This is a genomic window from Pararhodobacter zhoushanensis (assembly GCF_025949695.1).
GTDB classification, from domain to species: domain Bacteria; phylum Pseudomonadota; class Alphaproteobacteria; order Rhodobacterales; family Rhodobacteraceae; genus Pararhodobacter; species Pararhodobacter zhoushanensis_A.
Map to the genome: position 1 here is coordinate 2,628,612 of NZ_JAPDFL010000001.1, position 55,065 is coordinate 2,683,676.

At 65.1% G+C, this 55,065-nt stretch carries 55 protein-coding genes and 1 pseudogene (2 of these 56 running past the window's edge); 29 read left to right on the top strand and 27 right to left on the bottom strand.

All coding sequences use genetic code 11. From position 1 onward, the window contains the following. The 3 genes in view from OKW52_RS13165 to OKW52_RS13175 are tightly spaced (at most 48 nt apart) and all read left to right on the top strand, a layout consistent with a single transcriptional unit that may run on beyond the window. Positions 1 to 586, top strand: the 3' portion of a protein-coding gene (locus tag OKW52_RS13165) for an RNA methyltransferase (protein WP_406622259.1). It extends 164 nt beyond the left edge of the window; the window shows 586 of its 750 coding nt (coding positions 165-750); its start codon lies beyond the left edge, outside the window; its stop codon occupies positions 584 to 586. Between the two features lie 48 nt (positions 587 to 634). Beyond that, the gene (ctaA, locus tag OKW52_RS13170) at positions 635 to 1,801 is read left to right on the top strand and encodes a heme A synthase (protein WP_264506125.1); all 1,167 of its coding nucleotides are present in this window, start codon (positions 635 to 637) and stop codon (positions 1,799 to 1,801) included. Then, positions 1,770 to 3,239: a carboxypeptidase M32 gene (locus OKW52_RS13175; RefSeq protein WP_264506126.1), complete on the top strand. Its 1,470-nt coding sequence runs from the start codon at positions 1,770 to 1,772 to the stop codon at positions 3,237 to 3,239. Before ctaA ends, OKW52_RS13175 begins: the two co-directional genes overlap by 32 nt. A gap of 174 nt (positions 3,240 to 3,413) precedes the next feature. Here OKW52_RS13175 and OKW52_RS13180 read toward each other — a convergent pair whose 3' ends face one another. From OKW52_RS13180 to OKW52_RS13205, 6 genes and pseudogenes are all read right to left on the bottom strand, one after another. Beyond that, positions 3,414 to 4,043 carry a thiamine phosphate synthase gene (locus tag OKW52_RS13180; RefSeq protein WP_127103815.1) on the bottom strand — a complete coding sequence of 210 codons (630 nt, stop codon included), beginning with the start codon at positions 4,041 to 4,043 and terminating at the stop codon, positions 3,414 to 3,416. A gap of 90 nt (positions 4,044 to 4,133) precedes the next feature. Next, positions 4,134 to 5,771, bottom strand: coding sequence for an ABC transporter ATP-binding protein (locus OKW52_RS13185; RefSeq protein WP_264506127.1), 1,638 nt, complete (start codon positions 5,769 to 5,771; stop codon positions 4,134 to 4,136). Beyond that, positions 5,764 to 6,582 carry an ABC transporter permease gene (locus OKW52_RS13190; protein ID WP_264506128.1) on the bottom strand — a complete coding sequence of 273 codons (819 nt, stop codon included), beginning with the start codon at positions 6,580 to 6,582 and terminating at the stop codon, positions 5,764 to 5,766. Before OKW52_RS13190 ends, OKW52_RS13185 begins: the two co-directional genes overlap by 8 nt. Further along, positions 6,579 to 7,535, bottom strand: a complete 957-nt coding sequence (locus tag OKW52_RS13195) for an ABC transporter permease (protein WP_264506129.1) — start codon at positions 7,533 to 7,535, stop codon at positions 6,579 to 6,581. Before OKW52_RS13195 ends, OKW52_RS13190 begins: the two co-directional genes overlap by 4 nt. A gap of 6 nt (positions 7,536 to 7,541) precedes the next feature. Continuing rightward, positions 7,542 to 9,127, bottom strand: a pseudogene (locus tag OKW52_RS13200) (ABC transporter substrate-binding protein). Positions 9,128 to 9,268: 141 nt separating this feature from the next. Then, positions 9,269 to 11,230, bottom strand: a complete 1,962-nt coding sequence (locus OKW52_RS13205) for a CocE/NonD family hydrolase (protein ID WP_264506130.1) — start codon at positions 11,228 to 11,230, stop codon at positions 9,269 to 9,271. 153 nt (positions 11,231 to 11,383) lie between these two features. Between OKW52_RS13205 and OKW52_RS13210 the strand changes: the two genes are divergently transcribed. Both OKW52_RS13210 and OKW52_RS13215 read left to right on the top strand, forming a co-directional pair. Continuing rightward, on the top strand, positions 11,384 to 12,790 hold the full coding sequence (locus tag OKW52_RS13210) for an amidase (protein WP_264506131.1): 1,407 nt from the start codon (positions 11,384 to 11,386) through the stop codon (positions 12,788 to 12,790). Positions 12,791 to 12,896: 106 nt separating this feature from the next. Next, the gene (locus tag OKW52_RS13215) at positions 12,897 to 13,103 is read left to right on the top strand and encodes a Flp family type IVb pilin (RefSeq protein WP_264506132.1); all 207 of its coding nucleotides are present in this window, start codon (positions 12,897 to 12,899) and stop codon (positions 13,101 to 13,103) included. A gap of 2 nt (positions 13,104 to 13,105) precedes the next feature. Here the strand turns inward: OKW52_RS13215 and pyrC are convergent, their stop codons facing one another. Together pyrC and OKW52_RS13225 are read right to left on the bottom strand one after the other, a co-directional pair. Then, positions 13,106 to 14,143: a dihydroorotase gene (gene pyrC / locus OKW52_RS13220; RefSeq protein WP_264506133.1), complete on the bottom strand. Its 1,038-nt coding sequence runs from the start codon at positions 14,141 to 14,143 to the stop codon at positions 13,106 to 13,108. Positions 14,144 to 14,183: 40 nt separating this feature from the next. Continuing rightward, complete coding sequence (locus tag OKW52_RS13225) at positions 14,184 to 15,110, bottom strand: phosphoadenosine phosphosulfate reductase (RefSeq protein WP_264506134.1); 927 nt, start codon at positions 15,108 to 15,110, stop codon at positions 14,184 to 14,186. Between the two features lie 236 nt (positions 15,111 to 15,346). Between OKW52_RS13225 and OKW52_RS13230 the strand changes: the two genes are divergently transcribed. Next, positions 15,347 to 16,048, top strand: a complete 702-nt coding sequence (locus tag OKW52_RS13230) for a class I SAM-dependent methyltransferase (RefSeq protein ID WP_264506135.1) — start codon at positions 15,347 to 15,349, stop codon at positions 16,046 to 16,048. Between the two features lie 95 nt (positions 16,049 to 16,143). Next, on the top strand, positions 16,144 to 17,055 hold the full coding sequence (locus OKW52_RS13235) for a tetratricopeptide repeat protein (protein WP_264506136.1): 912 nt from the start codon (positions 16,144 to 16,146) through the stop codon (positions 17,053 to 17,055). Here the strand turns inward: OKW52_RS13235 and hpt are convergent. Then, positions 17,048 to 17,584, bottom strand: a complete 537-nt coding sequence (hpt, locus tag OKW52_RS13240) for a hypoxanthine phosphoribosyltransferase (protein ID WP_264506137.1) — start codon at positions 17,582 to 17,584, stop codon at positions 17,048 to 17,050. The two genes, OKW52_RS13235 and hpt, sit on opposite strands and share 8 nt — an antisense overlap. 76 nt (positions 17,585 to 17,660) lie before the next feature. On the opposite strand from hpt, the gene OKW52_RS13245 reads away from it, so the two are divergent. The 4 genes from OKW52_RS13245 (at position 17,661) to OKW52_RS13260 (ending at position 19,601) form a co-directional block, all read left to right on the top strand. Then, positions 17,661 to 18,116 carry a type II toxin-antitoxin system RatA family toxin gene (locus tag OKW52_RS13245; protein ID WP_264506138.1) on the top strand — a complete coding sequence of 152 codons (456 nt, stop codon included), beginning with the start codon at positions 17,661 to 17,663 and terminating at the stop codon, positions 18,114 to 18,116. A gap of 121 nt (positions 18,117 to 18,237) precedes the next feature. After that, positions 18,238 to 18,522, top strand: coding sequence for a PepSY domain-containing protein (locus OKW52_RS13250; RefSeq protein ID WP_264506139.1), 285 nt, complete (start codon positions 18,238 to 18,240; stop codon positions 18,520 to 18,522). Then, the gene (locus tag OKW52_RS13255; RefSeq protein ID WP_264506140.1) at positions 18,515 to 19,057 is read left to right on the top strand and encodes a cytochrome b/b6 domain-containing protein; all 543 of its coding nucleotides are present in this window, start codon (positions 18,515 to 18,517) and stop codon (positions 19,055 to 19,057) included. The genes OKW52_RS13250 and OKW52_RS13255 overlap by 8 nt, the downstream gene beginning before the upstream one ends. 1 nt (position 19,058) lies before the next feature. Further along, complete coding sequence (locus OKW52_RS13260) at positions 19,059 to 19,601, top strand: helix-turn-helix transcriptional regulator (protein ID WP_264506141.1); 543 nt, start codon at positions 19,059 to 19,061, stop codon at positions 19,599 to 19,601. Here the strand turns inward: OKW52_RS13260 and OKW52_RS13265 are convergent. The 4 genes from OKW52_RS13265 to OKW52_RS13280 all read right to left on the bottom strand — a co-directional run bounded on the left by OKW52_RS13265 (position 19,591) and on the right by OKW52_RS13280 (position 23,056). Beyond that, a complete protein-coding gene (locus OKW52_RS13265) occupies positions 19,591 to 20,769 on the bottom strand; it encodes an ammonium transporter (RefSeq protein WP_264506142.1) in 1,179 nt (392 codons plus the stop codon). The two genes, OKW52_RS13260 and OKW52_RS13265, sit on opposite strands and share 11 nt — an antisense overlap. 162 nt (positions 20,770 to 20,931) lie before the next feature. Continuing rightward, positions 20,932 to 21,417 carry a CinA family protein gene (locus tag OKW52_RS13270; RefSeq protein ID WP_264506143.1) on the bottom strand — a complete coding sequence of 162 codons (486 nt, stop codon included), beginning with the start codon at positions 21,415 to 21,417 and terminating at the stop codon, positions 20,932 to 20,934. After that, positions 21,414 to 21,908, bottom strand: a complete 495-nt coding sequence (locus tag OKW52_RS13275; protein ID WP_264506144.1) for a phosphatidylglycerophosphatase A family protein — start codon at positions 21,906 to 21,908, stop codon at positions 21,414 to 21,416. The genes OKW52_RS13270 and OKW52_RS13275 overlap by 4 nt, the downstream gene beginning before the upstream one ends. Next, the gene (locus OKW52_RS13280) at positions 21,905 to 23,056 is read right to left on the bottom strand and encodes a bifunctional 2-C-methyl-D-erythritol 4-phosphate cytidylyltransferase/2-C-methyl-D-erythritol 2,4-cyclodiphosphate synthase (RefSeq protein WP_264506145.1); all 1,152 of its coding nucleotides are present in this window, start codon (positions 23,054 to 23,056) and stop codon (positions 21,905 to 21,907) included. Before OKW52_RS13280 ends, OKW52_RS13275 begins: the two co-directional genes overlap by 4 nt. Positions 23,057 to 23,284: 228 nt before the next feature. Here OKW52_RS13280 and dusB point away from each other — a divergent pair, with 228 nt between their 5' ends. The 9 genes from dusB (at position 23,285) to hflX (ending at position 35,191) form a co-directional block, all read left to right on the top strand. Continuing rightward, positions 23,285 to 24,274, top strand: a complete 990-nt coding sequence (gene dusB, locus OKW52_RS13285) for a tRNA dihydrouridine synthase DusB (RefSeq protein WP_264506146.1) — start codon at positions 23,285 to 23,287, stop codon at positions 24,272 to 24,274. Next, positions 24,271 to 25,374: a two-component system sensor histidine kinase NtrB gene (locus OKW52_RS13290; protein WP_264506147.1), complete on the top strand. Its 1,104-nt coding sequence runs from the start codon at positions 24,271 to 24,273 to the stop codon at positions 25,372 to 25,374. The genes dusB and OKW52_RS13290 overlap by 4 nt, the downstream gene beginning before the upstream one ends. Beyond that, positions 25,374 to 26,774 (top strand): sigma-54 dependent transcriptional regulator, encoded by a 1,401-nt coding sequence (locus OKW52_RS13295; RefSeq protein WP_264506148.1) that lies wholly within the window; start codon positions 25,374 to 25,376, stop codon positions 26,772 to 26,774. Before OKW52_RS13290 ends, OKW52_RS13295 begins: the two co-directional genes overlap by 1 nt. Positions 26,775 to 26,857: 83 nt before the next feature. Next, positions 26,858 to 29,158 carry a sensor histidine kinase NtrY-like gene (locus tag OKW52_RS13300; protein WP_264506149.1) on the top strand — a complete coding sequence of 767 codons (2,301 nt, stop codon included), beginning with the start codon at positions 26,858 to 26,860 and terminating at the stop codon, positions 29,156 to 29,158. Further along, on the top strand, positions 29,155 to 30,546 hold the full coding sequence (ntrX, locus tag OKW52_RS13305; RefSeq protein WP_127103791.1) for a nitrogen assimilation response regulator NtrX: 1,392 nt from the start codon (positions 29,155 to 29,157) through the stop codon (positions 30,544 to 30,546). Before OKW52_RS13300 ends, ntrX begins: the two co-directional genes overlap by 4 nt. Before the next feature lie 21 nt (positions 30,547 to 30,567). Beyond that, positions 30,568 to 31,944 carry a Trk system potassium transporter TrkA gene (trkA, locus tag OKW52_RS13310; RefSeq protein WP_127103790.1) on the top strand — a complete coding sequence of 459 codons (1,377 nt, stop codon included), beginning with the start codon at positions 30,568 to 30,570 and terminating at the stop codon, positions 31,942 to 31,944. 1 nt (position 31,945) lies between these two features. Next, positions 31,946 to 33,439 (top strand): TrkH family potassium uptake protein, encoded by a 1,494-nt coding sequence (locus tag OKW52_RS13315; RefSeq protein WP_264506150.1) that lies wholly within the window; start codon positions 31,946 to 31,948, stop codon positions 33,437 to 33,439. Between the two features lie 168 nt (positions 33,440 to 33,607). After that, on the top strand, positions 33,608 to 33,841 hold the full coding sequence (hfq, locus tag OKW52_RS13320) for an RNA chaperone Hfq (RefSeq protein WP_107750348.1): 234 nt from the start codon (positions 33,608 to 33,610) through the stop codon (positions 33,839 to 33,841). A gap of 21 nt (positions 33,842 to 33,862) precedes the next feature. Beyond that, complete coding sequence (hflX, locus tag OKW52_RS13325) at positions 33,863 to 35,191, top strand: GTPase HflX (RefSeq protein WP_264506151.1); 1,329 nt, start codon at positions 33,863 to 33,865, stop codon at positions 35,189 to 35,191. 8 nt (positions 35,192 to 35,199) lie between these two features. Here hflX and OKW52_RS13330 read toward each other — a convergent pair whose 3' ends face one another. The 5 genes from OKW52_RS13330 to OKW52_RS13350 form a co-directional block, all read right to left on the bottom strand. Further along, positions 35,200 to 36,321 (bottom strand): flagellar motor switch protein FliG, encoded by a 1,122-nt coding sequence (locus OKW52_RS13330; RefSeq protein ID WP_264506152.1) that lies wholly within the window; start codon positions 36,319 to 36,321, stop codon positions 35,200 to 35,202. Between the two features lie 254 nt (positions 36,322 to 36,575). After that, positions 36,576 to 37,700 carry a flavodoxin-dependent (E)-4-hydroxy-3-methylbut-2-enyl-diphosphate synthase gene (gene ispG, locus OKW52_RS13335; protein WP_264506153.1) on the bottom strand — a complete coding sequence of 375 codons (1,125 nt, stop codon included), beginning with the start codon at positions 37,698 to 37,700 and terminating at the stop codon, positions 36,576 to 36,578. A gap of 104 nt (positions 37,701 to 37,804) precedes the next feature. Beyond that, positions 37,805 to 39,016: a helix-turn-helix domain-containing protein gene (locus tag OKW52_RS13340; RefSeq protein ID WP_264506154.1), complete on the bottom strand. Its 1,212-nt coding sequence runs from the start codon at positions 39,014 to 39,016 to the stop codon at positions 37,805 to 37,807. Positions 39,017 to 39,167: 151 nt separating this feature from the next. Further along, positions 39,168 to 40,397 carry a 5-aminolevulinate synthase gene (gene hemA / locus OKW52_RS13345; protein WP_264506155.1) on the bottom strand — a complete coding sequence of 410 codons (1,230 nt, stop codon included), beginning with the start codon at positions 40,395 to 40,397 and terminating at the stop codon, positions 39,168 to 39,170. A gap of 146 nt (positions 40,398 to 40,543) precedes the next feature. Beyond that, positions 40,544 to 41,134 (bottom strand): 5-aminolevulic acid synthase, encoded by a 591-nt coding sequence (locus OKW52_RS13350; protein WP_264506156.1) that lies wholly within the window; start codon positions 41,132 to 41,134, stop codon positions 40,544 to 40,546. Positions 41,135 to 41,311: 177 nt separating this feature from the next. Here OKW52_RS13350 and OKW52_RS13355 point away from each other — a divergent pair, with 177 nt between their 5' ends. Continuing rightward, complete coding sequence (locus tag OKW52_RS13355; RefSeq protein WP_264506157.1) at positions 41,312 to 42,700, top strand: M20/M25/M40 family metallo-hydrolase; 1,389 nt, start codon at positions 41,312 to 41,314, stop codon at positions 42,698 to 42,700. Here OKW52_RS13355 and OKW52_RS13360 read toward each other — a convergent pair whose 3' ends face one another. Next, the gene (locus tag OKW52_RS13360) at positions 42,701 to 43,066 is read right to left on the bottom strand and encodes a hypothetical protein (protein WP_264506158.1); all 366 of its coding nucleotides are present in this window, start codon (positions 43,064 to 43,066) and stop codon (positions 42,701 to 42,703) included. It lies immediately after the preceding gene. A 123-nt stretch (positions 43,067 to 43,189) separates the two neighbouring features. On the opposite strand from OKW52_RS13360, the gene OKW52_RS13365 reads away from it, so the two are divergent. Further along, positions 43,190 to 44,371 carry a cytochrome P450 gene (locus tag OKW52_RS13365; protein WP_264506159.1) on the top strand — a complete coding sequence of 394 codons (1,182 nt, stop codon included), beginning with the start codon at positions 43,190 to 43,192 and terminating at the stop codon, positions 44,369 to 44,371. Between the two features lie 165 nt (positions 44,372 to 44,536). Here OKW52_RS13365 and OKW52_RS13370 read toward each other — a convergent pair whose 3' ends face one another. The 4 genes from OKW52_RS13370 to OKW52_RS13385 all read right to left on the bottom strand — a co-directional run bounded on the left by OKW52_RS13370 (position 44,537) and on the right by OKW52_RS13385 (position 47,126). Further along, positions 44,537 to 45,109 carry a nucleotidyltransferase family protein gene (locus OKW52_RS13370; protein WP_264506160.1) on the bottom strand — a complete coding sequence of 191 codons (573 nt, stop codon included), beginning with the start codon at positions 45,107 to 45,109 and terminating at the stop codon, positions 44,537 to 44,539. After that, positions 45,106 to 45,471 carry a hypothetical protein gene (locus OKW52_RS13375; RefSeq protein WP_264506161.1) on the bottom strand — a complete coding sequence of 122 codons (366 nt, stop codon included), beginning with the start codon at positions 45,469 to 45,471 and terminating at the stop codon, positions 45,106 to 45,108. Before OKW52_RS13375 ends, OKW52_RS13370 begins: the two co-directional genes overlap by 4 nt. Further along, positions 45,468 to 45,833 carry a hypothetical protein gene (locus OKW52_RS13380; RefSeq protein ID WP_264506162.1) on the bottom strand — a complete coding sequence of 122 codons (366 nt, stop codon included), beginning with the start codon at positions 45,831 to 45,833 and terminating at the stop codon, positions 45,468 to 45,470. Before OKW52_RS13380 ends, OKW52_RS13375 begins: the two co-directional genes overlap by 4 nt. Before the next feature lie 162 nt (positions 45,834 to 45,995). Beyond that, positions 45,996 to 47,126: a GlxA family transcriptional regulator gene (locus OKW52_RS13385; protein ID WP_264506163.1), complete on the bottom strand. Its 1,131-nt coding sequence runs from the start codon at positions 47,124 to 47,126 to the stop codon at positions 45,996 to 45,998. Positions 47,127 to 47,344: 218 nt separating this feature from the next. On the opposite strand from OKW52_RS13385, the gene OKW52_RS13390 reads away from it, so the two are divergent. Further along, positions 47,345 to 48,715: a class II 3-deoxy-7-phosphoheptulonate synthase gene (locus OKW52_RS13390; RefSeq protein WP_264506164.1), complete on the top strand. Its 1,371-nt coding sequence runs from the start codon at positions 47,345 to 47,347 to the stop codon at positions 48,713 to 48,715. A gap of 138 nt (positions 48,716 to 48,853) precedes the next feature. Here OKW52_RS13390 and OKW52_RS13395 read toward each other — a convergent pair whose 3' ends face one another. Next, positions 48,854 to 49,348: a PAS domain-containing protein gene (locus tag OKW52_RS13395; RefSeq protein WP_264506165.1), complete on the bottom strand. Its 495-nt coding sequence runs from the start codon at positions 49,346 to 49,348 to the stop codon at positions 48,854 to 48,856. A gap of 284 nt (positions 49,349 to 49,632) precedes the next feature. Here OKW52_RS13395 and OKW52_RS13400 point away from each other — a divergent pair, with 284 nt between their 5' ends. Genes OKW52_RS13400 through OKW52_RS13410 form a run of 3 tightly spaced genes read left to right on the top strand, consistent with a single transcriptional unit; the run spans position 49,633 to position 51,708 of the window. Further along, entirely contained in the window at positions 49,633 to 50,535 is a 903-nt protein-coding gene (locus OKW52_RS13400; RefSeq protein WP_264506166.1) for a YicC/YloC family endoribonuclease, read from the top strand. Between the two features lie 4 nt (positions 50,536 to 50,539). Next, positions 50,540 to 51,193, top strand: coding sequence for a guanylate kinase (gmk, locus tag OKW52_RS13405; RefSeq protein WP_264506167.1), 654 nt, complete (start codon positions 50,540 to 50,542; stop codon positions 51,191 to 51,193). Then, positions 51,190 to 51,708, top strand: a complete 519-nt coding sequence (locus OKW52_RS13410; RefSeq protein ID WP_264506168.1) for a gamma carbonic anhydrase family protein — start codon at positions 51,190 to 51,192, stop codon at positions 51,706 to 51,708. The genes gmk and OKW52_RS13410 overlap by 4 nt, the downstream gene beginning before the upstream one ends. Before the next feature lie 5 nt (positions 51,709 to 51,713). Here OKW52_RS13410 and OKW52_RS13415 read toward each other — a convergent pair whose 3' ends face one another. The 3 genes from OKW52_RS13415 to OKW52_RS13425 form a co-directional block, all read right to left on the bottom strand. Then, positions 51,714 to 52,202 carry a hypothetical protein gene (locus tag OKW52_RS13415; RefSeq protein WP_264506169.1) on the bottom strand — a complete coding sequence of 163 codons (489 nt, stop codon included), beginning with the start codon at positions 52,200 to 52,202 and terminating at the stop codon, positions 51,714 to 51,716. 72 nt (positions 52,203 to 52,274) lie between these two features. Next, complete coding sequence (locus tag OKW52_RS13420) at positions 52,275 to 52,493, bottom strand: ribbon-helix-helix domain-containing protein (RefSeq protein WP_264506170.1); 219 nt, start codon at positions 52,491 to 52,493, stop codon at positions 52,275 to 52,277. Further along, positions 52,490 to 53,287 (bottom strand): phytanoyl-CoA dioxygenase family protein, encoded by a 798-nt coding sequence (locus OKW52_RS13425; RefSeq protein WP_264506171.1) that lies wholly within the window; start codon positions 53,285 to 53,287, stop codon positions 52,490 to 52,492. Before OKW52_RS13425 ends, OKW52_RS13420 begins: the two co-directional genes overlap by 4 nt. A gap of 548 nt (positions 53,288 to 53,835) precedes the next feature. On the opposite strand from OKW52_RS13425, the gene OKW52_RS13430 reads away from it, so the two are divergent. The 3 genes from OKW52_RS13430 to OKW52_RS13440 form a co-directional block, all read left to right on the top strand. After that, positions 53,836 to 54,270, top strand: coding sequence for a hypothetical protein (locus OKW52_RS13430; protein ID WP_264506172.1), 435 nt, complete (start codon positions 53,836 to 53,838; stop codon positions 54,268 to 54,270). A gap of 59 nt (positions 54,271 to 54,329) precedes the next feature. Beyond that, positions 54,330 to 54,728 carry a curli-like amyloid fiber formation chaperone CsgH gene (gene csgH, locus OKW52_RS13435; RefSeq protein WP_264506173.1) on the top strand — a complete coding sequence of 133 codons (399 nt, stop codon included), beginning with the start codon at positions 54,330 to 54,332 and terminating at the stop codon, positions 54,726 to 54,728. A gap of 168 nt (positions 54,729 to 54,896) precedes the next feature. Further along, positions 54,897 to 55,065: the 5' end (the start) of a hypothetical protein gene (locus OKW52_RS13440; protein WP_264506174.1), read on the top strand. The gene runs 233 nt beyond the window's last position; 169 of the gene's 402 nt are visible here — the first part of the coding sequence; its start codon is at positions 54,897 to 54,899; the stop codon falls past the right edge of the window.

Sequence of the window (55,065 nt, forward strand, 5' to 3'; positions counted from 1 at the left end):
GGCGATGGCCTCGGGCGCCAGTGTGGTGCTGGATCATGCCGGGGTCTTCCCCGATGTCGGCGCGGCCGTGGCAGATTGCGATTATGTCTATGCCACGACCGCGCGCAGCCGTGGGCTGGTCAAGCCGGTGCTGACGCCCGAAACCGCGATGGCCGAGGCCCGCGCGATGATCGCGGCGGGCAAGCGGGTGGCGGTCTTGTTCGGGCCGGAACGCGCGGGGCTTGAGAATGACGACGTCGCCCATGCCAACGCTATCATCACCGTGCCGGTGAACCCCGGTTTCTATTCGCTCAATCTGGCGCAATGCGTGCTGCTGACGGCCTATGAGTGGATGCGTCAGGGCACCGATGTGCCCGGCATGCGGCTGGATCTGGCCGGCACCGATCTGGCCAGCGCGATCGAGCTGGAAAAGCTGGGCGACCATTTCGAGGAAAAGCTCGAAGCGGCCAACTTCTTTCACCCGCCGGAAAAAGCGCCTTTCATGAAGATGAACCTGCGCAACATGCTGGGGCGCTGGGGCATGACCCGGTCCGAGGCCCAGACCCTGCACGGGATCTTGCGGCAACTGGTGCGCGGGCGCTCTTGAAGCCCTGAGGCCCCGGTCCTAATTTGGCGCGAACCAAGGAGCCTGCGCATGGCGAAACGCCCGATATTCGAGGAAACCGCCGCACCGGCCACCGCCCCTGCGCCCCGCGCCGGGATCGAAGCCCCCAAGGGCGCGCGCCGGGCAATCCAGATCTGGCTGGGCCTGCTGTTTGTCATGGTGCTGGCGATGATCACCGTCGGCGGCATGACCCGGCTGACGGACTCTGGCCTGTCGATCACCGAATGGCGGCCTTTGTCCGGCGCGCTGCCGCCGATGTCGCAGGCAGACTGGCAGTCGGAATTCGACCTCTATCAGCAGATCGACCAGTTCCACCTGCTTAACGCCGACATGACGCTGGGCGAGTTCAAGCGCATCTACTGGTGGGAATGGTCGCACCGGCAGCTGGGTCGCGCGGTCGGGCTGGTCTGGGCGGTGGGTTTCCTGTTCTTCTGGGCAACCAGGCGCATTCCCAGCGGCTGGACCGGGCGGCTGATCCTGCCCGGTGCGCTGGGGGGCGTGCAGGGCGCGATTGGCTGGTGGATGGTGTCCTCGGGCATCACGCAGGGCGACGGCGTGACCTCGGTCGCCTCTTACCGACTGGCGCTGCATCTGGGGCTGGCCTTTGTCATCCTCGGCGTGATCGCGTGGTACACGCTGCTGCTGGGCCGACCCGAGGCGCAACTGTTGCAGGCGCGCCGGGCGCGCGAGGCCAAGCTGTTCTCGATGTCCACCGGCCTGATGCACTTTGCCTTCCTGCAGATCCTGCTGGGCGCGCTGGTTGCGGGCATCGACGCGGGCCGGGGCTATACCGACTGGCCGCTGATGGCGGGCGGGGTCTTTCCGCCGGGCATGTGGGACCTGACGCCGGTCTGGCGCAACCTCTTTGAAAATGACGGCACAGTGCAGTTCATCCACCGTGTCTCGGGCTATCTGGTGGCGATTTTCGGCGTCGTGGTCTGGGCGCGTGGGCGTCGCAGCGCCTATGGCGACACGCGCAAAGCCTTTCACATGGTCCTGGGCGCGCTGTCCTTGCAGATCGTGCTGGGCATCGTCACCGTGATGTACGGCGCGCCGCTGGAACTGGGCATCGCGCATCAGTTGATGGCCGTGCTTTTGTGGGTGCTGATCATCCGTGCCCGTTATCTGGCCCAGTATCCGCTGGGCCGCACCATCCGGGGGCCGCATGAGCGCTTTCGACAACATCGCCGCGCATGAGCGTACAAGCTGGTCGCTGGCGCAGGTCATGGGCCGTCTGGGCTGGGATCAGGAAACCGTCATGCCGCGCGGCGCTGCCGAGCAGCGCGGCGAGGAAATGGCCGCGCTGGAGGAAGTGCTGCACGCCCGCCGCACCGATCCGCAACTGGGGGAATGGCTGGCCGAGGCCGTCGCACCGGACGCCAAGGGCGAGGCTCTGCTGCGCCACGTCCGCCGCTCTTACGGGCGCAACACCCGCGTACCGGCCCGGCTCGCCTCGGAACTGGCCCGCGTGACCTCGGTTGCGCAGAGCACCTGGGCCGAGGCGCGCGCCAAGGATGACGTCGCCCATTTCCTGCCAACGCTTGCGCGGGTGATCGCGTTGAAGCGCGAGGAAGCCGCCGCGCTGGCGCAGAACGGCGATCTTTACGACGCGCTGCTCGCTGATTACGAGCCGGGGATTACCGGCGACGAAATCGGCGCCATGTTCGCCCGGATGCGCCCGCGGTTGGTGGCGCTGCGCGAAAAGGTGCTGGGGGCGGCGTACCAACCCAAGCCGCTGACCGGCAGCTTTGGCCGCGAGGGTCAGCTGCGGCTAAGCACCAGGCTGGCGCAGATCTACGGCTATGACTTCGCGCATGGTCGTATCGACATGGCCGTGCACCCGTTCTCGTCGGGCTCGGGCGGCGATGTGCGCATCACCACGCGGGTGGCCGAGACTGACCCGTTCAACTGCCTCTACTCGACCATCCACGAGGTCGGCCACGCCTGTTACGAGCAGAGCATCGACCCCGACTACCGCTATTCGCCGCTGGGCGAGGGGGTCTCGATGGGCGTGCACGAAAGCCAGAGCCGCATCTATGAGAACCAGCTTGGCCGCTCCAAGGCGCTGACCGGCTGGCTGCACGACCAGATGAGCGCCGAATTCGGCGATCTGGGCATGGACCCGACTGCCTTCTACGGCGCGGTGAATCGGGTGCAGCCGGGCTATATCCGTACCGAATCCGATGAGGTGCAGTACAATCTGCACATCATGATGCGCTTCGATCTGGAACGCGCGCTGATCGCGGGCGATCTGTCGCCCGGCGATCTTGAAACGGCGTGGAACGACCGCTTCCTTGCCGATTTCGGCGTGGCGGTGGACCGGCCCTCGAACGGCATGCTGCAGGATGTGCACTGGTCGGTGGGGCTGTTTGGCTATTTCCCCACCTATTCGCTGGGGAATGTCTATGCTGGCTGCCTGATGAAAGCCCTGCGCGCCGATCTGCCCGACATCGACGCAGCACTGGCCGCCGGTCAACCCACCGTCGCCACCGCCTGGCTGCGCGAGAAGCTGCAACAACACGGGGGCTTGCGTGAACCGCGCGACACGATCACGCAGGCCTGCGGTTTCGAGCCGGACGAGGGGCCGCTGCTGGACTACCTGGAAGCAAAATTCGGCGCCATTTACGGCGTGTAACGCAGCGGGGCCAGCCCCGCACCCCGCTTAAGGGGGGCACGCCCCCTTAAGGATCCCCGTGGATATTTAACAGAGCAAAGAGCGGACTTAACGAAAGGTTAACGCGCCTCTTTGCTCTTCAAATATCCCGGGGGTGAATTCGCTGAAAGCGAAGAGGGGGCTGGCCCCCCTGCCTCAGTAGCCCGCAGGCGCGACGAGGGTTTTGAGCGCGGCCAAAGGATCGTCCTGCCCCCAGATCTCATCGCCGATGGCGAAGAAATCGGTGATCGGGGTCAGGGTCTCGACCAGCGCCTGCGTCAGCGCGCCTTCGGCGACGACCGGCACTTCGATCACTTCCGACCACCACGAGAACAGCTCGATATCCGCCACGCCGCCGGTCCCCAGCCCGGTCTCGCCCATTGGCCCGAAGGCGACGTAATCCGCCCCGGCCTCGGCCGCCGTCAGCCCGTCATGGCGCGAGGTGCCGCAAGCGGTGCCGATGATCGCGTCATCGCCCAGCGTCTTGCGCAGCTTGCGCAGGTCGCGCGCGCCTTGCGGCAGGTGCACACCGTCCAGACCCAGCCGTTCGGCCAGCACCACGTGACGCTCGATGACCAGCGCGATGTCACGGGCATGCGCCACTTCGCGCAATGCATCCGCGGCGCGCGAGATTGCGTCCTCGTCCTGCCCGGCCATCGCCAGACGCAGGCAGGCGACCTCGACCCCGTCGAGCACCCGCGCAAGGCGCGGTGCAAAGACGTCGGGATCAAACGCGGCGGGCGTGATCAGATAGAGCTGCGGGCGTTCGGGGGTGGTGTCGGACATCGGGGAAACCTCGGGCAATTCGGCCCTCAATAGACGCGCCCGGCGAGGCGCGCAATGCTCCTCGGCCGGGCGGTTCCGTTTCGGCGGCTCTCAGTTGCCGGCGCTGGTCATCTTGCGGGTCTCGATGACATGCTCCAGCCAGCCCAGTTTCATTTCGGGCACCGAGGACAAGAGCAGATCGGTGTAGTCATCGAAGGGCGGTGCCAGCACGTCGCTTTTGGGACCGTAACGCTGCACGCGGCCCCGGTACATCACCGCGATGCTGTCGGCGATGGCACGGACGGTGGCGATGTCATGGGTGATGAACAGATACGCCACCCCCTCGCGCTTTTGCAGATCGAGCAGCAGCTTGAGGATGCCATCCGCCACCAGTGGGTCCAGCGCCGAGGTGACCTCGTCGCAGATGATCAGCTTGGGCTTGGCTGCCAAGGCGCGGGCTATGCACACGCGTTGCTTCTGACCGCCCGACAGCTCGGCCGGGTAGCGGTCGCCAAACCCCTTGCCCAGCTCGATCGCGTCGAGCAGTTCCTGCACGCGGGTGTCGCGCGCCTTGCCGCGCAGGCCGAAGTAGAATTCCAGCGGCCGTCCGATGATTGCCGCGACCGTCTGGCGCGGATTCATCGCCACATCGGCCATCTGGTAGATCATCTGCAACTCGCGCAGTTCCTCGCGCGAGCGGTTTTTCAGCGCCGGGGGCAGGGGCTTGCCGTCGAACAGGATCTCTCCCTTGCGGGGTGGCAACAGCCCGGTGATCACCCGCGCCATCGTCGACTTGCCGGACCCTGACTCGCCCACCAATGCCAGCGTCTGGCCCGGATGCACCTCGACCGAGACATCGCTGAGCACGTCCTTGCCGATCAGACCATAGCGGGCGCTGACGTTCTGCACGGTCAGCAGCGGCGCGGGGCTGGGCAGCTTTTCCTTGTGGTCAATCGAGCGGACCGAGATCAGCGCCTTGGTGTAGTCTTCGCGCGGCGCTTCGATGATCTGCTGGACTGTGCCATGTTCGACCATCTTGCCTTGACGCAGCACCATGATCTCATCGGACACCTGCGCCACCACCGCCAGATCGTGGGTGATATAGAGCGCGGCCACGCCGGTTTCGGCAATCGCCGTCTTGATCGCGGCCAGCACGTCGATCTGCGTGGTCACGTCCAGCGCCGTCGCCGGCTCATCAAAAATCACCAGATCCGGCTTTGGGCACAGCGCCATCGCCGTCATTGCCCGCTGCAACTGTCCGCCCGAGACCTGGTGCGGATAGCGGCGGCCAAAGGTTTCAGGGTCAGGCAGCGACAGGGTGCGGAACAGATCGACGGCTCGGGCCTCGGCCTCGGATTGTGACATCAGGCCATGATGCAGCGTGGCCTCGATGACCTGTTCCATCAACCGCTTGGCCGGGTTGAACGCGGCGGCGGCGGATTGCGCGACGTAAGTGACCTCGCGCCCGCGCAAGCTGCGCAGAGTTCCCGCCCCGGCACCGCGGATCTGGCGACCATTGAGCACGATCTCCCCGCCCGACAGCCGGATACCACCGCGCCCATAGGCCAGAGCGGCCAGCCCGATGGTGGATTTCCCCGCCCCGGATTCGCCGATCAGCCCCATCACCTTGCCGCGTTCCAGCGTCAGTGAGACGTCATCGACGATCACCGCATTGCGGGGCTTTTCGCCCGGTGCGTAGATCGTCGCTTCGATACGCAGGTTCTTGATCTCTAAGAGAGTGTCAGCCACCACGGCCTCCCTTCAGGCTGGTGGTGCGGTTGAGCGCCCAGTCAGCCACCAGATTGACCGAGATCGACAACGTGACGATGGCAATGGCCGGGATCAGGGCCGCCGGGATGCCATAGACGATGCCTTCACGGTTTTCCTTGACGATGCCACCCCAATCCGCCGACGGCGGCTGAATGCCCAGGCCCAGGAACGAGAGGGTCGAGATGAAGAGAATCGCGAAGATGAAGCGCAGGCCCAGTTCGGCGACCAGCGGCGACAGGGCGTTTGGCAGGATCTCGCGGAAGATCACCCAGCGCTGGCCCTCACCGCGCAGACGCGCAGCCTCGACGAAGTCCATCACGTTGATGTCCACCGCCACGGCCCGCGACAGGCGGAACACGCGGGTGCTGTCCAGCAGACCCATGACCAGGATCAGCACGGGCAGGGTGACGGGCATCACCGACAGCACCACCAGCGCAAAGATCAGCGTCGGGATAGACATGACCAGATCGTTCAGGCGCGACATCACCTGATCGGTAACGCCGCCATACACGGCTGCTGTGAAGCCCAGAATCGAGCCCAGCGTGAACGACACCGCCGTTGCCATGGTGGCGACGAAGATCGTTGTCTGGCCGCCATAGATCATGCGGGTCAGCAGGTCGCGCCCCAGATTGTCGGTGCCCAGCCAGAACTGGCTCGAGGCCGGTTCCCAGACATCGCCGACGATCTGCGACATGCCATAAGGCGCGATCCACGGCGCGAAGATCGCGGCCAGAAAATACAGCCCGGTGATGAAAAGCCCCAGAAGGGCGGAAATCGGTATGCCCTTCATTTAGGATGCCTCAATCTTGGGTTGGACAGGATCGACACGATGTCGGCGGTCAGGTTCAGGCCGATGTAGATGGTCGCAAAGATCAGCCCGCAGGCCTGCACGACCGGCACATCACGTTTGGACACATGGTCGACCAGATACTGCCCCATGCCGGGATAGACAAAGACCACCTCGATCACCACGACGCCGACCACCAGATAGGCAAGGTTGATCATCACCACATTGACGATCGGGGCGATGGCGTTCGGCATGGCGTGGCGGGCGATCAGGGTCAGGCGGCGCAGGCCCTTCAACTCGGCGGTTTCGATATAGGCCGATTGCATGACGTTCAGGATCGCCGCGCGGGTCATGCGCATCATATGCGCCAGAACCACCAGCGTGAGCACCATGGCAGGCAGGGCGACGGCGTTCAGCTTTTGCCAGAACGACATCGAGCTGTTGATGTTGGACACCGAGGGGAACCAGCCCAGCTTGACCGCGAAGATATACATCAACACATAACCCAGCAGGAACTCGGGCAGCGAAATCGTGGTCAGCGTGATCGCCGAGATTAGCTTGTCAGGCCAGCGGTCCCGGTAGCGCACGGCCACAAGGCCGAGCAGGATCGCCAGAGGGACCGAGATCACAGCGGCGACCGACGCAAGAAAGAGGGTATTGCCCATGCGTTGACCGATCGAGTCCGCGATATCGCGTCCGTTCGACAAAGCGACACCAAGGTCGCCGTGCACCGCATTGTAAAGCCATTCAAAATATCGGATATAGGCGGGCCGGTCGAGGCCCATCTCTGCGCGCATATTGGTCAGGGCTTGCTCGGTCGCCCCTTGCCCAAGGATCGCTTGAGCCACGTCTCCCGGCAGGATCTGCGTACCGATAAAGATCAGCACCGACGCTGCCAGAAGAAGCAGGAGACCCAGCGCAAGGCGCTGGATCACCACTTTGAGGATCGGATGCATCGGCGCTTACGTCGCCGACCACATCATGATGGGGGCGCGCCCGGCCATCAGCTCGGCCGAGGGGTTCGCCTCCCAGCCAGCAATCTGGTCGTTATGCGCGTCGATGAAATCGTTGAACATCGGCGCAATCAGGCCGCCGTCGTCGCGCACCATCGTGCCCATTTCGCTGTAGATCGCCTTGCGGCGCGTCTGGTCCAGCTCGCCGCGCGCTTCGATCAGCAGGCTGTCGAACCGGTCGTTGAAGAAGCGCGTGTCGTTCCAGTCAGCGTTCGACAGATAGGCGGTCGAATACATCTGGTCCTGCACCGGACGGCCCCCCAGTACGAGGCGCTGAACGGCTGCACGTTCCAGGTTTCCGACCAATAGCCGTCACCCGGCTCGCGGATGATCTCCAGCTCGATCCCGGCGGCGGCGGCGCTTTCCTGAAACAGCTGGGCGGCATCGATGGCGCCCGGGAAGGCCACTTCCGAGGTGCGCATCTGGATCGGACCGGAATGGCCCGAACGCTCGTAGTGGAAGCGTGCCTGATCGGGGTCATAGGTGCGCTGCGGGATGGTGTCATCGAACAGCGGATAGGCGGCGTTGATCGGCATGTCGTTCCCGACCGAGCCATAGCCGCGCAGGATCCGCTCGACCATGTCTTCGCGGTCGATGGCCAGTTTCAGCGCCATGCGCAGGTCGTGGTTGTCGAAGGGCGCGGTGTTGCAATGCATGATGAACACATAGTGCCCGCGACCGGCGGTGGATTGCACCGACACGTTCGGCGCGCGCGCCAGCAGACCGGCAACCCGCGGCTCGACGCGGTTGATCAGCTGCACCTGACCCGATTGCAGCGCCGAGTTGCGCGCTGTCGCGTCGTTGATCACCAGGATCTCGATGCTGTCGAAGTGGCCGACGCTGGGATCCCAGTGGTTGGCGAATTTTTCCATGACGTGACGCACGCCCGGCTCGTTCTCGGCCCATTTGTACGGGCCGGTGAAGATACCGGCGTTCGGATCATCAAAACCGCCATTTGGCTGAATGACCAGGTGATAATCGGCCAGCAGGTAAGGAAGGTCGGCGTTCGGCGTCGTGGTTTGCAAAACGACCCAGTCGCCCTCGACCGAGATGGACGACACGCCCCGCATGATGCCCAGCGCGCCCGACTGCGGATCCTCGTTCGAGTGGCGGCGCAGGGTTTGCGCGACGTCCTCGGCGGTCAGGGTCTGGCCGTTGTGGAACTCGACCCCGCTGCGGATCTTGAAGCGCCAGGTCTGCGCATCCGCCGAGGCATCCCATTCTTCGGCCAGCTTGGGCACCAGATTACCCTGCGGGTCGATGATCAGCATCGTCTCGCCGGTGCAATAGCCATAGGTGAAAGGCACCTGGCTGGCGGCCTGTGCCGGGTCCAGCGAGTTGGTGCTTTCGCCCCCCTGCATGCCCATCACCAGACGGCCACCGCTGCGCGGTCCCTGGGCCAGAACGGCCTTGGACAGCAGCCCGGTGGCCGCAGTGCTGGCCACGCCGAGCGCGGCGGCACGCCCGAGAAAGGCGCGGCGGTCCAGTTTGCCGCGGGCAGCGCGCGCAAGCAGATAGCGGAATTCGTCGTTCATCGGTTTCTCCCTGGGAAGGCTTCGTTGAGGAAGCGCATCGTGTTGAACACCATTAGTGGCGCCCGATTTTTGTTGACTGATAAATCAATAACAGCGGATTTGCGCAGCAATCAACGATTATGTTGCCGGTAACTGTAACAATCATACGTGGGTGCGCGCAACACGCGTACTAAAATTTCTTTCGATGATTTCCGGTACTTCCGAGCCGTCCTTGATGTAAGCGGTGACCGTCGCCTGCAAGATCAGCGCCTCGGCGTCGCAGGTTTGAGTCGCTTTCACCTCGGTTTGCACGCTCCACGTGTCGCGCTGGAAGCTCTGCGTCCAGACAACTTCCGCCCGTGCGGCGAGCGGATCTTCGGGGTGAGTCTCCCATGTTTCGACCATCGTGTCATGGGTGCGCAGCCCGTGGTCGGGGTTCTCGGCTTCGCCACTGTCAGCGCTGACGATCAACCGCTCAACGCCGCTCAGCAGGTCGATCTCGCGCCGCCGCGCGTCGCGGCCGGGCGTGAGCGCGATCAGCCTCGAGGCGGGCACGTCCTCGGGCTCGGCAAAGGTCCAACCCGGTGCCGCGCCGGTATAGCGCGGCAGATCCAGCGCGCCGCCGGTAAGGTGCAATGCAACCTTTGCGGGTGAGGGCCAGACGAACGGCCAGTAGCTGTTGGACAGCGCCAGTCGCAGCCGGTGGCCGGGCGCGAGGTCATAGGCGCATTGATCCAGCGTCACGGTGACCGTGATCGCCTTGCCGGGAACCAGCGGTTCGGGGGGATCGCAGCGGTGGTGCAGGTTCAGCATGCCATGCGCGATTCGGGTCGAAGACCCGTCCGGCGCGACATCGCACAGCCGTGCGACCAGAAAGCCAAAGGGCTGATCGGCGCTGAGCGTCACCGTCAGGCGCGGTGCGCCCAGCAGCTGCACGCCATCGGGGCAGGGGTGTTCAAAGCACACCGACAGCGCGTCATCGGCGCGCTGATCGCCGGGCATCTCGGCGTTCAGACCCATGGGGAAGAACTCGCCCGAGGTGATGCCCAGCGTTTGCGGCGTGGCAATCGTCACATCGGGTGCCCCGTCGCCGCCAAGCACACCGCCTGCCCCCAGGGGCAGCGTCAGCGGCTCAACGTCAGGCGAGGGCAGGCTCGCCGCGATCCAATAGCCGGGCCGTTCGGCCGCCGAGGCATCGGGTGGCGCGCTGGTCAGCATATAGGCGCGGTAATTGGGCCAGCTCTCGGCCCCGTTCTCAACGCCTTTCAGCCAGCGATCCCACCATGTCTTCATCTCGGACAGGAACCCGATGCGCGGCGCGGGCACGGCGGTGTGGGGATACTGGTGGACCCAGGGGCCAACGATCGCCTTGCCCATCGCAATGTTTTCAACAAGATGCGCGGGGGCGTTCATGTAATTGTCGTTCCAGCCGCCCACCGTCAGCACGGCAGCTTTCATGCGGGTGTAATCCTCGCACACTGACCCATGCTTCCAGTAGCCATCACGCGCCTGATGGCTGGACCACAGTTCCGTCAGGTGCGGCAGCGTAGCAAGACGCTGGCGGAAATCCTCGCGCCAGTCCGCCCGCAACAGCGGGTCAGCGGGGCGCGAGGCGTAGGACAGCATCAAAGAGCCCCAGCCGAAATTCTCCCCCAGCAGGCAGCCGCCCTTGTAGTGGATGTCATCGGCAAAGCGGTCCACCGTGGCGCAGACGCTGACCACGGCCTTCAGCGCAGGCGGGTTCAGGAAGGCGGTCTGCAGGCAATTGAACCCACCCCAGCTTTTGCCCATCATCGCGACCGCGCCGCTGCACCAGTCCTGCGCGGCGATCCACGCGATCACGTCGCAGGCGTCCTGCAGCTCTTGCGCCGAATATTCGTCGTCAAACACCCCCTCGCTGTCGCCATTGCCGCGAATATCCACCCGCAGGCAGGCGTAGCCCTGTGCCGCCATCCACGGGTGGATCGTCTCGTCGCGGGGCAGCGTGTTGTCGCGTTTGCGGTAGGGGATGTATTCCAGAACGGCAGGAACGGCAGGTCCATTCGCCGGTCGCCAGAGCCGCGCGGACAGGCGCGTGCCATCGGGCAGGGGGATCATAAGGTCGTCTTGGTCGATCAGGTCCACGAAGTTCTCTCGGTTGGCGTGTGATGAGCCGACGCTACTCTGCGCGGCAATGCTTGGCAAATTGCGACGCGGGTGATGGCTGAACACGACAGCTTGGCCTTGCCAAGCGCGATTTCGCGTCGATTATTGCGAAGAAACAAGGCGGGGGCGATGATGGACGATCTGTTGGACAAGGGCGCGCTGGCGCAAGCGGCGGCGCTGGAGTCGCGCGCGGTCTCGGCCGAGGAGCTGATGCAGGCGACGCTGGCGCGGATCGCTGCGCGCAACCCGGCGGTCAACGCCATCGTCAGCCTGCGCGACGAAGACGCGCTGCTGGCCGAGGCACGCGCAGCCGACAACGCGCCGCGCAAGGGCTGGCTGCACGGGCTGCCGATGGCGGTCAAAGATCTGGCCAATGTCGCCGGACTGCCGACCAGCATGGGCTCGCCGATCATGGCAGGCCAGATGGCACGCAAGGATGATCTGCTCGTCGCCCGGATGCGCGCTGCGGGCGCGCTGTTTATCGGCAAGACCAACACGCCCGAATTCGGTCTGGGCTCGCACACCTTCAACCCGGTACATGGCGCGACGGGCAACGCCTATGATCCGACGCGCAGCGCCGGGGGGTCGTCAGGCGGCGCGGCGGTGGCGCTGGCGTGCAAGATGGTCGCGGTCGCCGATGGCTCGGACATGATGGGCAGCCTGCGCAACCCGGCGGGCTGGAACAATGTCTACGGCTTCCGCCCCAGCTGGGGCCGGGTGCCGGATGAGGCACAAGGCGACACGTTCCTGCACCCGCTTGCCACCAACGGCCCGATGGCGCGCAACCCGCGCGATCTGGCGGCACTGCTCGAGGTGCAGTCGGGTCCGGTGGCGGGTCGCCCCTTCACCCTGCCGAAGGAACCCTATCTGTCGCGCATCGACGCCGATATGCGCGGGCGTCGGGTGGCGTGGCTGGGCGACTGGGGCGGGGCCTATCCGATGGAGGCCGGGGTGCTGGAAACCTGCGAGGCCGCGCTCAAACGCTTTGACGCCTTGGGCGTCACGGTCGAAGCCCTGCCGGCCCCCTTTGACGCGCGCAAGCTCTGGCAGTCGTGGCTGGATCTGCGGGCTTTCGCCAATGCCAACCGACTGGGACCGCTCTATGGCAATCCCGTCTGGCGCAAGCAGCTGAAAGCGACGGCGATCTGGGAGATCGAGACGGGCCATTCCCTGACCCTTGCCGCGGTGCAGGCGGCCAGTCTGGCGCGCTCGGAATGGTATGCGCGGGCGGCAGAGCTGTTCGACAGCTTTGACGCCCTGATCTTGCCGACAGCGCAGGTCTGGCCTTTCCCGCTTGAGGTCGAATACCCGACCGAGATCGCCGGGCTCCCCATGGACACCTATCACCGCTGGATGGAGGTGGTGATCCCCGCCTCGCTGATCGGGCTGCCTGCGCTGGCGGTTCCGGCGGGATTCGGGGCGGCGGGGCTGCCGATGGGGCTGCAACTGATCGGGCGGCACGGCAATGACCTGGCGCTGCTGCAACTGGCCGAGGCCTGGCATCAAACCAAGCCGCAAGAGCGGGCGTTAACCTATTAATAATAAATGACTATCGCAGGCGCCGGGCGTGGCTTTGGCGCATTCCGCCATAGTTTTGACCCAATCCGCTGCCAAGCCATAACGACACCCCTTGCTGGAGGTCATCATGGTCCGTCACGTCTATCGCTTCCTGTCGGATGAGACGGGCGCTGTGACGGTGGACTGGGTGGTGCTGGCTGCGATTTCGGCGGGGTTTGGTATCATGGTGTTTACAACGCTGGGCAGCGGAGCCGATGACGTCGCCGCCACGATGGAAACCTCGCTGACCGCAATGGAAGTCGCGCCGTTGCAAGAGCTGGGCTATTCGCAATAGCCTCAGCCGACCACCTTCCAATGCACGTCAAAGCCCGGTTCGAACACGGTAACCGGCCCGGCCCCGGTCTGGATCTTGGCGGGAAAGCGCACCGGCTCTGCCTGCTTTTCCAGTGTGATGGTCGTGGCGTTGCGCGGCAGGCCATAGAAGTCAGCACCGTGGTGCGCGGTGAAGCCTTCCAGCTTGTCCAGCGCGCCCTCACGCTCGAACACCTGCGCGAGCAGCGGCATGGTGTTGGTCGCGGTGAAACACCCGGCAGCGCAGCACTCGCATTCCTTGCGGTCGTCGCTGTGCGGGGCCGAGTCTGTGCCCAGAAAGAACCGCGCATCGCCCGAGATTGCCGCCTCGACCAGCGCCTGACGGTGCAGTTCGCGCTTGGCGACCGGCAGGCAGAAGTAATGCGGGCGCATGCCGCCCACCAGCAGGTTGTTGCGGTTGATGATCAGGTGATGCGTGGTAATCGTCGCACCCAAGCCCTTGGGGTTGGCGCGCACATACTCCACTGCGTCCTTGGTCGTCACATGCTCCATGATCACCCGCAGGCCCGGATTGGCCCGGCGGATCGGATCGAGCACGCGGTCGATGAACACCGCCTCGCGGTCAAAGATGTCGATCTCGGCGTCGGTGACTTCACCGTGCAGGCACAGCGGCACGCCCGCCTCGGCCATCGCGTCGAACACCGGGCGCACCTTGTCAAAATCCCGCACGCCCGAGGCCGAGTTGGTCGTCGCCCCGGCCGGGTACAGCTTGACCGCTGCGATGATGCCCGCCTTGTGCGCGGCAACGACATCGGCCGGGTCGGTGGTCTCGGTCAGATAGAGCGTCATCAGCGGCGTGAAATCCGACCCCGGCAGCGCCGCAGCAATCCGCTCGCGGTAGGCAGCGGCTTGCGCACCCGTCACGACCGGTGGCACCAGATTGGGCATGATGATCGCACGGGCGAAATCGCGCGCCGTTTCGGGCGCGATCCCGGCCAACATGGCGCCGTCGCGCAGGTGCAGGTGAAAATCGTCGGGGCGGGTGAGGGTAAGGCGGGTCATACCGCCCCCATAACGCGCCGACGCGGGGCTGTGAAGAGGTTTAGCGTTGCGCTGCTTCGACCTTGGCCAGTGCCTGTTTGAGCTGCGGGTGATCAACCCTTTTGTTCGCCGCCCGCAAGGCGCGCAGCAAAAGGCCGGGGCGGTTCAGCGTCTGCAACCGACCGATCAGCCGACCCAGGTAATGCGGGTTATCGCGCCGCGCGCGCCACAGGGCATAGAAACGTTGCGGGGTCAGCGTGCCGTCACAGGCCGCGTCAAGCAGCGGGCGCAACACATTGATGCGCGCCAGCTCGGCTTGCGGGTCGCGCCCGACATTGCGCGCCCGCAGCCGTGAGACATGCGCACCCTTGAACAAGGCCGCATGCACCGCGTCGACCTGCTGGATCGGATCATAGACAATGAACACGCGCTCACAGCCTTCGGACATATCCGGGGCATAGCCAAAGCGCGTGTTGAAATCATAGCGCCGCGCGCGCAGGAACCGGCGGTCCCACTCGGCGACGTCGGTGTCCAGCGTCGCCTGCGGCGCCAGCGCCACAACGGTGCAGCCCGGTGCGGCGACCGAGAACGCCGCTGCGCCATAGCCCCCCATGCCCGCGCCGTAAAACACCACCCGGTCGAAATCTTCAAAGAAGGCGTCGTCAATCAGCCGGTCGACATAGCCGTAAAGATTGGCGTCGCGAAACCACGTCTCATCATGCGCGAGGATCGTCAGGGATGACCAGCCGCGCGGGGCTGCGATCTGATAGCCCAAAGGCATCTGTCCGCCGCCCGCCTGACGCACGCCCGACAGGGTTTCAAAGCTGACCAGCAGAACGCCGCCCAGATCCGAGAAAAACGCCGAATGCTTGTCACCCAGAGGCGAGAAATATCCCGCCTCTTCGCCGATTTCCTCCAGGATCGACAGCCAGTCGGCGTCGGTCTCGGCCTCGCTGGCGTCGAACATCTCGATTGTGTCGTTACTCATGGACCCTCGTCACACTACAGGATGACCGTCACTGATTTACAACGGTTACACCAAGGCCGCGTGGCGGAAAACCGGACAGGCAAAGGCATCCGTGTGGTTTTTGGTGGCTTCGGCGGAAACGAACCAAGCGCATTGATGCCCAATGGGAAACAAAGGGGCGGTGATAGCCGGGCTTGCGGGACGGCGACGCGCATCCTAGCGTTGAAACCAGAGTTTGCGCGTTCACAGGAATCCCCATGAAATTCGATGAAATTCCCGGCTGGTTCATGCCGATTGATCAGGCCGCCTTCAGCTGGATCTTGCAGCATCAGAACAAGGTGCAATCAGAGGGCAGTCTGGTCGAACTGGGCGTGTTCATGGGCAAGAGCGCCGTGTTGATCGGCAATCATCGCCGCGACGCCGAGGTTTTCACCTGCGTCGATCTGTTCGAGGACATCGCAACCTCGGATCAGGCGGACCCGGGCGAAAGGCAGTTCTTCACCAACCAAGGCCAGACACAGGCAGCGTTCGAGCGCAATTATCTGGCGTTTCACCGCAATCTGCCGCGCGTGGTACGCGGGCCGACGGCGGTGCTGACGCGCCATGTCGCCCCGCAGACCGTGCGCTTTCTCCATGCCGACGCGGGCCAGACCTATGATCTGTTGCGCCAAGACATTGCCTCGGCCCGGACGGTTTTGCGACAGGACGGCGTGGTCGCGTTCGGCGATTACCGCAAGCCTGCGACCATCGGCACCGCAGCGGCGGTCTGGGAGGCAATTCTGAACGACGGCCTCAAGCCGATCGCCCATACGGATTTCAAGCTTTACGCAACCTGGGGTGATCCGGCACCGTATCAGGCGGACCTGATTGCCCGCGCCGCTGAATCAGGCTGGTGCACGACACAACAGGGCGTGTCGATCCGCAACATGCCAATGGTTTATTTGCACCGTAAAGCCTGAGGCTTAACCAGTTTGGGTGTAGAGGCGCCCGCCGATTCGGCGCATCCTGTGGCTTTCAGGGCCACTTGTGGGCCGATGTCGTCCAGGGGTGTTTGATGCGCGCGTTGTTCTTCGCCTTGTCGCTGGCGGCAGTCAGCCTGACCGCCCCCTCGTCACGCGCCGAGCCGATCTCGAGCCTTGCCGCAACCGCCGCGACCCCGGACTATGCTGCTGCATATGAGGTGTTCATCGGTGGGCGCCACGCTGAAGCCTTGCGGATGCTGCTCCCTCTGGCCGAATCCGGTGACGCAAGGGCGCAGAACTTGATCGGTGTCGCCCATGATGACGGGCTGGGGGTCGCGGTCGATCCGCTGGCCGCGCGGCGCTGGTTCGAGCGGGCGGCAGCGCAGGGCAACGCCCGCGCGCAGATGAATCTGGGCCAGATGCTGCGCGATGGACGCCCGGGTGTGGCGATCGACTTTGCCATGGCGCGGCGCTTCTTTGAGGCGTCGGCGGGGCATGGCTATGGCCCGGCGCAGTCCGCTTTGGGCAGGATGTGGGAAAACGGCGAGGGCGGCCCTGCCGATCTGGCGCGCGCGCAGGCGCTCTACCAAGAGGGCCGCGCTGCAGGCGATCCCTGGGCGGCGGAGTATCTGGGGCATCTGTATTACAGCGGCGAGGGCGTCGCTGCGGATCCGGTCCACGCCCGCGCGCTGTTTGCCGAGGCGTCCGAGCGCGGTCTGGCGCAATCGACCAACAATCTGGCCTACATGATCGAACGCGGGATGGGCGGGCCGTCGGATCTGGTCGAGGCCGAGCGGCTCTACCGTCAGGCCATCGACGGCGATTATGCCCGCGCCGGGATCAATTTGGCGTGGATGCTCTACGAGAATGCTGACACCCACGCTCGCACGATCGAAGCCTCGGGGTACTGCATCTGGGCGATGGATCACGGCGACGCGATGGATCGCGCCGCCTGGGCCGATGATTGCATGACCATCGGCAAAGCTGCCGCGCAGCTCAGGTGAAGCGGACCTTGCCGATATAGGGCAGGTTGCGGTTGCGCTGCGCGTAGTCGATGCCATAGCCGACGACGAATTCATCGGGGATCTCGAACCCGGTCCAGGTGGCTTTCATGTCCACCTCACGGCGCGACGGCTTGTCGAGCAGCGCGCAGATTTCCAGCCGCCGGGGTTCCCGGCTGAGCAGCAGTTTCTGAACGTGGTGCAGGGTAAAGCCGGTGTCGACGATATCCTCGACCACCAGCACGTCGCGCCCGCCGATCTCGCCGCGCAGATCCTTGAGAATGCGCACCTCGCGGCTCGACTGCATCGAGTTGCCGTAGGAACTGGCCTCAAGGAAATCGACCTCGACCGGCAGGTCGATCTCGCGCACAAGATCGGCGATGAACACGAAGGAGCCGCGCAGCAAACCAACGACGATCAGTTTGTCGGTGCCCTTGAACGCGGTGGTGATCTCTTCGGCAAGCTGCTCGACACGGGCGGCGATCCGCTTGGCCGAGATCATCTGATCGATCACGTAAGGCTGCTGGGGCATTGGTCTCTCGGGTTTTGGGGGTTGAAAACTCGGACCCACTCTAGGAAAAGGCGCCCGCATATGCCAGAGGTGCCGCATGCCCAAACACAGTGAAAACCGTGTTCTGCCTTACTCGGCGGCTCAGATCTATGATCTGGTCGCCGATGTTGCGCGGTATCCTGAGTTCCTGCCCTGGACCGCCGCCGCCCGCATTCGTTCGCGCGACCCGCTGCCTGAGCGCGGCGAGGGTGCCGAGGTGATGGAGGCGGATCTGGTGATCAGCTTCAAGGTCTTCCGCGAGAAGTTCGGCTCGCGCGTGGTGCTGCTGCCCGCCGAACGGCGCATCGAGACCGATTATATCGACGGGCCGTTCAAATATCTGCATTCCTTCTGGGTGGTCGAACCCGAGGGTGACGGATGCCGCGTGCGCTTCGAGGTCGATTTCGAGTTCCGCAACGCCATGCTGCAGGGCATCATCGGGCTGGTGTTTGACGAGGCCATGCGCCGCGTGGTGGGCGCGTTCGAGGCCCGCGCGCACAAGCTCTACGGCTGAACTGGTCTCCATCCGTGGTTTGAGCGCGCTGTCCTCAGCCCCCGGACGCATGGTTTTCCGACGTGGCAGGTCGCAGGCTTGTGGCGAGCCGTACCTCAGCGGCTCGTTGCAAGGAAATGCCATGATCACCCGTTTCAAACCCGCAGCCGCCGCGCTGATCTTGACCGCCAGCTTTGCCCTGCCGCTTCCCGCGCAAGCGTGGAGCTGGCCGGCGTTTCCGGACTCTGGCGTCGATACCGAGACACAGGCCCGCATCGTGGCAAGTCTTGAACCGCAAGGATATCAGGTCTTTACCGTTGAACGCGAACGCGGCGGCTACGAGGTCAAGGCCGAGCGCGAAGGCCGGTTGTGGGAGCTGCGGCTGAACGCCGATCTGACCGTGACACGCAGCGAACTGGATGACTGAGGCGGTCACGCACCGGGGCTGGGATCCCGTGGTGCGTGCCTTGCACGGGGCGCTGGCGCTGAGTTTTCTGGCCAATGCTGCGCTGATTGACCGCCACAGCCTGCTGCACCGCTGGATCGGCTACGGCATCGTGGCGCTGGTGCTTGCGCGGCTGGCGTGGGGAATGATCGGCCCGCGCCACGCCCGCTTTGCCGATTTTCCGCCCGATCTGACCGCCGTCGCCGCGCAAATTCGCGACCTCGCGCTGGGGCGGCGGCGACAGCCTGTCGGCCACGCGCCGTTGCGGGCACTGATGGTCTGTAACCTGCTGGCGGTGATGCTGCTGTTGGGCCTGACCGGCTGGATCGTGACCCTGCCCGAGGCCACGCTGGGCCATGATCCCGAATGGGCGGAAGAGCTGCACGAACTGCTGTCTGGCTGGGCAGTGATCAGCGTGCTTGTTCATATCGTTGTGGTCGTGTTTCTATCGTTGCGAACCCGCGTCACCCTGATCCGGGCCATGAAACCAAGGCGCAAGACCTTCCTTGATGAGTAAAATGCAGGCTTTTCCGACCGCCTCGCCGCGTCTGGTGCGCGCCATCGTCCTGCTGATTGCCCTGCAGGCGGCCTGCGCGGTGTTCTTCGCGCTGGATGTGATCGACGATCTGTCGGTTTATGGCCGGTTGGGGCTGGGGACCATTACCCTGCACCTGTGGGTTGAAGCCGCCGCCAGCCTCGCGCTGGTCGTGGCCATCGTGCTCGAGGTCCGGCTTGTGCTGTGGCTGCTGCGGCGGCAGGCGCTGATGGAGCACGACCTGCGGCTTGCCAGCTCGGCCGTGCAGGAAGTGGTGCTCGAGCATTTCGAGCTGTGGCGGTTGACCGGTGCCGAGCAGGACGTCGCCATGTTCATGGTCAAGGGCCAGTCAATTGCCGAGATCGCGGCGCTGCGCGGCTCGACCGAGGCGACGGTGAAAAGCCACCTCAACGCGATCTACCGCAAATCGGGCACCAGCGGGCGCCCGGATTTGTTGGCCTTGATCCTCGACAGCCTGATGGGGCGGGTGCCCGACCCGGCTGCCGAGGCGCCGCTCAGGACGTGATGTCGTAAGCCCGCTCGCCATGGACCATGATGTCCAGACCGCTTGTCTCGGTCTCGGCATCGACGCGCAGCGGCGTGACCAGCCCGACCAGCTTGACCAGTGCGAAGGACACAACCACCGTCCAGACCCCGACAATCGCCAGTGCCCCCAGCTGCGCGGCCCATGCGCCGTGACCGAGCACCGCGATCATGATCGTGCCAAAGATCCCGCCGACACCGTGGACGGCGAACACGTCCAGCGTATCGTCCAGTTTCAGCCGGTTGCGCAGCAGATTGACCGCTTCCTGACACAGGATGCCCGCCACGCCGCCAATCACCAGCGCCGCCACCGGCCCGACATAGCCCGAGGCCGGGGTGATCGACGCCAGACCCGCAATCGTGCCGGTGACCAGACCGACCATCGAGGTGCGACCGAACTTGATGCGCTCCCACAGGCCCCAGGTGAGCGACGCTGCCGCCGCCGACAGATGCGTGACCGTGATCGCCATGGCCGCTTGCCCGTTCGCCGCCAGCGCCGAGCCGCCGTTGAAGCCGAACCAGCCGACCCACAGCATTGCCGCGCCCATCATTACCATGCCCGGCTGATGCGGCGGGGTGGTGCGGTGCAGGCGCGGCCCCAGCGCCAGTGCGATGACCAGCGCGGCCAGACCGGCGGTTTCGTGCACCACGATCCCGCCCGCAAAGTCGCGCGTGCCGATGGCGCCAAAGATCCCGCCATCCGACAGAAAGCCGCCGCCCCAGATCCAGTGCACGACCGGCGCATAGACCAGCAGCATCCACAGGGCCGAGAAGACCAACACAAAGCCGTAGCCGATGCGCTCGACATAGGCACCGACGATCAGCGCCGGGGTGATGATCGCGAAAGTCATCTGGAAGGTGAAGAACAACACCTCGGGCACGGTGCCGCTGAGGCTGTCGGCATCGACGCCGGTCAGGAAGACCTTGCCCAGCCCGCCCCACAGCGCGTTCCCCTCGCCAAAGGCGATGGAGTAACCGAAGGCGAGCCAGAGCACCGACATCAGGCAAGCCAGCGAAAAGACATGCATGAACACGCTGAGCACGTTACGCGCCCGGACCAGCCCGCCGTAAAACAGCGCCAGCGCGGGCAGGGTCATGAACAGCACAAGGGCTGTGGCAGTGATCAGAAAGGCAGTATCGGCAGCGTTCATGGGGTTCCTCCGTGTCCTTGCTGCTCGTCAGAGCGTCAAAAGACTGGGTGGAAAAGCGCCATTCCGGCTGATAAGCGCAATTTATGCACTCAAAGCGCAAACTGCGGGCCAATGGGTCGAATATTGACCTGTCGTGCCGGGATAATAAGCGAAACTGAAACGCTAGATGGCGCTCATGAGCAACCGCAGGGCATGCGCGACCGACGCCTGCCGCACATTTGCGCGGCCCCGTGGGCCGAATTCGACGGTCTCAACCCGGCAGCTGCCGTTTTTCCGGGCAATCCCGAAACAGACACGGCCCTCCGGCTTGTGCTCAGAGCCGCCCGGCCCGGCAATTCCGGTGATCGACACGGCCAGATCGACAGGCGCATGGGCCAGCACCCCCAACGCCATTTCGCGCGCAACCTCTTCGCTGACCGCGCCGTGGGCCTCAAGCGTCTCGACCTTCACGCCCAGCATCTCGCGCTTGGCGGTGTTGGAGTAGGTGACAAAGCCACGCTCGACCACATCCGAGGAGCCGGCAATATCCGTCAGCGCCCCGGCCACCAGCCCGCCTGTGCAGCTTTCCGCCGTGGCGATGGTCAGGCCGGCAGCGCGGGCGGCGGCCAGTACCTGCTCGGCCAGTCCCTGTTCGGCCAGCGCGGTCACATCAAGAGCCCATGTGCCGCGCCCGCGGCGACGATCACGGCGACACCGGCAAACAGCCCGGCCAGCAGGTCATCAAGCATCACACCCTGCCAATCGGCGCGGCGGTCGGCGCGACCGATGATCCACGGCTTCCAGATATCGAACAGGCGGAAGAACACGAAAGCAGCGACCCAGCCGGGGTAGGGCATCCAGTCGTCCCAGCCACGCCACCAGAAGGCGACAGCGGGGAAGAGAAGGGCGATCCACTGACCGGCGACCTCATCAATCACGATCTCGGACGGGTCTGCACCGGGCCGGTCGCGCAGCTCGGCATGGCAGGACCAGAACCCGGCGAGAATCGCCGCGACGGTCGCCGCGGCCAGCACCGGCGCGCCGAGATAGCGGTCAATGACCAGCCCGATGGCCAGCGCCCCCGCCGAACCCCAGGTGCCGGGTGCAGGGCGCAGAAGGCCAAGGCCGAAGCCGATGGAGGTCAGGCGGGCAAGGGTCATGATTTCACCAGGGTTGCGGTGGCAATAGAGGCAATGCCTTCCTCGCGACCGGTAAAACCCAGCCGTTCCGAGGTTGTGGCCTTGACCGAGACGCGCTCGACCTCGATCTGCATGATCTCGGCCAGCATCGCGCGCATCGACTCGGCATGCGGTCCGATCTTGGGCAGTTCGCAGATCAGCGTGACATCGCAATTGCTGATCGCAAAGCCCTTGGCGCGGGCCAGATCGGCGGCGTGGCGCAAGAAGATATGGCTCTCGGCGCCTTTCCACTGTGGGTCGGACGGCGGGAAGTGGCGGCCAATATCCCCCTCGGCCATGGCCCCATACAGCGCATCGGTCAGGGCGTGCATGCCGACATCGGCATCCGAATGACCAAGCAGGGCCTTGTCATGGGGAACCTTGATGCCGCAAATCCAGCAATGATCGCCTTCTGTGAACGCGTGCACATCGAAGCCGTTGCCGAGGCGAATGTCCATTGTCTGACTTTCAGTTTTCCGGTGGGCGATCAAGATCTGCTCGGCGCGCTGGAAATCGGCAGGATAGGTGAGCTTGATATTCGCTTCACTCCCCTGCGTGATCCACACGTCCATCCCGGCAGCCTGCGCGATGGCGACGTCGTCAGCGGCTTCCTCGGGGTGGGCGCGGTAGGCGGCCAGCAAGGCGGGAAAGTCGAAGCCTTGCGGTGTTTGCGCCCGGTACAACCCGTCCCGAGGCTGCGTTCCCGCCACCTTGCCCGCCGCGCCGCGCCACAAGGCGTCGGTTACGGGCAGGGCCGGGGCGGCGGCGGGATGGGTTTTGAGGGCCTCAAGCACCGCGTCGATCTGCGCGACCTCAATCAAAGGCCGCGCGCCGTCATGGATCAGCACGCGCGCCGGGGCATCGGTAGCGAGCATCTCCAGCGCTGCGCGCACCGACTCGGTTCGTGTGACGCCGCCATGGACCAGTTGCAGGCCGAAAGGCTCGGCGCGCGCGTGGTCATCGGGGTGAATGACCAGAAGGATCCGCTCCAACCCCGCCGCGCGAAACGCGGCAACGGTATGCGCCAGCACCGGCTGACCGGCCAGATCGCGCCATTGTTTGGGCAAATCACCGCCCATCCGGCTGCCGCGACCGGCGGCGACCAGAATAACGGCTGTATCAAAGGACATCGGGCTGACAAAGGACATGCCACCGGATTAGGCGAAGGTGTATGGCGCTGCAAGGCCAAGTCACCGTGCCGCTGCGCGAATAACGCCTAATTATCGGGCGATTGGAGTTGATAGATGCATACTAAAGACGCGAAAGATGAAAGACTGGGCAAAACTGTAGGCACTTGCCTTTCCGACCAGCCAATCTGCGCGCTATATGAGCACGAAATCTCTGCCGCACAGGGGCCTATGACATCTGCCGCTTTCCCTGTTGACCTGCATCCGCCCGTTGTTCTGGCGCCCATGTCGGGAATTACTGACCTGCCTTTCCGGCAGGCGGTTGCCGGATTCGGCGCAGGTCTGTTGGTCAGCGAGATGATTGCCTCGGGTGAAATGGTCACGGCACGGCCCTCGCGCCGTGCAGCCTCGCGGGCGCGGGCCGAGGTGGATGACCGAATTCCCACTGCCGTACAGCTGGCCGGACGCACGCCCGAGGCCATGGCCGAAGCCGCGCGCATCGCCGAAGGGCAGGGCGCGCCGCTGATCGATATCAATATGGGGTGCCCGGCCAAGAAGGTTGTCGGCGGGGCGGCAGGCTCGGCGCTGATGCGCGAGCCGGATCTGGCGCTGTCGCTGATCGACGCGGTTGTCGGCGCGGTCTCGGTTCCGGTTACGCTGAAGATGCGGCTGGGGTGGGACAGTGACTGCCTGAACGCGGCGTCCATCGCCGCGCGGGCCGAGGCGGCGGGCGTGCAGATGATCACCATCCACGGCCGCACCCGCGCACAGTTCTATACCGGGCAGGCCGACTGGCAGGCGATCCGCGCGGTGACCGAGGCGACAAGCGTGCCGGTGATCGTCAATGGCGACATCGACGGCCCCGCCGCCGCCCGCCGCGCGCTGGCCCAATCGGGGGCGGCCGGGATCATGGTGGGGCGCGCCGCGCAAGGCCGTCCGTGGCTTTTGGCGCAGATCGGGGCGGCGCTGTATGGCACCCCTGCGCCCTTGGTGCCGCAAGCAGCCGCGCTGGTCGAGCTGGTAGCGACGCATTACGACGCGATGCTGAGCTTTTACGGACGCGATCTGGGCATCCGCATCGCGCGCAAGCATCTGGGTTGGTACATCGACGCGGCGCAGGGCCCGGCAGAGCTGCGGGCGCGGCTGATGCGCGAAAGCGACCCGGCTGCGGTGATCGCCGCGCTGCCCGATGCGCTTGCCCCAACAAAGGCCGCAGCATGACGACAGACCCCGCTCAAGTACCGGTCCCGGGGGCGATCTTTTCGGCCTTGCCGATTCCCGCCTTCATGATCGGTGTGCGCGACGGGGATGAGATTATCCTCGACTGCAATCCGGCAGCCGAGCAGTTTCTGTCGGCCTCGGCCCCCATCCTGCGCGGGGCTGTCGCCACCGACCGGCTTTATATCGACGCCCCGATGGAAGAGGCGATGGCCCGCGCCCGCCACAACCGCGCGCCGATCTTCATCAATGATTGCGATGTCAGCACCAGCGACAAACCATCGGTCCTGTGCACCATCCAGATCGCGCCGATGAATGATCCGGCTGACACGCTGCTCTTGCTGGTCACCCCGCGCGACATCGCCGGGCGGCTGGGGCGCACGCGGGTGGTCAAGGCGGCGGCGAAATCGGCCATCGGCATGTCCGAGATGCTGGCGCATGAGATCAAGAACCCGCTGGCCGGTATCGCCGGCGCGGCACAGCTGCTGTCGATGGGGCTGAACGCGGCGGACCGCGAACTGACCGATCTGATCGTCGCCGAGACGCGGCGGATCGTGAAGCTGCTCGATCAGGTCGAACAATTCGGCGATCAGCGCCCGCCGGATCGCAAGCCGATCAATATCCATGACGTGCTCGAGCGCGCGCGCCGGTCGGCGACGGTCAGCTTTGGCGCGCATATGCAACTGAGCGATGACTACGATCCGTCGCTCCCCGACGTCTGGGCCGACCCCGACCAGTTGCAGCAGGTGTTTCTGAACCTGATCAAGAATGCGTCCGAAGCCCAGCCTCAGGGCGGCAAGATCCGCATCCACACCTATTTCGAGCGCGGCCTGCAGGTTGCAGGCCATGACGAGCGGCGCGTGGCCCTCCCGCTGCATGTTGAAATCATCGACGATGGCCCCGGCCTGCTTCCGGCCATCGCCGAGAATATCTTCGAGCCTTTCGTATCGGGCCGTGAAAACGGCACCGGGCTGGGGCTGGCGCTGGTCTCGAAGATCATCGCCGCGCATGAGGGCTGGATCGAGGTCAAGTCACGCCCCGGCCAGACCATCTTTCGGGTGTCGCTGCCAATGGCCCCCACCACAACCAAGGAGACCCGCTGATGGATGGAACCGTCCTCGTCGCTGATGACGACCGCACGATCCGCACCGTGCTGACCCAGGCGCTGACGCGCGCCGGGTGCCGGGTTCACGCCACGTCCAGCCTGACCACGCTGTTGCGTTGGGTCGAAGAGGGCAAGGGCGATCTGGTGGTGACCGATGTGATGATGCCGGATGGCAACGGCATCGAGATGTTGCCGCGCATCAAGACCCTGCGCCCGGGGCTGCCGGTGATCGTGATCTCGGCGCAGAACACCATCATGACCGCCATTCAGGCAACCGAGGCCGAGGCCTGGGATTACCTGCCCAAACCGTTCGATCTGCCCGACCTGCTGTCGCGGGCGGGCAAGGCGATGGAAAGTTCGCGTCGCGGGGTGCGCGCCCCGGCGCCGTCACAGACCCCGGCACCGATTTCCCTGCCCGAGCCTTCGGCCGCCGAAGACCTGCCGCTGGTCGGGCGGACACCCTCGATGCAGGCGCTGTACCGGCTGGTCGCACGGGTGATGAACGCCGAGCTTCCGGCACTGATCACCGGCGAATCCGGCACCGGCAAGTCGCTGATTGCGCGGGCGCTGCATGATTTCTCGGATCGTCGGGCGCAGCCGTTCGTGCTGGCCTCGGCGCAGGATTTCGGCACCGATCAGGGCAGTTCGGGCGCGGCGCTGATGGCGCGCGCACGCGGCGGCTCGCTGGTCATCGACGGGTTGGGCGATCTGGACGGCCCGGCGCAGGCGCGTCTGGTGCGTCTGCTTGATGCGCTGCCTGCCGACGGCCCGCGTATCATCGCCATCGCCGATGGCAGCCTGACCGGCGCGCTGGAGTCGGGCCTGTTCCGCCATGACCTCTATTACCGGCTGTCCGGCGTGACGCTGCATGTGCCGCCCCTGCGCGAACGGATCGAGGATATTCCGCTGCTGGCCGAGCATTTCCTCGCCCGCGCCGCCCGCGAAGGCGGCAACCCGCGCCGTCTGTCGGCCTCGGCGCTGGAACTGGTGCGTCAGTACCGCTGGCCCGGCAACGTGCGTCAGCTCGAAAACGTGATCCGGCGGCTGGTGATCACCGGGCAAGAGCCTGATATCACCCGGGCCGAGATGGAATCGGCGCTCAACGCCCACCCCGCCACCTCGCCAGCTGGCGAATCGACCGAAGCGGGGACCTTGGCCGAGTCCGTGGCCCGTCATGTGCGTCGCTACTTCGAGTTGCACGGTGCCGACCTGCCGCCACCGGGGGTCTACCAGCGCATCCTGCGCGAAGTCGAAGCGCCGCTGATTGATATCGCCCTGGAATACACGGGCGGAAATCAGGCACGCTGTGCTGATTTGCTGGGTATCAACCGAAACACGCTGCGAAAGAAGACAAACGAGCTGGATATTCGCGTGACACGGCGGCGCAAATTGATGTAGTCAGGCAACAGGGCGTGGCCTAAGTGCCGCACCTGCTGACCTTATACCGCGTTGTTGCCGCCCGTGTTGCCTGAATCTCGTCCATGAGCCCGTCTGACAGCCCTGTTGGCGTGACTGCGCCCGCGGCAGAGCATGTCTTGCCGCGCCGCAGTCTGTTTCAGCGGCGGCTTCAGGCTGGCGGTACGCTTGTTCTGGTTGTGCTGGCACCCGTGCTCGTCGTGGCGACGACTCTGGTGCTGGGTCCGTTCTCCTTCGTGCAGAACCTGCCGTCGCTGCGTCTCGTGCTGGTTGCGGACCTGTTCTACATTCTGGTCGTGGCGGGACTGGTGCTGTTGCGCATCAGCTGGATGATCGGCGCGCGGCGTTCGCGGTCTGCAGGGTCACGGTTGCACCTGCGCTTGTCCGCCTTTTTTGCGCTGATTGCGTTGCTGCCAGCCATCACCGTCGCAGTCTTTGCCGTGGTGACGATCAATCTGGGGCTCGAGGGCTGGTTTTCCGACCGGGTGCGCAATGTGGTCGGCAACTCGCTGGCCGCCGCCGAGGCCTATCAGGCCGAGCAGGAGCGCAACCTGACCGAAGACGCGCAGGCCGTTGCAAACCTGCTCGAAAGCGCCCGCCGCGCCAGCCCTGCGCTGTCCGAAGGCGATACGCGCCAGTTGCTCAGTCAGGCGCAGGCCGCCATTCAGCGCGGGCTGCGCGTGGCGTTCATCATCGATTTTCAGGGCACGCTCCGGCTGCGCGGCGAGCGATCGTATCTCTTTGATTTCATTCAACCCGATCGCGCGGACCTGGCGCAGGCCGCCGGGGGGCAGCTGACGCTGATCAAGGACTGGCCCAACAGCGAATTCCGCGCGCTGGTGCCGCTGACGGGGTATCCGAACCGGTTGCTCTATGTCGCGCGGGCGGTGGATGGTGAAATCCTCAGCCTGCTGGACGAAACCCAGCAGACCATCCAGCTTTACAACCAGCTCGAGGCCGAGCGCGGCACGGTGCTGTTCAATTTCGCGCTGCTCTATATCGGCTTTGCGCTGATCCTGATTCTGGCCGCTGTCTGGCTGGGGATGTGGTTCGCCGAAGGGCTGTCGCGGCCCATCGGGCGGCTGGCGGGGGCAGCCGAGAGAGTCGGGGACGGCGATCTGGACGTGCAGGTGCCCGAACAGCGCGGCGAAGATGAGATCGCCACCATGGGCCGGGTGTTCAACCAGATGATCCGCCAGCTGAAGGGGCAGCGCGAAACGCTGCTGACCAACACCCGCCAGATCGAAGAGCGCCGCCGGTTGTTTGATTCCGTGCTGGGCTCGGTCACCGCCGGGGTGATCGGCCTGACCGCCGACGGGCGCGTTGATTTCGTCAACCGTGCCGCCGAGACGCTGACCAAGATTTCCGCTGACGGCGTCGCGCATCAGTCGCTGGTCGAGGTCGTGCCCGAGTTCGGCCCGCTGCTCTCACGGCTGCAAGGCGGCGAGGGGCGCATGGTCGGCGGGCGGGTACAGGACGAGGTCCGCATCAGCCGCAACGGACGGCTGGAAAGCCTGCTGGTCCGGCTGGCGGAACGGCGCAACGCCAGCGGCGAGCTTGAGGGCTATGTGGTTGCCTTTGACGATGTGACCGAGCTGGTCTCGGCCCAGCGGATGGCTGCATGGGGCGACGTCGCGCGCCGCATCGCGCATGAGATCAAGAACCCGCTGACGCCGATCCAGCTGTCGGCCGAGCGCATCAAGCGCAAATTCGGCAAGATGTTGCAAGACGAGGATGCGGCATCGCTTGGCCAGCTGAGTGACGTTATTGTCCGTCAAACCAATGACTTGCGGCGTATTGTTGATGAATTCTCGCGCTTTGCGCGTATGCCGGAACCGGACCGCCGTCCGACCGATCTGGTGCAACTGCTGCGCGATGCGACGATGTTGCAAGAGGCCGGGCAGGAAAGTGTGGCGTTCGAGGTCCAACTGCCGACCGAGCCGCTGATCGTCGAAATTGACCCCACGATGATCACGCAGGCGATGACCAATTTGCTCAAGAACGCGGGCGAAGCCATTGAAGGGCTTATCGAAGCCGGTCGCGCTCCTGATGGCTTTCAACCTCAGATCCGCGTGTCGATGGCGGTCAGCCCCGAGCGCGCGACCATCGAGATTGCCGACAATGGTGTGGGCTTGCCGGAAGACCGCGCGCGGTTGTTTGAACCCTACGTGACGACGCGCGAGCGGGGCACCGGGCTGGGCCTGCCGATCGTCAAGAAGATCATCGAAGAACACGGCGGTACACTGGTGCTGCGCGATGCACCCGCCATGGCGGGCTGCACGCACAGCGGTGCGCTGGCTGAAATCCGGTTGCCGGTCTTGCGCTCTGCGCGCGGCGGCCATGCTGACACAGGAGCCGAAACATGAGCGACATCCTTATCGTGGACGACGAACGCGATATTCGCGAGCTGGTTGCCGAGATCCTGCGTGACGAAGGGTATTCGACCCGCGTCGCCGCCAATTCCGATGATGCGATGGCAGCGGTGGTCAGTGACCCGCCGATGCTGATGATCCTCGACCTGTGGTTGCGGGATTCCAAGCTGGACGGCATCGGTATTCTGATGTCGGTCAAGCGCGAGTATCCGTCAATTCCGGTGGTCATCATCTCAGGTCACGGCAACATCGAGATCGCGGTCGAGGCGATCAAGAAGGGGGCCTATGACTTTGTCGAAAAGCCCTTCAACACCGATCAGCTGCTGGTGGTGATCGGCCGCGCGATGGAAACCTCGCGGCTGCGGCGCGAAAACACCAAACTGCGCAAGCGCGACACCGGCCCGACCGAGATGATCGGACAGTCGGCGGCGATGAAGTTCCTGCGCGCGCAACTGGGCAAGGTCACGCGGTCGAACGGGCGGGTGATGCTGACCGGGCCGTCGGGCAGCGGCAAAGAGGTCGCGGCGCGGTATATCCACGCGCAATCCAACCGCGCCGATGCGCCTTTCGTCACGGTCTCTTGTGCGTCGATCGAGCCGGACAAGATGGAAACGGTGCTCTTTGGTCAGGAAAGCGGCGCGCGGGGGATCATTCCGGGTCTGCTGGAACAGGCAAATGGCGGGGTGCTGTACCTTGACGAGGTGGCCGATATGCCCCTTGGCACGCAGTCCAAAATCCTGCGTGTGCTGGTCGAGCAGACCTTCACCCGCGTCGATGGTGCAGACCGGGTGCGCGTCGATCTGCGGGTGATCTCGTCGACCACGCGCGACCTGCGCGCCGAGATTGCGGCGGGGACGTTCCGTCAGGAGCTGTATGACCGGCTCAATGTCGTGCCGATCCAGGTTCCCGCGCTGACCGACCGGCGCGAGGATATCCCGGTGCTGGCCCGCCATTTCGTCGAGCTGTTGCACCAGACGCAAGGCCTGCCCAAGCGCGAGCTGTCCGAGGACGCCGAGACTCAGCTGCAATCGATGAACTGGCCCGGCAACATCCGCCAGCTGCGCAACGTCATTGAGCGGGCGCTGATTCTGGGGGACGGGCAAGAGGCGATTGAAGCGCGCGATCTGATCGCGGAATCCGCCGATCCCGAGGAAGAAGGTCGTGTCGTGCTGGGCGGCGGTCTGGCGGCCTTGCCGCTGCGCGAGGCGCGCGAGTTGTTCGAGCGCGAATATCTTTTGACGCAAATCAACCGCTTCGGCGGCAACATCTCGCGTACCGCTGCGTTTGTCGGTATGGAACGCTCTGCGTTGCATCGTAAACTGAAATCGCTGGGGGTGAACACCGCAGCGCTTTCAGGCGGACGCGGCGGGCGCGACGACTGACGACATAGGGATTAACGGGCGATGAAAATCATCATCTGCGGCGCGGGGCAGGTTGGCTGGCAGATCGCCCGTCATCTTGCGGGCGAGGCGAACGATGTCTCGATTGTCGACAACAACGCAGCCCTCGTGCGCCGCGCGACGGATACGCTTGAGGTTCAAGGGGTTGTCGGCTTTGCCTCGCACCCCGATGTGCTGGAACAGGCCGGCGCGCGTGAGGCCGATATGATCATCGCCGCCACGCATTCCGACGAGGTGAACATGGTCACCTGTCAGGTCGCGCATTCGGTGTTCAATGTGACGCGCAAGATCGCGCGGCTGCGCGCGCAAAGCTATCTTGAGCCGCGCTATACCGAACTGTTTCGCCGTGATCACATGCCCATCGACGTGGTCATCAACCCGGAACGCGAGGTTTCGCGTGCCGCTTTGCGGCGGCTGGCGGCGCCGTCGACCTTTGACATTCAGGACTTTCTGGACGGCAGCGTGCGCATGGCGGGCATCTCGCTGGACGCCGATTGCCCGGTGCTGAACACACCGCTGCGCCAGCTGACCGAGCTTTTCTCCAGCTTGCGCGCCATCGTTGTCGGCGTGCGGCGCGGTGGCAAGCTGTTCGCGCCCGAGCCGGGGGATCAGTTGTTTGACGGCGACCAGATTTATGTGGTTTCCGAAAGCAGCGATTTGGCCCGGACGCTGGCGATCTTCGGCAAACCGCTGGCCAAGCAGGAACGCATCGTCATCGTCGGGGCTGGCAATGTCGGTCTGGGCGTTGCGCGGGCGCTGGAAACCCAGCGTGACCGCGTCCGCGTCAAGGTGATCGAACGGGACCGCGCCCGCGCCGAGGTGGCCGCCGATGCGCTGGAGCGTACCATCGTGCTGCACGGTGACGGGATGGACAGCGAGTTGCTGACCGAAGCCGCGATTGAAAGCGCCGATGCGGTGCTGGCCGTGACGGATGACGACAAGACCAACCTGCTGGCCTGCGTGCGGGCCAAGGCGATGGGCTCGAAGATGACCATTGCGCTGGTGAACGACCCGTCGCTGGTACCGTTGATGGACCACCTCGGGATCGACGCGCATATCAACCCGCGCGCCACCACCGTCTCGTCGATCCTGCGTCACGTGCGTCTGGGGCGCGTCAGTTCGATCTATACCATCGGCGATGGCGAGGCCGAGGTCATCGAGGCGCAAGTGCTGTCCACCTCGCCACTGGCCGGGCGGACCATCGGCGCGATCGGTTTCCCTGAGGGGGCACTGGTCGGTGCGGTCAAGAAGAACGGCGAGTTCGTCAAACCGACCGGCACGACCGAGTTGCAGGAAGGCGACCAGCTGGTCATCTTCGCCCTGCGCAACGATGTGCCGGTGATCGAACGCCTGCTGCAGGTGGCGGTGGAGTATTTCTGAGATGCCCGAGCGCCTGACACGGGTGCCGCCGCTGGTCGCGCTGATCGCCATCGCCGGGGCGCTGATGATGGTCCCGGCGGGCAAGGCGGTGGTCGACGGCAACGCCAGTCTGGCGCGGATCTTCTTCTACTGGGGGCTGTTGTGTCTGCTGCTGGCCGGGTTCGTGGCCATCGCCATGGCGGGTCAGACCCGCCGCAGCAGCGTCCCCGGCGGCCCGTTTCCGCTGCTGGCCGCGATCTATATCCTGCTCCCCGCCGTCATGGCGCTGCCGCTGGCGGATGCTTTGCCGCAATTGCGCTATGTCGATGCGTGGTTCGAGATGATCTCAAGCTTTACCACCACCGGGGCCTCGATGCTCGATCTGCCCCGGCGGGTGCCCAATGCGGTGCATCTGTGGCGCGGTATGGCGGGCTGGCTGGGCGGGCTGTTCATTCTGTCTGCCGCCACGGCGCTGCTGGCCCCGTTGCGGCTGGGTGGCTACGAGATGATCCGCCGCAACCCGATGACGATCCCCCGCAGCGGTGCTGCGGCGGGCAGCGGGATGCGTCTGCGGGCGCATACGATGATCCTGCTGCCCGCCTTCGCCGGGCTGACACTGGCGCTGTGGATGCTGCTGACGATGATGGGCGTGCCGGGCTTTGACGCGTTGATGCAGGCGATGGCGACGCTGTCGACCTCGGGCGTGCTCCCGCGCGAGACGCTGGGCAACATCGGCCTTGGCGCCGAAGTGGCGATCTTCGCCTTCCTGTGTCTGGCGCTCAGCCGCCGGTTCCTGCCCGGCCACGGCGCACGAACCCGCCCCCTGCACCGCGACCCGGAAATCCTGACCGCCGTTGTGCTGATCTCGCTGATGACGCTGTTTGTCGTGGCCCGACACTGGGCCGGTGCGTTTGAGACGCGTGAGGGCGAGAACCTGCCCGCCATGGGTCGCGCAGCCTGGGGGGCGGCGTTCACCTCGCTGTCCTTCCTGACCACAACCGGGTTCGTCAATCAGGACTGGATCGCCAGCCGGGTCTGGTCCGGGCTGACCCCTCCGGGCCTGATCCTGATGAGCATGGCCCTGCTCGGCGGGGGTGGCGACAACAGCGGGTGGGATCAAGCTGCTGCGGCTCTATTCGCTGGGCCGCCTCAGCCGGTTCGAGCTGATGCGGATGATCTACCCGTCTATGGTGGTGGGGGGAATGAGTACGACCGCTTTCTCGCCACCACCGCCGCACGCTCGGCCTGGCTGTTCTCGATGGTTTTCGCACTGACCTCGGTCGTGGTGGTGGCCTTGCTGCTGTTTAGCGGCATGAGTCTGGAAACCGCGATGATCTTCGGTGTCGCCGCGCTGACCAACACAGGGCAGCTGGTCCAGGTGGCGGGCGATCTGCCACTTTATTGGGTTCTGCTAAGCGATCCCGCCCGTGTTGTCTTGGCACTTGCCATGATTCTTGGCAGGCTCGAAATTCTTGTTTTGCTGGCTGCGATCCTTGACCGATCGCGGCGCAATTGATCAAAGCACGCCTGACGACTCACGTCAGTGATGCGATTCGCCGTGTAATCCGCTGAAAAGGCGCTCTTTCGGGCTGGAAACTTGCGGAGCCTCCCTTCATACTGCAGCGCGCAGGGGGAGACTACGCCAGCATATGGCTGCGTGGGCCGATAACAAAAGGCAAAGAAAATGGCCGTAGACAAACAGAATTTGCAGGACGCTTTTCTCAACCATGTTCGCAAGAACAAGGTTCCAGTAACGATTTTCCTGATCAACGGGGTCAAGCTGTTGGGCGTGATCACGTGGTTTGACAACTTCTGCGTGCTTCTGCGCCGTGAAGGGCAGAGCCAACTGGTCTATAAACATGCCATTTCGACCATCATGCCGGGCCAACCGATTTCCCTGTATAACGGTGAGGATTGAGGTCCGTCTGGGCCGCCTATCGTGACCATTGACGTAAGCGAACTGGACGGAGACGGTGGAACCCGGCGCCAAAAGGCGCTGGTGCTGCACCCTGATATCCGGGGCAATGACGCCTCGCGCAGTGCCGAGGCCTTGCTGGCCGAGGGGCTGGCGCTGGCGATGGCCCTGCCGGGGATCGACGTTGTGCGCGGCCAGATCGTGCGGCTGCCCAAGGCACTGCCGGGGCGGTTGTTCGGGTCGGGCAAGGTCGAAGAGCTGAAAGCGCAGATCGAGGCTGACGAGATCGAGCTGGTGCTCGTCGATGGCCGGGTCACGCCTGTGCAGCAGCGCAATCTGGAAAAGGACTGGGGCGTCAAGCTTCTGGACCGCACCGGGTTGATTTTGGAGATTTTCGCCGACCGCGCGCGGACCCGCGAGGGCGTGCTGCAGGTCGAACTGGCGGCGCTGAGCTATCAGCGCACGCGGCTGGTGCGCGCCTGGACCCACCTTGAGCGTCAGCGCGGCGGCCTGGGTTTTGTCGGGGGCCCCGGCGAGACGCAGATCGAGGCGGACCGCCGCGCGATCGACGTACAGATGGTGCGCCTGCGCCGGCAGCTGGACAAGGTCGTGCGCACGCGCGAGCTGCACCGCGCCGCTCGGCGGCGGGTGCCGTATCCGGTGGTTGCGCTGGTGGGCTATACCAACGCCGGAAAATCGACGCTGTTCAACCACTTGACCGGTGCAGATGTGATGGCGAAAGACATGCTTTTCGCCACGCTGGACCCGACGATGCGCGCGGTCACGCTACCCGGCGGGTTGTCGGTGATCCTGTCGGATACCGTGGGCTTCATCTCGGAACTGCCGACGCAGCTGGTCGCGGCCTTCCGCGCCACGCTGGAAGAGGTGCTTGAGGCCGATCTGATCCTGCACGTCCGCGACATTTCGCATCCCGACACCGAAGCGCAGGCAGCGGATGTCGAGTCGATCCTGTCCGACCTTGGCGTCGGCAAGGACGTGCCGCGCATCGACGTGTGGAACAAGATCGACCTGCTTCCCGCCGAAGACCCGCTGCAAACCGTGGCTGCGCGGACGGATAACGTGATCGCGGTGTCTGCGCTGACCGGGCAGGGACTGGATGATCTGGTCGCGGCGATGGGTCAGGCGCTGGGTGACGAACGCCGGGTCGAGACCGTCGCGATCAGCCATAGCGAGGGCAAAGCGCGCGCCTGGGCCTATGCCGAAGGCATCGTGCAGAGCGAAGAGGGCACCGATGACGGACCCGTCCTGACAGTGTCGTGGTCGGCCAAGCAAAAGCGGCGATTCGAGTCGATGCTCACGGCGGTGGTTGCCCCGCCGGATGACGAGAGCTGAGCAGCGCCTCACTCGTCTTCATCGTCATCCTCGCGCAGGGTGATTTCCCCGTCTTCGACCAGCGTTCGCACAGCATTGACCACCGCAGACAACGCCGCCTCTGCCTCTTTCGGTTTGATCTTGCCGCGGTTTTCAACCTCATCGCGCAGGGTCGAGGCCATACGTTGCGACATGTTTGACAGCATGAACGTCGCCGCCTGACCATTCGGACTGTCGGGCGCCGCCAGTGAGGCGGCCAGCGCGATGATAAGGTCGTTTTGCGGCAGTTCGCGCAGCACTTTGGGCACATCGCGGGGATTGAGCCGCTCGGACAGATTGGCAAAGGTGAAGATTGCCCGTCTGACACCCTCGGCGAAATCCACGTCTTCCTCGGTCAACCCGTCCAGCAAGGTGTCGCGGACCTGTGCGCTGGTGTTGTTCAGCATTGCCCCAACGCGCGAGGCCGGCGCCGCCGGGAAGGCGCGGGTGGGGCGGTTGTCCAACTCTCCGGCGATGGCATAGCCGATGCGGGCGACCATGGGCGGGGCGATCCCTTCGGTCAGGGACACGGCATAGGCCACCCGCCGCGCCCGTTCGCCGGGCAGCCTGCCCAGCACTTCGGCCGCGCGCTTGACCGGCAGTTTGGACAGCACGACCGCCGCCACCTCGGCGCTTTCGGGCTCCAGGACGGCGATCAGCGTGTTGGTATCGGCCTGCAACACCCGCTCCCACGGGTCCGTCCCATCGCGGGCCATCTGGCGCAGGCGCGCGCTGGCGCCTTGGCTCAGCTTGCCATCCAGCGCCTTGAGCGCGCCGCCCAGCCCGCCCGGAAAACTGAGTCCGACCTGCTCGATCGTTTCGATGAACTCACTGATCACGGCGCTGAGCGTATCGCGGTCGACCAGACGCATTTCGCCCAGCGTTTCGGTCAGCTTGGTTTGCATCTCTTCAGGCAGGGTCGAGAGTTTGACATCCGCACCCTCAGCCAGCAGCAACCGCACCAGGATGGCGGCCTTTTGCTTGCCAGTCAGCGCCCGGATGCTGCGCCCCGTGGGCGCGGTGCCCCGCGCTGCACGCATGGCGGGCACATCATCATCAAGCGCGGCTGCGGCAAGCGCGAGGGGCGAGAGGGCGGGCAAGTCCATGGGCATACGCGATTCCGTTTCTGGATACGCTCACACTGCCCTGACTCGGTTAATCGACGGATAATGTCGCAGGCCGTACCGGGAAAAATCGGTCGGTTGATCCAGATCAAGGATCGCTGCACCTGCAAGGGTTTAAACAGCAGGCGAAGGGCTGGCCCCGGGCCTGACCTTCATCTCCCGTTTCCTGGGCGCACCTCCCTGTACCCGGAACACTAATCGCCGCGAGACCTCCCTCTCGCGGCGTTCTTTTATGCGATCACTTATTCCGCGGCTTCCTTTGCCGCCGCCTCAAGCTGGGCTGCGCGGGCTTCGACCAGTTCGACGATATGCTCGATCATGCGGTCGTTGGACAGTTTGTGGTCCTGTTTGCCCGCCATATAGATCATGCCGGACCCGGCACCGCCGCCCGTGAACCCGATGTCGGTCATCAGCGCCTCACCGGGGCCGTTCACCACGCAGCCGATGATCGACAGGCTCATCGGTGTCTTGATGTGAGACAGCCGGTCTTCCAGCGCCTCGACCGTCTTGATCACGTCAAAACCCTGCCGCGCGCAGCTGGGGCACGAGATGATTTGCACACCGCGCGTGCGCAGACCCAGCGATTTGAGGATCTCGTAGCCGACCTTGACCTCTTCGACCGGGTCCGCCGAGAGCGAGACGCGGATCGTGTCACCGATCCCGGCCCAGAGCAGGTTGCCCATACCCACAGCCGATTTCACCGCGCCTGAAACGAAACCGCCCGCTTCGGTGATGCCCAGATGGATCGGTGCATCCGTTGCGTCGGCCAGCTGCTGATAGGCAGCGGCAGCAAGGAACACATCCGAGGCCTTCACGCTGATCTTGAATTCGTGAAAATCGTTATCCTGCAACAGCTTGATGTGGTCCATGCCACTTTCGACCATGGCGTCGGGGCAGGGCTCGCCGTATTTGTCGAGCAGGTGCTTTTCCAGCGACCCGGCGTTTACGCCGATGCGGATGGAACAGCCGTGATCGCGCGCCGCCTTGATCACCTCCCGCACCCGCTCGGACGAGCCGATGTTGCCGGGGTTGATCCGCAGACAGGCGGCACCGGCCTGCGCGGCTTCGATGGCGCGTTTATAGTGGAAGTGGATGTCCGCAACGATCGGCACCGGGCTTTCGCGGGTGATTTCACGCAGGGCACGGGTGCTGGATTCGTCGGGGGTGGAGACGCGCACGATGTCGGCGCCAGCTTCGGCGGCAGCGATGATCTGCGCCAGCGTCGCCTTGACGTCCGAGCTGTCGGTGTTGGTCATCGTCTGCACCGAGATCGGCGAGTCGCCCCCCACGGGGACGTTGCCCACCATGATCTTGCGCGACACGCGCCGTTCGATGTTGCGCCAGGGACGGATCGGGTTCAGCGACATGGGGATTTCCGGGCCTTGATCAGTTCGCCCCAGACATAAGCCCGGGGCAGGCTAAGGGCAATGCGGCGGACAGCAAAAGGCCCGCGCGGGGCGGGCCAGTCGGGCTATTGGTCGGTCAGTTGGGCGACAAAGACCGCAAGGTCCTGATCGCGTCCAATATCGGCGACCTGATAGTCGTCGCGCAGCGCGGCGACATCGAGCGGCACGTTGCGCACCACCTGCGCACCGGGGGCCGAGGGGCCATACGCCTGACCGTTGATCAGGAAATAGACCGAGCCCGAGTTGCCCGCATGCAAGGTCGGCGGCTGTTCGGTCTGCGGGATGGTGTAGCGTTCACCGGCATCCAGAATCCGCTCGAAGATCACCGAGCCGTCAGCCCCGCGGACGCGCAGCCACGATGGGCGCACGGCCAACAGTTCAACGGTATCCGGCCCGGCACCCACAACCTGCGGCGCGGCGGGATCGTCCGACAGCGCCAGCATCACGGCCGCATCGGTCGAGGCGTTGCTTTGCTGCGGCTGGGCAGCTTCAGGCACGATCGACGCAATCGGTCCATCACGCGGCACCAGAACCGGAACGTCCAGCGCCGGAGCGCGGGCGATACGGACCAGACCTTCGGCCCCGGTGGTGGGGCTTTCGGGCGCTTGCGTGCGCGGCGCGGTGCCGGCACCCAGAAGCGGGTCGGTTTCATTGGCTGCCAAAGCGCCGCCCGGGCTGCGCATCTCGGCGCCCAAGGGGTTGATATCGCTGGCAACGTTGGGAACCATGTCTGCCGGAGCAACCTGCACGCGCTGCACTTCTTTCAGCACGGTCCAGCCCGCATAGCCCAGACCCAGAATCAGCGCCAGCAACACGCTGACCGATCCCAGCGCACCGGGTTCGATCCGGCGCCAGAAGGGCTCGGGATCCGGGAGAATGCCAACGCCTTTCAGCGCGCCCGAGCGATACTCGGGCCGTTCGATCTTGGCGACCTTGGGTGTGGCATTGGCGAAGCCGGACATGCCGTGCGCGACCTGAAAGCCGTGCTCGACGCAGAACCGCTCATAGACCCATTCGGGTTCCATGCCGAGATACCGCGCGTAAGACCGCACGAACCCGGCAATAAAACTTGGGGTTTCAAAGGCTTGGAGATCGCCGTTCTCGATGGCCGCGATATAGGTCGCGCGGATGTGCAGCTCTCGCTGAACGTCGAGCAGCGATTTTCCCAGCGTGGCGCGCTCGCCTCGCAGGATATCCCCCAATCGCAGTTCGAAATCGTCGAACCCGCGTTGGCTGACCTCAGGCTGAGCCGGAGGCTGTTCCTTACGCCAAATCATCTGCCCTGTCCCTGCTTACCGCCTGCTCGCCTCGGGTCGTTTTGGGTGCAGCCTGCGTGGCGTCGGGATGAACGCACGCGAGTCGCACCGTAACGACCTCTTGATCACAGTCTTAGCAGATCGCGAGAAGCATTTGAAGCATAAGGCGTTGTTACGCCGACAACTCAGCGCGATTCAGCGCACAGTGCGACCAGAGCCGATCCATCGCCTTCACAAGCGCGTCAATTTCCTTGGGATCGTGCACCGGCGACGGGGTGAAGCGCAAACGCTCGGTCCCGCGGGGCACGGTTGGGAAGTTGATGGGCTGAACGTAGACGCCGAAATCTTCCAGCAGCATGTCCGACAGCATCTTGCAGTGCACCGGGTTGCCGACATGGACGGGGACGATGTGGCTGCCGTGATCGATGATCGGCAGACCCATGCCCTTGAGCCGGTTTTTCAGGATGCGGGCGTGCAGTTGCTGTGCGTCGCGCAGATGCTGGCCTTCTGCGGTCTTGAGCAGGGCAATCGACGCCGCGCAACCGGCCGCAATCGCGGGCGGCAGCGAGGTGGTGAAGATGAAGCCCGGCGCATAAGAGCGTACAGCGTCTACCATTTTTGCCGATGCAGCGATGTAGCCGCCCATCACGCCAAAGGCTTTCGCCATCGTGCCGTTGATGATGTCGATCCGGTGCATCAGCCCGTCACGCTCGGCCACGCCGCCACCGCGGGGGCCGTACATGCCGACGGCGTGAACCTCATCAAGATAGGTCAGCGCGTTGAACTCGTCCGCCAGATCGCAGATCGCTTCGATCGGACCAAAGTCGCCATCCATCGAATAGATCGACTCGAAGGCGATCAGCTTGGGGGCCTTGGGATCGTCGGCTTCCAGCAGGGCGCGCAGATGCGCGGTGTCGTTGTGACGGAAGATGCGCTTTTCCCCGCCGTTGCGACGCACGCCTTCGATCATCGACGCATGGTTGAGCGCATCGGAATAGATGATCAGGCCGGGGAAGAGCTTGTGCAGGGTGCTCAGCGTCGCGTCATTGGCGATATAGGCCGAGGTGAAGACCAGCGCTGCCTCTTTCTGGTGCAGGTCGGAAATCTCGGCCTCAAGGCGGTTGTGGTACACCGTGGTGCCCGAGATATTGCGCGTGCCGCCCGACCCGGCGCCGGTCGCATCAATTGCCTCATGCATCGCTTCCAGCACGACAGGGTGTTGACCCATGCCCAGATAATCGTTGCCGCACCAGACGGTTATGTCCTTCTCCGTGCCATCGCGCTTCGTCCACACGGCGTGCGGAAAATGACCCTTTTTGCGCTCGATATCGATAAAGGTCCGGTAACGGCCTTCATCATGAAGACGTTGAAGGGCGGAATCGAGGGCTGCGTCGTAGGTCAAGGGTCTTCTCCTGGCGTCCTGCTGGGCACGATTTTCAGGGCCCAGATGTAAAGCTGGACGTTCTTTGCATGTTTGAATGCGCTAAAAACATGACCTGGATCAATTCTAAAAAGTGTCGCAGGCCGCTGCGCAGGCTACTTTTTTAGTCAATCGGCAATAACGACGGCGCAATCGGAAACTTCGGTGTCGGCCTGACAGGCCGCGACGGCCTCAGCGGGCGCACCGTTCCCGCGACCGATTCCCCACTGACCCGAGGCCAGCGACACTGCAAAGGCCCGCGATCCGCGTGCCCGGCGATAGTCTTCGTCGAATGCCGTTGTCGCATCCGCCGACAGCATCAGATCGCGTGCTTGCCATCCCTCAGGCCGGACCTCCATGGCCAACTGGCAGGGACGTCCCCCGTCGCGCCGGGCGTTGCAGCCGCTGAACGCGGCCTCGCGGGCGGCGTCGGGCGAGTGGTAATTGGCAGCCAGCACCGTCGGTTCAGCCATGATGCCAGCATCGGGCGCAAAAGCAATGGCAGCATAGTATTTCTGGGTTTGCGCAACCGTGGTCAGCACAGTGACTTCCTGCTCGCTCAACCCCGTCACGTCATAGCGCAGCACCTCGACCCGGTCTGCGGGGAACAACTGGCCGCGGGCCGAGGCGGCATCCAGCGGATCGGCGGCGGCCGGCAGGGCAATGGCGGCACACAGCGCGCTGGTTGCAAGCAGGGCAAGGGCGGGACGGAAAGGCATGGTCAACTCCACAGCGCGTCTGAGAACACCCCTGTCTAGCGGATTTGTTGCGCCGGTGCAGCCCCTTACGCGGGGCTTTGCCAACACACGTTCGGTTGAACACGGCGTCCCCGCGCGCCTGCTGGACTCATCGGCGTTGCCGGGACTAGGTTGACGCATAACCATTGGGAAAATGTGATGACTTCTGACGCCGTGACTCCTGTCCTTGCCCATGTCGATGCTCAACTGGACGCCTCGGTCGAGCGCCTGATGGGGCTGCTGCGTGTGCCCTCGATCTCGACCGACCCGGCCTTCAAGGCGGACTGCGACAAGGCCGCCGACTGGCTGGTCGAAGAACTGGCCGAACTGGGCTTTGACGCCGCCAAACACACCACGCCCGGCCATCCGATGGTCGTCGCCCATGATGACGAGGGCGAGGGTATCCATGTGTTGTTCTATGGTCACTATGACGTGCAACCCGTTGATCCGCTTAACCTTTGGAACCGGGAACCGTTCGATCCGGCCATCGAGGATACGCCCAAGGGCAAGGTGATCCGCGGTCGTGGCGCCGCCGACGACAAGGGCCAGCTGATGACCTTCGTCGAAGCCTGCCGCGCGTGGCGCGCGGTGCATGACGACCTGCCGATCAAAGTGTCGATGTTCTTTGAGGGCGAAGAGGAAAGCGGCTCGCCGTCGCTGGTGCCATACCTCAAGGCCCATGCCGAGGATCTGAAGGCCGACATCGCGCTGATCTGTGACACCGGCATGTTCGACCCCGAAACCCCGGCGATCACCACCGCGCTGCGGGGCCTGGCCAAGCTGGAGCTGGTGATCACCGGCCCGAACAAAGACCTGCATTCGGGCATGTTCGGCGGGGCGGCGCGCAATCCGGCGCATGTGCTGTCGCGGGTGCTGGCCGATCTGCACGACGAAGACGGGGCCTGCACGCTGGAGGGATTCTATGACGGCGTGCCCGAACTGAGCAACGCCCAGCGCGCGCAGTGGGACAATCTGGGCTTTGACGCCGAAGCTTTCCTTGGCAGCGTCGGTCTGTCGGTCCCGGCGGGTGAGAAAGGCCGCTCGGCGCTGGAAATGATCTGGTCGCGGCCAACCTGCGAAGTGAACGGCATGACGTCGGGCTACACCGGCGCCGGGTTCAAGACGGTGCTGCCGTCGAAAGCCTCGGCCAAGGTCAGCTTCCGTCTGGTCGGCACGCAGGATCCGCAGGCCGTGCTGGCCGCGTTCAAGGCCCATGTCGCGGCCCGGATGCCCGCCGATTGCAGCTTTGAACTGCTCGACACCGAGGGCAGTTCAGCGACCACAATGCCGATCGAGAACCCGGCCTTCGAGGCGGCGCGTCAGGCACTGTCCGATGAATGGCCGCGCCCGGCGGCGTTTATCGGCTGCGGCGGCTCGATCCCGGTTGCCGGGCATTTCCAGAACATTCTGGGGATGGATTCGATGCTGATCGGCTTTGGCAATGACGACGACCAGATCCATTCGCCGAACGAGAAATACGACCTGACCGCGTTCCATAAGGGGATCCGCAGCTGGGTCCGGGTTCTGGACGCGCTGTCGCGGCTCTGATCAGCGCCGCGTGTGGCGGCAGGCGGCGGTGGTGAGGATCACCCAGACGCCTGCCGCCCCAAAGGCCAGCGCCACGCCAAGTGGCAGGCCGGGATGCATCAGGACCAGCGCGACTGGCAAGCTGAACGCCAGCGCGCTCCACACCATCGCCAGCAACGGATGACACCGGGCTGCAGGCAGCACCAGCGCCACGGCGAGGGAGCCGAGGATACCGAGAAGCATGCCCAGCGGCTGACCCTGAGCGGGCAGCAGCGAGACGATTCCGGCGAGCACCGCCAGAACCAGCAGGGCCGCCGCGCCAAGGCCGGCGGCGGCGGGTGACAGCGGCGTTGAGTGCGCGCGCGAGGGGGTCAGGGGATTTTCCATGGCCATGGGTCGTCGCACAGAGCGGCGGCGTTCAAAGATAAGGCCGCTGCGTCGCGCCTTGACCCTTGCGCGGGCGCGCGGCAGGGTCCGGCGTTCCTTGATCCTGACCTGAACGGCCCTTTCATGCAGCGCGTCCACCAATCCCCCACTGACCCTGAGTTCGTCCAGAATCCCTATCCGTTCTATGACCGCGCCCGCGCCGCCGGGCCAGTGGTGTTCTGGGAAGAATACGGACTTGCGTGCGTGTTTGGCCATGCGGCAGCCAATGCCATTCTGCGCGACCGTCGCTTCGGGCGCGAAATTCCGGCTGACAAACAACGGCCGATCGCCGACCACACGGCACCGTTCTACGCGGTCGAGGCGCATTCGATGCTGGAACTGGAGCCACCGCGGCACAGCCGCTTGCGCTCGCTGGTGCTGCGCGCCTTCACCTCGCGCCGGATCGAGGGGATGGGTGATGAGGTCGAGGCACTGGCGCGGTCGCTGGCGGAAAAGCTGCCCGAGGGGCCGTTCGATCTGCTGAGCCACTTTGCCGAAGTGATTCCTGTCGTGATCATCGCCCGGATGCTGGGCGTGCCCGAAGAGATGAAAGACCAGTTGCTGGGCTGGTCCCATGCCATGGTGGGCATGTATCAGGCCGGGCGCACCCGCGCGATGGAAGAGGCCGCGGCGACAGCCAGCGCCGAGTTCTCGCAATTCCTGCGCGATTATGTCGAGACGCGGCGACGCGCCCCGCGCGAGGATCTGATCACCTCGCTGATCGCTGCCGAGGAACAGGGCGAGAAGCTGTCAACCGATGAGCTGATCTCGACCTGTATCCTGCTGCTGAACGCGGGGCATGAGGCCACGGTGCATGGCATCGGCAATGGCGTGAAGGCGCTGCTGGAGCAGGGCGGCCCGCGTGACTGGTTGTCTGCCGCCAAGATCGACGGCACGGTTGACGAAATGCTGCGCTTCGATCCGCCGCTGCACATGTTCACCCGCTGGGCCTATGAGCGCATCGAGGTCATGGGTCATGTGTTCGAGCCGGGCGATGAGGTCGGGGTGATGCTGGCGGCGGCCAATCGCGATCCGGGCATGTGGGACGCGCCCGGGCGCTTTGATCCGGCACGGCCGGCCAAGCCGCATCTGGCGTTCGGTGTCGGGCTGCATTTCTGCGTGGGCGCCCCATTGGCGCGGCTGGAGATGGCGCGGGCGCTGCCGGTCTTGTTCGAGGTTTGCCCCAAGCTGCGGCTGGTGGGTAAGCCAGCGTATGCGGGCACCTATCATTTCCACGGGCTGACCCGCTTGCTGGTCGAGAGGTAGGGGCGCGCGGCGGGGGCATCGAGCCCCCGCCGCGCGCGCGGGTTGCCACCCGCACCCGCCCGGGGGACGCAGCCTGCGTCCCCCGGACCCCCTTGGCATGCCCCAGTCTGCAGCCGGGTTTTACCCCAAGCCGTCGGGTGTGCGTATTTGGCGCAACGTGAAGGCTCAGGGGCGTTTTGCGCGCCAGTCGCTCCAGTCCTCAGGGGTGTCAAGATCCGTTGTGGCGTGTTGCGCGGCAAGCGCGACCATCTGCGGCGGATGAGCCTGCAGGACGGATCGCGCGCCTTCGTCGCCGGTGAGGTTGGTCAGCAGCGCGAGCAGGCTGGCGGGAAAGAGCACCGGGTGGCCGGGCGTGCCGTCTTGTGCGGTGGCCCGGGCCGGTCGCGTGCCTTCAAAAGCTGCGATGAGATGCGCGAAATCCATCGCTGTGAGCTCGGGCATGTCGGCGGGGCAGACCAGCAGCGGTTGATCCTGTGCCCAGTCAGCAGCGGCGCGCAAGCTGGCGCTCATGCCTTGCGCCGCGTCGGGCACCGGGATGAGCGTGACGGAGAGACCGTCAAGCGCCGTCTGCCGGGCTGTGCCCTCACACGGCAGCGTTACACCGACCGGTCCCGCCCCGGTTGCCAGCAGCGCCAGTGCCTGACGGCGCAGCAGGGGCAGGCCGTCGACCTCTTGCAGCAGCTTGTCCACGCCGCGCATTCGGCGGGACGCACCTGCCGCCAGCAGGACCAGTTTCATCGCACCGTGCAGGTGCCGGACCATTGCGCGGCGCGGTTGACGTGTCCAACCAGAATCAGGTTGGAGGAATGCACCGTCGTGCCATCCGTCCCGATGGTGGTCAGTGTCGATTGCGCGCGATCATAGGCGACGAGCACGCCGTCATCGGTCTGATGAACCGCCATCGGCGCGCTGTAGGTGTCGCCCTCATAGCGGGCGCTGTCGCCGTCGACGACCAGGGCGAAGTTGAGCGGCGTCTGGGTGCAGGCTGCGTCCGAGGTGCTGCATTCCGTGGTGAAGGCGCAGTCATAGGTCAGCGGGCCTGCGTCCGCGAGAGCGGGCAGGGCAAAGGGCAAAAGGGCAGCGGCAAGCAGGAATTTCATGTGGACTCGCAGGTTAACCAGAACACCTGGCTCTGCTCGAAACTCTGACCGTCTTGGGTGGCAAAGACAACACCCGTGTCCGCGCCGGTAAAGCGCAGTTGATACACCGTGTCATTGGCGCGAAAGGCAGCGGTCCGCAGGCCGGTGTCGTAGCGGGCCTGCGATGGAGCGCCGTCGAGGATGATCGACAGCCGATCCTCTTCCTCAAGCACCATGGTGAAGCTGGTGTCGGCGTAAAGGCACGCCTCACCAACCCGGCACGATTGGGAAAGGTCGCAGGTGAAATGCACGGGCCCGTCAATCGCCGAGGCGGGGGCGGCACAGACGAGAAGGGCGGCGAGAAGGGCGGCGGTGCGGTGCATGGATCTCTCCTGTGACAACAGCCTTGGCCGGGCAACACGCGGTTGCCACGGGCTTCGGACGGGGTGAGGATGATCGCAAACAGCAAAGAAATCGTATACGGGGGTCTTGCCCGGTAACCGGCCCCCGCGATCGTCTGCCGAGGGGCCGGTCAGGTCAGTCAGTCATTCCAGATCGTCGAGATCCAGGTCATCCTCGAGCCCCGGTTCGCCATCGGCCTCGTCGTCGAGGCCATGCGTGCCGCGCTCGCGGTAAGGTGTGGTGCCATATTGCGCACGGTAGCATTTGGAAAAATGCGAGGGTGAGGCGAAACCGCAGGCCAGCGCCACGTTGATCACGCTCAACTCGGTCTGCATCAACAGGTTGCGCGCGCGGGCGAGACGCAGTTCCATATAGTAGCGCTTGGGCGAGCGGTTGAGATAGCGCCGGAACAGCCGTTCGAGCTGGCGGGTGGACATGCCCACTTCTTCGGCCAGATCGGCGGGCGACACCGGTTCCTCGATCGACTGTTCCATCCGTTCGATCACCCGGCTCAGGCGCGGGTGGCGCACGCCGATCCGTGTGGGGATCGACAGGCGCTGAATATCGCGGTCGGTGCGGATCGAGGTGTAGATCAGCTGATCGGCGACGGCATTGGCCAGATCCTTGCCGTGATCATCGGCAATCATCGTCAGCACAAGGTCGATGGATGCCGTGCCGCCCGCCGCCGTCAGGCGATTGCCGTCGATGACAAAGACCGATTTGGTCAGGTCGGTGTCGGTGAATTCTTCAAGAAAACCATCGCGGTTCTCCCAATGGATCGTTGCGCGGCGGTTTTCCAGCAGCCCGGCCTCGGCCAGTGTGTGCGCGCCGGTACACAGCCCGCCAATCACCGAGCCTTTGCGCGCCACCTTGCGCAGCCAGTTGACCAGCGGCTGTGTGGTGTTGGCGCGGATATCGACGCCGCCGCAGACGATCACCACATCGTCGCGGCCCATGTCGGGTAAAGGCCCTTCAACCCGCAGGACGGTGCCGTTGGAGCAGGCAATATCGCGGCCCGTCTCGCTGACAATTGTCCAGCGATAGAGGGTTTGGCCGCTCATCCGGTTGGCAATGCGCAACGGCTCGATTGCGGCCGAAAACGACAGCAACGTGAACTGGTTGAGCAGCACGAAGACGAACTGGCGCTGGCGCAGTGGCGCGGGTTGCGCGCGGGCGGCGGCGGGGGCGGTGACGGTGGCAGGGGAGCGCCCGGTGCGAAGGCCCGGCTTTACGGCCGGTGCAGACGGGGGGCGCGAAGGGGAAAAGTCGCTCATTCAGGCTTTCCGGTGAAGAGGCGCCACGGTCGGGATGCGACACATGGCCGTCGCAATCCAATCAGGAAAGCGAAACCACCGCAAGAACCCACGAAACAGCACGCGCGGCCTTCTGCGTATTTGCATCGCGTTTAGACGCAGTGTAAGAGCGCTGATACCGCTGACAGGGGGTCTTTTCCCCTGTGATCGTTACCAGCGGTGCATCGACGGAGGATACGATGACAGAAGCCTGGAGCAAGTCGGCCTGGCGCGCCAAAGAGCGCATCCAGATGCCCGATTATCCCGACACGACCGCCCTGAACGCGGCCGAGGCGCAACTGGCCAATTTTCCGCCGCTGGTCTTTGCCGGGGAAGCGCGCGCTTTGAAGCGCCAGCTTGGTGAAGCCGCGCAGGGGCGGGCCTTTTTGCTGCAGGGGGGCGATTGCGCCGAGAGCTTTGCCGAATTCAGCGCCGATGCGATCCGCGACACCTTCAAGGTGATGCTGCAAATGGCGATGGTGCTGACGTACGGCGCCAAGGTGCCGGTGATCAAGGTTGGCCGCATGGCCGGTCAGTTCGCCAAGCCGCGCTCGGCCCCGATGGAGAGTGTCGGCGGCATCGAGCTGCCCAGCTACCGGGGCGACATCATCAACGGCTTCGATTTCACGCCCGAAGCGCGTCTGCCCGATCCCTCGCGGATGCTGCAGGCCTATACGCAGGCCGCGGCCTCGCTCAACCTGCTGCGCGCGTTTTCCAAAGGTGGTTTCGCCGATATCCACCGCGTCCACGCCTGGACGCTGGGCTTCACCCGCGGTGAGGATGCCGAGCGCTACAAGGCGCTGGGGGACCGGATTTCGGATTCGCTGGACTTCATGACGGCGGCGGGGATTACCTCGGACACCACGGCGGCGATGAGCACGGTGGATTTCTACACCTCGCACGAGGCCTTGCTGCTGGAATACGAAGAGGCGCTGTGCCGCATCGATTCGACCACCGGGCTGCCGGTGGCGGGCTCGGGGCACATGATCTGGATCGGCGACCGCACGCGGCAGCCGGACGGTGCGCATGTCGATTTCGCGCGCGGTGTGCAGAACCCGGTCGGGCTGAAATGTGGGCCCTCGCTGTCGGCTGACGACCTTAAAGTGCTGATGGCCAAGCTGAACCCGGAGAACGAGCCGGGCCGGTTGACGCTGATCGCGCGCTTTGGCGCGGGCAAGGCGGGCGAGCATCTGCCGCGCCTGATCAAGGCGGTCAAGGACGAGGGCGCGAATGTGCTCTGGACCTGCGATCCGATGCACGGCAACACGATCAAGTCGCCGTCGGGCTACAAGACCCGGCCTTTCGACAGCGTGTTGCAGGAAGTGCGCGAGTTCTTCGCGGTGCACAGCGCCGAAGGGACGATCCCGGGCGGTGTGCATTTCGAGATGACCGGCAAGGACGTGACCGAATGCACCGGCGGCCTGCGGGCGGTATCGGACGAGGATCTGTCGAGCCGCTATCACACGGCCTGCGATCCGCGTCTGAACGCGTCGCAATCGCTGGAGCTGGCGTTTCTGGTGGCCGAAGAGCTGTCGCAGCGCCGCAAGGATCTGGCGCGCAAAGCGGTGTGAACAGGGCGCGCGCCGAGGGGGCATCGAGCCCCTCGGCGCGCATCGGGGGCGCTGCCCCCACGCGCGTGCCGCGCTCCCCCGGGATATTTCAGGCATAAAGTTGGGGCGGCGGGCGGTTGGGCGCGCCGCCCTTTTCCGTCAGGCCTTGCCGCCGTTGATGACCATCAGGCTGGGTTTCTGACCGACGGGCAAACGGGCGGGTGGGATGTCGCGCTGGGTGCGCATCGGCGCGATCAGGCGGAAGCGGCGCGGGGCGCGCCCGGTGGGGCCGCGGGTTTCGAGCACGCCGAGGATCCGGGTGATGCGGTTTTCGGTGTCGGTCAAGGGCAGCAGCGCCAGCATCCCGTCGAGTGCTGGCTGCGCCAGTCTGGCATCGGCGCGCAGGGGCAACAGCGCGCGGGCGCCCTGGCCGACCTGCAAGAGCGCTTCGGCCAGCTCATCGCGGGCGGTCGCCGCGAAGAAGACGCTGAGCGGCATCCCGCGGGGTTCCATGCCCAGAAGGTCGTTGAGCTGCTGGCCGGCAAGACGCAGCCGGGCAACACGCGGCGCGACCAGCTCGGCTATGAACATCACATCGAGGCAATGCGCCAGCGGGCGGGGGTCGATCTCGGACCGGGGGGGCGATGCGGCCATCGCGCAGCGATTCCCAATGGGTTTGCACGGCACGAACGGTGGGAAAGTCCGGCGCGGTTTCGCGGGTGGCAAAGGGCAGGCGCAGGATCCTGCCGCGCTGCGGGGGTGGTATCGGACACGGCGTCAGACATGGTGTCTCCGGGGCTGCAGGCAACACGGGGCCGGACGGGCAGGGGCAGTGCGCCGTTGTTTCGGGAACCGCAGGTGTTAACCTTTGATTGAGAAGTCTTACTGATGCCTTAATGTAGCCTCATTCTCTTCAAAACAGGACGAATTTTAGGAAAATGGTTAAGTCGATGACGGGCTTTGCCGCCCAAACGGGCGATATCGCAACCGAAACGGGTGTTTACGCCTGCCAATGGGATCTGCGCAGCGTCAACGGGCGCGGGCTGGATCTACGGTTTCGGGTACCCGACTGGCTGGATGGGCTGGAGGCTGCGCTGCGAAAACGGCTGGGGGACCGGCTGAACAGGGGCAATGTGAGTGTCACATTGAAGCTGACCCGGAGCGACTCAGGCGCGTCGATGCGCGTCAATGCCGCCGCGCTGGATGCGGCTGTCGCGCTGGTGATCGCGGCCGAAACACAGGCCGAGCGGCAAGGGCTGGGGCTGGCGCCGATGACGGCGGCGGATCTGCTGGCGATCAAAGGCGTGATGGATAGCGGGCCCGAACAGGTTGACGCCGCGCCGTTGGTCGCGGCGCTGGTGGAACGCGCCGGGCCGTTGATCGACGCGTTTGAGGCGGCGCGCGCCGCAGAGGGCGCGGCGCTGGCGGCGATCCTTGGCGGACAGGTTGCGGCGATCGCCGATCTCACCGATCAAGCCCGCGCAGCCGTCGAGGCGCGCCGCCCCGATCAGGTATGCGGGCTGAAAGCGGCGCTCGCCCGCCTGACCGAAGCAGCCCCCACGCTGGAGCCGGGCCGTCTGGAGCAGGAACTGGCGCTGATCGCTGTCAAGACCGACGTCACCGAAGAACTGGACCGGCTGGCCGCCCATGTCGAGGCCGCAAAGACGCTGCTGGCCTCGGATCAGCCGGTGGGCCGCAAGCTGGATTTCCTGATGCAGGAATTCAACCGCGAGGCCAACACCTTGTGTTCCAAGGCACAAAGCGCCGAGCTGACCCGGATCGGGCTTGACCTCAAGACCGTCATCGACCAGATGCGCGAGCAGGTTCAGAACGTGGAGTAGGCGCATGGCGCGGCGTGGTCTCTTGATTATCCTGTCCTCACCCTCGGGTGCGGGCAAATCGACGCTGGCACGGCGGCTGATGCAGTGGGATCCGACGCTGAGCTTCTCGGTCAGCGCCACCACCCGCGCGCCGCGCCCCGGCGAGACCGACGGGGTCGAGTACTATTTCCGCTCAAAACCTGAATTCACCGCCATGGTCGATGGCGGCGAAATGCTGGAACATGCCGAGGTCTTCGGCAACTATTACGGCACCCCCAAAGGCCCGGTCGAGGCGGCGATGAAAGACGGGCGTGATACGCTGTTTGACATCGACTGGCAGGGCGGCCAGCAGGTGCGCAACTCGTCGCTGGGCAAGGATGTGGTGTCGATTTTCATCCTGCCGCCCTCGATCGCCGATCTGGAATCGCGGTTGCGCAGCCGGGCGCAGGACAGCGACGATGTGATCGCGGGCCGTATGGCGAAAAGTCGTGACGAGATCAGCCATTGGGCGGAATACGATTACGTCGTGGTGAACCACGATGTCGAACAGGCCGAGGCCGAGGTGCAAACCATCCTGCAGGCCGAGCGCATGCGCCGCGACCGACAGCCCGGTCTGAGCGACTTCGTGCGGGGCCTGAACCGCGAATTCGAAACCCGCAGCTTTGGAGACCGCCAATGATCTATGCCCTGGGCGACCTGACCCCTGAGATTGATGCACAGGCCTGGGTGGCCCCGGATGCCAATGTCATCGGCAAGGTCCGGTTGCTTGCAGGCGCGTCGGTCTGGTTCACCGCCACGCTGCGCGGGGATAACGAGTGTATCGAGATTGGTGAGGGCTCGAACGTGCAGGAGGGCTGCACGCTGCACACCGACATGGGCTATCCGCTGAGCATCGGGCGCGGCTGCACCATCGGGCATAACGTGATCCTGCACGGCTGCACGATTGGCGATTATTCCCTGATCGGCATGGGCGCGACGATCCTGAACGGCGCGAAGATCGGCAAGAACTGTCTGATCGGCGCGGGCGCGCTGATCACCGAGGGCAAAGTGATCCCCGATGGCAGTCTGGTGATGGGCTCGCCGGGCAAGGTCGTGCGCGAACTGGATGCCGCGGCGATCCAGCGGTTGCAGATGTCCGGCGTGCATTATCAAGAGAACGCACGCCGGTATCGCGACGGGCTCAAGGCCCTGTAACCGCCTCAGGCGCGGCGCACGCAGCCTGCATAGAGCGTCGAGGTGTTCGGCCCGTCGGACAGGATGGCGTGCACCTCGAGATAGCCCTGCGACTGCAAGCAGCTGTTCATGGCGCCGACCATCTGGCGGTAGATGTTGGTTGCGTCCCCCGTGCGGGTGCCGCGGCGGATGCACAGATGACCCGAGGTGCAGGTCGTGGTCTGCGCGCGCTCCTGGGCAAAGACCCGGTTCAGATCGTTCCGATCACTGGTGCATTCCAGCGTCACCGCATCGGCCGAGGTCATGCGCAGGCGGATAAACCCGCCCGATGAGCGACAATTGGCATCCTGTGTGGCGTAGCAGGTGATCGCGCCGGTGCCGCAATTGTCGAGCGCGGCGGCTTCTCCCGGGCCGCTGCCGCCACTGCGGTTTTGGGCCAAGGCGGCGGGCGTCAGGCCCGGCAGCATGAACAGCGCAAGGGCAACGCATCGGGGCAGGGTCGAGAACAGAGACATGGGGCAGCTCCTTTTGGAATGATGCCCATGGGTCGTGCCACTTGCCTGCAGCGTTCAAACGGGCCGATCCGCTCAGCCGTTTCGCGCCTGCAGATCGCGCAGCACCGCCAGCCGGATCGCCGTGGCCAGACCGGTATCGCCGCGCGCGTCGTCGATCTCGGCGGCGAGTTCGTTGAAGCCCTTGTCCCGCCTGCGGGCCAGCGCGCGGAACGCGTCCCAGAACTCGGGCTCCAGCGAGACCGAGGTCCGGTGTCCGTGCAAGGTCAGCGAGTGCTTTTGCGGGCGGCTCATGCGCCGCGCAGCATCGGGAACCAGTCCTCGCGCAGCCGCTGGCCCGGCTGCATGTCATGGCCGGGGTAGGGCGGCGAGGTTCGGCCCGGGCGCTCGACATAGCGCGCATCGTCGCCCACCAGCCGCAGCGAAAACGCCCGGCGGCGGTTCTGGGTGGTGTTCCCGCGTGAGCCGTGAAGGGTCAGAAAGTTGAACGCCACGGCATCCCCCGGCTCCAGCGCCCATTCCAGCACCGTCATGCCCTCGGCATCGGGGTCGGGAACCGGCATATAGGCGTCTTCGTCCGGGTAGAAGCTGGTCTCGGCCAGCCAGCGCGTCGGCAGCACAGGCTTCGGCCACAGATGCGAGCCGGCAACGCAGCGCAGCGTGGCATCGGTCACCGGGTCGAGCGGCGACCAGAAGCTGACGGTCTGCTGACCCTCAACAAAGTAGTAAGGCCCATCCTGATGCCACGGCGTCGGTTTCGAGGTGCCCGGTTCCTTGACCAGCACATGGTCATGAAACATCTGCACCGATTGCGAGCGCATCAGCTGCGCGGCGACCGCGGCGACCGGCGAGTGGCGGATCGCGTCGGCGAATTCCGGGATACGTTCCCAGTTGCAGTAGTCGTCAAAAAACCGCCCGCCTTCGCCGGGCTTGAGGTTCTCGGCGGCATAGGGGCCCGGCTCGTCCATGTTGCGCGCGATCCCGGCGCGCAGGGGTTCGACCCAGTCGGCCCAGAGCCCACGAATAACGACCGCGCCGTCGCGCTGGTAGGCCTCGACATCGGCGTCGGTGACAAGCGGGTGGGACATGGCGCGGCTCCTGAGCGTTGGGTGAGGGCAGACTGAGCGAAGGGGCGAGGAGAAGTCAATCGCCTGCGACCTGCGCGCGGGTTCTGCGCTGGGGTAGGGTGCGCTTCAGCGCACCGGCGGCGGGTGCGCCGACTCACCTCTGCGCAGAGCTGGGATGCGGGCGGTGGCCGTCGCCATGTCGCCCTGACATCCGATAACCACCGCCGTTTCTGGCGGGTGATCTGGCGAGATTTCCGGCGCTCGGCGGCCGGGGGCAACCGATTCTTGCGCGACGGGCGTCAAAGCGCGCTCAAAGCCTCCGCCTGAAGAATCACACGTTTCCAGTGCGCTAACCGCAAAGACCCCCGCTGTTATCCGATAACACCCCCCGGTTATCGCCCCTCAGCCCGGTGATTTTGTCTGACCGCCCCGATCCGCCCCATGTTGGGTTCATCGGAAGCGCACCACCGGCCCACAGCGGCCAGCGCCCCCCGGGACCACTCAGACGAACGACCACACCACACCCATTCAACCGGCCGCAGCGCCACCCATTACCGGAGACCCCCATCATGTTCGCCAAGACCTTTAAAACCGTCGCCCTGATCGCCGTCATCGCCGCCACCGCAGCCCCCGCCCTTGCCACCGGCAGCCGCGTCCATGTCGAGCAATACGGCTGGAACAACCAGATCGGTGGCGGCCAGGGTGGCCGTGGCCAGCGCCTGACCGTGATCCAGAACGGCGGCGCCAACCTGTCGATCAACACCCAGGACGGTCGCCGCAACGAGGCCGCTGTCGGCCAGACCGGCTATTACAACTCGGTCGACACCGACCAGTATGGCCGCCGCAACGTCGCCGGCGTCAGCCAGATGGGCAACAACAACGACGCCACCGTCGGCCAGTACGGCAACCGCAACGTCGCCGCCGTCGTGCAGATCGGCAACGGCCATTCGACCTCGGTGCAGCAGCACGGCTCGAACAACGTCGCCGCCATCGTTCAGTACTGACCTCTCTCGCGGGGGGCAACGCGCCCCCGCATCCCGCCTTTTCGCCACAGGAGTTTCCCATGCGCCCTTTCAGCACCAACCACCGTGGCCCCGCCATTTTCCTGGGCCTGAGCCTCGCCGGCTTTGCCGCCGCCTGTTCCTCGGCTTCGGCCACCGCTGACACCGCCAATGGCCCGCTGCGCTGCGAGATCGCGCTCAGCGCCTTGCCCGGCGGCACCCAGATCGGCGGCACCGTGCTCTCGCCGACCCCGATCAGCGGCACCTACGAGATGGCGATCACCAGCCGCTCATCCGGCGGCCGCGCCACCATCCGCCAGTCGGGCGATTTCACCGCCCCGGCCCATGTTCGCACCCCGCTGGGCGAGACCGAGTTGACCGGCTCCCCCGCCAGCCACAGCGTCGATCTCGAAATCCGCGTCAACGGCCGCCGGCTCACCTGCGCCGATCCCAGTCTCTGACGCGGCCCCACCTCTGACACGACCCCGGTGGCCGGGCGACCCCCGGACCCTTTGGTTCGCGCCCGGCCACCGGATTTTGACGACCCCTGACGTTTCATCGACCGCTTTTCACGCCTCAGACTTTCCTCGCCCCCCTTTTTCACCCCTCCTCTGCCAAGGAACCCCGCCATGACCGCTTTCCTCCCCAAACTCGCCCTCGCCGCCGCCCTCGCCACCGCGCTGCCGCTCGCCACCCCGGCCGAGGCCGCAGGCTCGCTCTCGATCAACGTCGCCCCCTCGAACCAGCAGGAAGCCAACCTCTTGCGCCTCGGCCTCGCCGCCTATGCCTTGCACCGCG

Coding starts and splice junctions, on each gene's coding strand:
- OKW52_RS13265 (WP_264506142.1), bottom strand. CDS start 20,769: ATGAACGCTGCCGATACTGCCTTTCTGATCACTGCCACAGCCCTTGTG.
- OKW52_RS13195 (WP_264506129.1), bottom strand. CDS start 7,535: ATGCATCCGATCCTCAAAGTGGTGATCCAGCGCCTTGCGCTGGGTCTC.
- OKW52_RS13210 (WP_264506131.1), top strand. CDS start 11,384: ATGGACGATCTGTTGGACAAGGGCGCGCTGGCGCAAGCGGCGGCGCTG.
- OKW52_RS13275 (WP_264506144.1), bottom strand. CDS start 21,908: ATGACCCTTGCCCGCCTGACCTCCATCGGCTTCGGCCTTGGCCTTCTG.
- OKW52_RS13190 (WP_264506128.1), bottom strand. CDS start 6,582: ATGAAGGGCATACCGATTTCCGCCCTTCTGGGGCTTTTCATCACCGGG.
- OKW52_RS13390 (WP_264506164.1), top strand. CDS start 47,345: ATGACAGAAGCCTGGAGCAAGTCGGCCTGGCGCGCCAAAGAGCGCATC.
- pyrC (WP_264506133.1), bottom strand. CDS start 14,143: ATGACCCGCCTTACCCTCACCCGCCCCGACGATTTTCACCTGCACCTG.
- OKW52_RS13430 (WP_264506172.1), top strand. CDS start 53,836: ATGTTCGCCAAGACCTTTAAAACCGTCGCCCTGATCGCCGTCATCGCC.
- OKW52_RS13360 (WP_264506158.1), bottom strand. CDS start 43,066: ATGGAAAATCCCCTGACCCCCTCGCGCGCGCACTCAACGCCGCTGTCA.
- OKW52_RS13255 (WP_264506140.1), top strand. CDS start 18,515: ATGACTGAGGCGGTCACGCACCGGGGCTGGGATCCCGTGGTGCGTGCC.
- OKW52_RS13330 (WP_264506152.1), bottom strand. CDS start 36,321: ATGCCCATGGACTTGCCCGCCCTCTCGCCCCTCGCGCTTGCCGCAGCC.
- OKW52_RS13260 (WP_264506141.1), top strand. CDS start 19,059: ATGCAGGCTTTTCCGACCGCCTCGCCGCGTCTGGTGCGCGCCATCGTC.
- OKW52_RS13380 (WP_264506162.1), bottom strand. CDS start 45,833: ATGCACCGCACCGCCGCCCTTCTCGCCGCCCTTCTCGTCTGTGCCGCC.
- OKW52_RS13280 (WP_264506145.1), bottom strand. CDS start 23,056: ATGTCCTTTGATACAGCCGTTATTCTGGTCGCCGCCGGTCGCGGCAGC.
- gmk (WP_264506167.1), top strand. CDS start 50,540: ATGGCGCGGCGTGGTCTCTTGATTATCCTGTCCTCACCCTCGGGTGCG.
- ctaA (WP_264506125.1), top strand. CDS start 635: ATGGCGAAACGCCCGATATTCGAGGAAACCGCCGCACCGGCCACCGCC.
- OKW52_RS13300 (WP_264506149.1), top strand. CDS start 26,858: ATGAGCCCGTCTGACAGCCCTGTTGGCGTGACTGCGCCCGCGGCAGAG.
- OKW52_RS13410 (WP_264506168.1), top strand. CDS start 51,190: ATGATCTATGCCCTGGGCGACCTGACCCCTGAGATTGATGCACAGGCC.
- OKW52_RS13215 (WP_264506132.1), top strand. CDS start 12,897: ATGGTCCGTCACGTCTATCGCTTCCTGTCGGATGAGACGGGCGCTGTG.
- OKW52_RS13315 (WP_264506150.1), top strand. CDS start 31,946: ATGCCCGAGCGCCTGACACGGGTGCCGCCGCTGGTCGCGCTGATCGCC.
- OKW52_RS13420 (WP_264506170.1), bottom strand. CDS start 52,493: ATGAGCCGCCCGCAAAAGCACTCGCTGACCTTGCACGGACACCGGACC.
- OKW52_RS13415 (WP_264506169.1), bottom strand. CDS start 52,202: ATGTCTCTGTTCTCGACCCTGCCCCGATGCGTTGCCCTTGCGCTGTTC.
- OKW52_RS13295 (WP_264506148.1), top strand. CDS start 25,374: ATGGATGGAACCGTCCTCGTCGCTGATGACGACCGCACGATCCGCACC.
- OKW52_RS13225 (WP_264506134.1), bottom strand. CDS start 15,110: ATGAGTAACGACACAATCGAGATGTTCGACGCCAGCGAGGCCGAGACC.
- OKW52_RS13230 (WP_264506135.1), top strand. CDS start 15,347: ATGAAATTCGATGAAATTCCCGGCTGGTTCATGCCGATTGATCAGGCC.
- OKW52_RS13395 (WP_264506165.1), bottom strand. CDS start 49,348: ATGGCCGCATCGCCCCCCCGGTCCGAGATCGACCCCCGCCCGCTGGCG.
- OKW52_RS13400 (WP_264506166.1), top strand. CDS start 49,633: ATGGTTAAGTCGATGACGGGCTTTGCCGCCCAAACGGGCGATATCGCA.
- OKW52_RS13235 (WP_264506136.1), top strand. CDS start 16,144: ATGCGCGCGTTGTTCTTCGCCTTGTCGCTGGCGGCAGTCAGCCTGACC.
- OKW52_RS13245 (WP_264506138.1), top strand. CDS start 17,661: ATGCCCAAACACAGTGAAAACCGTGTTCTGCCTTACTCGGCGGCTCAG.
- hfq (WP_107750348.1), top strand. CDS start 33,608: ATGGCCGTAGACAAACAGAATTTGCAGGACGCTTTTCTCAACCATGTT.
- OKW52_RS13375 (WP_264506161.1), bottom strand. CDS start 45,471: ATGAAATTCCTGCTTGCCGCTGCCCTTTTGCCCTTTGCCCTGCCCGCT.
- OKW52_RS13180 (WP_127103815.1), bottom strand. CDS start 4,043: ATGTCCGACACCACCCCCGAACGCCCGCAGCTCTATCTGATCACGCCC.
- OKW52_RS13425 (WP_264506171.1), bottom strand. CDS start 53,287: ATGTCCCACCCGCTTGTCACCGACGCCGATGTCGAGGCCTACCAGCGC.
- trkA (WP_127103790.1), top strand. CDS start 30,568: ATGAAAATCATCATCTGCGGCGCGGGGCAGGTTGGCTGGCAGATCGCC.
- OKW52_RS13355 (WP_264506157.1), top strand. CDS start 41,312: ATGACTTCTGACGCCGTGACTCCTGTCCTTGCCCATGTCGATGCTCAA.
- hpt (WP_264506137.1), bottom strand. CDS start 17,584: ATGCCCCAGCAGCCTTACGTGATCGATCAGATGATCTCGGCCAAGCGG.
- OKW52_RS13350 (WP_264506156.1), bottom strand. CDS start 41,134: ATGCCTTTCCGTCCCGCCCTTGCCCTGCTTGCAACCAGCGCGCTGTGT.
- csgH (WP_264506173.1), top strand. CDS start 54,330: ATGCGCCCTTTCAGCACCAACCACCGTGGCCCCGCCATTTTCCTGGGC.
- OKW52_RS13370 (WP_264506160.1), bottom strand. CDS start 45,109: ATGAAACTGGTCCTGCTGGCGGCAGGTGCGTCCCGCCGAATGCGCGGC.
- OKW52_RS13385 (WP_264506163.1), bottom strand. CDS start 47,126: ATGAGCGACTTTTCCCCTTCGCGCCCCCCGTCTGCACCGGCCGTAAAG.
- OKW52_RS13250 (WP_264506139.1), top strand. CDS start 18,238: ATGATCACCCGTTTCAAACCCGCAGCCGCCGCGCTGATCTTGACCGCC.
- dusB (WP_264506146.1), top strand. CDS start 23,285: ATGACATCTGCCGCTTTCCCTGTTGACCTGCATCCGCCCGTTGTTCTG.
- OKW52_RS13340 (WP_264506154.1), bottom strand. CDS start 39,016: ATGATTTGGCGTAAGGAACAGCCTCCGGCTCAGCCTGAGGTCAGCCAA.
- OKW52_RS13175 (WP_264506126.1), top strand. CDS start 1,770: ATGAGCGCTTTCGACAACATCGCCGCGCATGAGCGTACAAGCTGGTCG.
- ispG (WP_264506153.1), bottom strand. CDS start 37,700: ATGTCGCTGAACCCGATCCGTCCCTGGCGCAACATCGAACGGCGCGTG.
- ntrX (WP_127103791.1), top strand. CDS start 29,155: ATGAGCGACATCCTTATCGTGGACGACGAACGCGATATTCGCGAGCTG.
- OKW52_RS13365 (WP_264506159.1), top strand. CDS start 43,190: ATGCAGCGCGTCCACCAATCCCCCACTGACCCTGAGTTCGTCCAGAAT.
- OKW52_RS13290 (WP_264506147.1), top strand. CDS start 24,271: ATGACGACAGACCCCGCTCAAGTACCGGTCCCGGGGGCGATCTTTTCG.